Source organism: Chitinivibrionales bacterium (assembly GCA_035516255.1).
In the GTDB taxonomy this organism is placed as follows: Bacteria; Fibrobacterota; Chitinivibrionia; order Chitinivibrionales; family FEN-1185; genus FEN-1185.
The window spans coordinates 56,973-113,268 of record DATJAL010000051.1 but is presented as its reverse complement, the minus strand read 5'-3'; the positions used below and the strand labels follow the sequence as shown (position 1 = coordinate 113,268).

Sequence of the window (56,296 nt, the reverse complement as noted above, 5' to 3'; positions counted from 1 at the left end):
AACAGGAGTTCGGCAACGGGACCATACCCGGCGGGCACAGACTTATGGTTGACTCCTTTCCACGTAAAATCGCGAAGCGCCGCTAGACGGGGCGAGTCCGGCGCAAGCGCATAGGGGTTGTATCCGGCGTTCTGGACTTTCCCTTCCCATATGTACCGGTTCACATCGCTATTGGCCGGAAACGGCAGGAGCGCGGCACGAAAAGCAACGGCAAGGAGAAAGACGGCCCACAACGGTCCGCGCTTGGGCCATAAACGCCACAAGCCAATCATACCAGCAAATACAAGCCCGTAAAATGCGATGAAGAATGCGGGAGTCATAGGGATAAGTCAGGAGCGCACAACAGCTGGCTTCCCCACAGCGCCCTGGCATGAGGAACCTTGCCCCGCAGTGCACGCATAGCAATGATCATCCAGAGTGATTCGCCGTTGCCGCAAGGCGCGCAGGTCGAATTTCTCGATATGGTTCGGCGCAGCATGGTCTACCTTGAGGCCGAGCATCTGGTTGAAGTCGCAATCGTAAATTGCACCGTCCCACCCGATAGACAGCGTGGTGCGGCACATCACATTCTCCGCGGCGCCCAGATTAAATGCCCGATCGAGCGTCGCCATGTATTCCTCATAGCAGCCCTTGGCGGAAAGATACTCCTTGAACCTGCCCACCGGGCTGTTGGTAAGGCAAAAGAGTTTATTAAAGCTGATGCCATGAACGGTCCCCAGCTCGGCTTTGTATTCCTGTTCGAGTGCGGACTGCGGCCCGGGCAGAAACGATCCAATCGGATTGTGCACCAGGTCCAAAACCAGACCACTGCCCTCACGACCGTATCCACGGCCGTTGAGCATCCGAATGACTCCAACAACTTTGTCGAACGCGCCCGTTCCGCGCTGGCGGTCGCATTTCTCCGCCTTCCAATGCGGCAGTGACGCAGCCAGTTCCACCTTGTTGCGTACGTAAACATCCAGAAAACATTCGTATTCCTTTTCGAGAAGGATAATCAGGTTGGAGCGCACAATCAGCCGCTTCCCGAGTTTGGCCGCGGCATCAATGAACCACTCAACGTGCGGGTTCATTTCCGGCGCCCCGCCGGTAATATCGATGGTGGCTATGGACGGCCCTGCCGCGATGGCGAGACATTTTTCGAGCGTTGCGCGCGACATCACCTCGGTCCGGCCCGGCCCTGCCTCAACGTGGCAATGTTTACACTGGAGATTGCAACGCCTCCCCACATTGATCTGCAAGGTAATAATGTCCTGGCTCAAAAGCGGGAACAGCGATGTTGCCCGCAATTTCTTTTCAAAAGGGGTAGTTTGTGGTTCCATCGCAGACCGCGCTACATCTCATTTTTCCGAATGATTTTTCTCATCTGGGTGGCATGTGCCAATACGGCGCCCGCGACCATCGATGCGCCCACGTGCACCGCCTCCATCATCTCGTCGCTGGTAAGACCGAGAGAAAGGCACTTTGTGGTGTAGGTGTCGATACAATATGGGCAGTGCTCAGTATGGGCAACGGCAAGGGCTATTAAAGACTTTTCGCGCTCTGTGAGCTTTCCCGCTGTGGTGGAGCAGCCATAGTAGTCGAAAAAGGCCTTTCCCTGGTCGCGCGCAAATTCCTCGATGTTGGGGAAATCGGCCAAATCCGCACTTTCATAATACTGGTGAGCCATGAAAGATTCCTTTCCGTTTCGATCGGCGCGTAATGCCGACTTGATGAAACAAGTTAGAGGATGCCTGAGCTCGTCGAGAGGTTTCTATCCCGGAATGCAACATCACTAGTGGTCGGTTAATGTGATGATCGGTTGCTCGACTTCAAGACAATTTGACAGAGAAAATGTCCCCACGCGCTCAGCCCTAATGGCTCAATGTTTTAAGACGACCTATGGAAAAATACCATCCGTTATGCCGCCTTCCTAAAATAATAATGATAACCATATCGGTGGGCGGAAGTGCCATATTCGCCATAAACGCGATGGGAATAGTTACCAAGATAATCCCTCCAGTACTCCAGTAACAAGACCCGGAAGATATTCCATGGTCCAATTCGTGCCGTCTAATATTTTTCAAACATGAGGAGGTTCACCCTTTTATTTCTAATTACAACGTCCCTTTGCGGAATGACCGTGGAACTCGCCTTTACCCCAAAGTTCTTTCACAAATCGGATTGCCTTCGATTTTACGGCGAACAAGTTTGAATTCGACTTCTCCACCGGGAGTCAAATATTTGCCTATTCTTTCGATGCCTCAGGGGGTACGATGTGGACTTCCAGGCGGTAGTGGCAGTATACCTTATATAATATGGAAAGAGGTCACGGATGGTCAAACTGGGACATAAGCTCCACTTTGGCGTGGGCCGTACGGAGACGTGCAGTCAGCTCCCTCGATGCCTTGAAAACAGGCTTGATCCCCGCATTGATATGCACCGCTTCACCTGTCATGGGGTTCCTTGCCTCCCTGGCCTTCGTTTTTTTGATCTTGAACCTCCCGAAGCCGCGGATTTCGATGTTCCTGCCTTGTTTCAGCGACGAAGAAACCGCCTCAAGAAAGCTTTCAAGAATTATCCCGGTATCAACCTGGGTAAGGCCCGTTTTGTCTGAAACGGTTTGGACAAGGTCTTTTTTGGTGACATTCGACATGGCTAAATCTTTTCGTTATTTGTCAAACGGCGTTTGGCCCAGCAAAGCGCGGACAAGCTGGTAATCGATAACGATCCAATTTGACATACGCGGGTGACTTTGTGATTTTTGTTGTCCCAAAAAGCGAACTCGCATTTGTATCGCAGCGTCAATGAAAGCACCGCCAACGCCGCAAGATGCTTCACGCTAAAAACGCCTTTAAATGAGATCTTGATCTCGCGCCGCGAGGCTTAAATCGGGAATCCGATGGAAAAAAAACATATTATGCGGGTTTACAAGGCAAGAACAAAACGGCGGGCTAGGAGAAATATTTTGGAATGAAAACTGAAAATTTGTTTTTCATATCTAGTGTGCGACAAGATATTTTTCTACTCGTTCTTTTTCAAAATTTTTTATCTTTTCCTGGTGCGTTTGGTGCAGTTTTGAAGCGGTCGGCAGAAGACTTTAGGTGAAATCAATAAGTTACGGATCATGGCGAGGAATCCCAGCCTCTCCGCCACGCAAAAAGGGATCTTTGCTCGAACGCAAAGATCCCTTTTTTTTGATATTTCCGAGTAAAATCCCGGATTTCTCAGCAACCGCGAACTTGACATTTTGCCCGGACGTGAACGCCGGGGAACAACGCGGCCTCCACCGGGGGGCGCCTACCTCATCTTTTCTCCGGCTCTCTTCCGCGGGGTGCATTGTTGTTTTGGACATTGTTGTTTTTTTGTTCGACCTTCGGCGGGGGCGCGGCGCGAGGCTGCTCAACGCGGGGCGCCCTGACCATTTCTTCCATTGTCTTTTGCCGCTGCTGTTCTTCCCGCGCCTCTTGCTGCACCTGGGCCTGTACCAGGGTCCGGACCTGCTCTTGCTTTTCGGGCGCCGGCTGCTGCACCACTTTTGATTGCGGCATTGCCGGAGGCGCCTTGGGCGGGGTCCAAGCCTTGATTTGCGCGACATGCGCCTGGGCCTGCTGTGCCCTCATCGTCCGGACATCGGCCTCGGCCTGCAACGCCGCGCGCTTCTTAGCATCGGCTTCGGCCTGCGCGGCCTTTTCGAGATCGGCTTTTTCCTTAATCGCATTCTGGGCCGCCGCACTCTGCCGCTGCACCGTTTGCGCGATCGCGTCCTGCTGACGTTTTGCGAAATCCTGCGCCGGCGGGGTCGCCCGCGCCGACGTTCTCTGCAGCCGTGCGTTGACGGCCTCGGGGTTTTCTCGCGCCGCCGGCGATATCGCGGGTTTGTATACAACCAGCCCGTTGTTCCTCATCTGGGCGTGCTGGATGGGCTGGCCCGGGCTCAGGTTCCTGCTCACGATGGGAACGGCCGTTATTTTCCTGTTCGCCGCTTTGGAAACAACCTCGACCGGCAGTCCGCGATTGACGAAGTGCCCCCTGTCGTAACTATAACCGTTCTTGACAAAAGAGGTGCGCCGGTACGCTTCATCGGCCCGGACCGAAGGCACCGTATGCCCCCACGGGTGCGCATCGCAAAAGTGGCCGGTGGGCACAAAGTGATATTCGTCGGGCGTCAGGTTGAACTCAAAGTCAACGCCGGCGCGTGACGCCCCGAAATACCATCCTTCATTTTCCACGTAGCGGGTGTTCGGCGGCAGTGGCGCCCATCCGCAGTATTGGTCTCCCATCCTCCAAGAGACCCATGCGGGCCCCCACTCAGTGCCGGGCACCCAGCACCATCCATGGGTGCGGTGATGAAGCCACCGTCCATAATGGAATGGCGCCCAGCCCCATGAATAATCCGATACCCAGCACCAGCCCCAATCGGAATACACCCAGTGACCGCGGTTGAAATAAGGGGCCCATTCGGGATTGACAACCTCCGCATTGGGCTGCCAGCACCACTGACCGTCTATGTTGACCCAATTTCCGTACGGTGCGAGCGATTCATAAAAAAACGACATGGTCGGGCTGTCGGAGGGCGGGACAACGGCTGAGGCTGAAAGAACGGGCGGCGCAGCGGCGGTATCGTTGGCCGCCTCCTTTATTTCCTCGCGCGCCTCCGCAGTGTCGACCTGGCGGCCGTGAACCAAGGCGGCCCTGATGACCTTTGACGAAACGCCGAGATCCTTGAGCGTGATAATGTCGTCGGCACTCAAATCATAGGTCTTTTGCGACGATTCGATGTATGTCTGGAGCACCTCCTCATCCACCCCGGACCTCGCCATGCTTATAAGGTCGTCGGCCCCTGATGAGGCCGCGGCCTCGCCCGAGGCACTACCCCCGGAAAATCCCTGCATCAGGATCGCGGCACAGGCTCCCGCAATGATAAAGATCGTTTTAATATTGGCCTCCTTGAAGGTGGTTAAAGTGATCTTTTGTTGGTTGATCGTAATCATGATACCGACTATTAAAATATAATCTGGGCACTGCTATCTTACACATTCAACACCCTTCCAAACGCATGCCGGTGTTTCTTGGTAATCTCATGATCCTCACCCAAGCAATGAAAAATGGCAATGCAGGCTTTTTTTGCCCCGTCGCCTTCGAATGCCCGGTCTTTTTCCATCACCCGGATCATTTTACCCAGCGCCGAATCGAAATCCTGGCGCGAAAGGGAATCGATGGCATCAAGGTACAAGGCCTTGACAGGAGCGTCAGCCAGCGCATCAGGATCATTTCTCTTTTTCAAGAGCGCAGAACATTGAAGGACCATTTCCGCGGTTTCGTAAACCTCATCGCCAGGCTGGACTTCCCGGCACAGGGATTCCGCACGGTCGGGGTCTGAGAAGATGAGTGCCCGTCCCAGCAGAACTTTTGCTTCACTATTTCCCGGTTCAGCTTCCAACACCTGTTCGAGCAGCACGGCGGCCCGCTCCGCCTGGCCGCTTTTGAGCAGGTCGAGCGATTCCTTCATCTGGGCGTCGTACTTTCCCGGGATTACTTCCTTGAGCCACTTTACGATAAGCTCCTCAGGCAGCGCACCCAGGAACTCGTCCACCACCTCGCCGCCGATAAAGAGCTTTACATCCGGTATGCTCCCTATTTTATACCGCAGGGCGACGTCCTGGTGGGCCTCGGTGTTTACTTTTACCAATATCCATTTGCCGGCGTTTTTCTCCGCCAGCCGCTCCAAAATCGGGCCAAGCACTTTGCAGGGAGCGCACCACTCCGCCCAGAAATCGGCGAGCACCGGGATCTCTTTGCTTTTTTCAATGACGTCCTGCTCGAAATCGGTGATTTCGTAGTCCATACTTTAAATATAAAATATGTGAGGTGAAGAAAAAATTGATCGCAGGATCACAGCCTGGTGTCGAATCTGCTTTCGCTCGCGCCTGAGGTCCCCCGCATGCCGTGGGCGGACGCCTTGATCAACTCGGGGGTGTTTGCCGCATGCCACTGCGCGTCGACATCGGCGCTCAGGCCGCGTTTGGGAACCTCGACGGGATTCGAGCGGACCGCGGCGAAGAATTTGCCGTCCTGGGTGAGGAATCCGCACTCGACGACGAAGGTCTTTCCCTCTTTCTTGACGTGAAAATACCAGGCCCTGGTGTAGTCCTCGATGGGCGTGTCCTGGTATCGGCTGGCGTTCGAGCCGTTGTAGTCGATTCCGCTCACGTCAATCAAACGTAGTACTCGCACGGAAGACTCGAACGCCGGCGTCCCCATTTTCTGGATGAGCGAATTCTTCGTATCGTCGTTGATTTCCCAATACACGTAAATCCATTCAGGGTCCCTCGGGAGCGCGCGCATGTACGTCTGGCCGTACTCTTCGGGAATGTCGGGGCGGAAAAAATATCTGGGCCGCGATGCCGGCCGCTGCAGCGAAGAAGAGCTGAACCCGTCATCGAAATCGCCGGAAACGACCAAGTCGTCGGACCGCTGACCGCCTGGCCTATCTTCACGGCCGGATGGTTTGTGCTCCGTGCCTGACTCTTGGGTTTCAAAAGATCTTTTCATGGTGTTCCTCCCTTTTTTCGTGCGGAACGCTTAAGGATCTCGGGCATAAATCGCGATTGATTGAAAACGCATCCGCTTTTTACCTTTAATTCCGCAATCCTTTGTCCGAAATCATCAATCAAAAAGCGGGGCGGAACCGCGTTCCTGCGCGGCCTTGCAGGAAGCCGGGGACCAGGAGAGACTTCCTATCGAAAGGCATAAAGATAAATCTGTCAAAGCCCCGAAATGTACTCTATTCCCCGCCTGCAGATCTCCTTGCCGTATTCGGTCCAGATGCCGTGGCCCCAATACCGGAAGCAACTCGTCTGAGAAAGGAGCAGGAAGAGGAGGGCCTTGCGAAAAGAGAATCCTTGCCGCGCGGCGGCATCGTTGTCGAACCGCGAATGGAACATGCTGCTGAGCCGGTTCATGGGGTCGAGCACCGATTCGTAATTCTTTACCCAGCTGATGTTGTTGGTCCACGAAGCGCGATCGAGGTTGAACGACGGATCGAGGTCGGTTATTCTTTCAATGGCCTCGTCGCAAGCGCCGGGGCCGCGTTTGCAGGCGACTTCGTCCCAGATGCGATGCTGGGACACCGGCTGCACCGCGACAAACGAGGAGTCCCTCGCCCCCATGCGCCGGATCATCTCCAGATATTCGGAGCCGTTCATCGCGACGACACCTTCGGTGCCGATGGATCCAAAATCTTTTTTATACGCGGAGGGGAACTCGTTCATCATGACCCCGCCGTTTTCGCCGTCGCCGATCTGCAGCACATAGGGGGGAACCACGGCGCCCGCGTAGTCCTGAGGTCTGAGGGTCTTGGCTTCATAATACGGCTGCATCTGCGCCACCAGCTTGGTGTCGGAGCCTTGCGTCTTGACAAGGACGGTTATCTCCTCGACTTCTCCCACCGAATTCCGTGCCACGAGACGGTGCGGAAAATGCGGCCTCACGATGCCGCCGCCGTCGAGATTCTCTATGGTGTGCTGCTGGACCATGAGCCACTCATATCCGCATTCTTTGAGTGCCTTGACATATTGGTAACACACGTCGGGATGGATCGGCAGATGCATTTCGGGGGGCGAAAAACCCTTTACCCGGCGGGCCGCCTCGAAGCCGAAAATGGAGGCAAAGTGGCGGCGCCAAGCCATGATGTGCAGTTTGATGTCGGGCACGGGCGTGGACGACACCACCGCGTGCGACCACATGGTGCCGAGCCACTCAACGTAGCGCCGGTAGCTCTCGCCGGAAGCGATGAGGCGCAGGTTTTCAAGGACGTGCCCCTGCCCCATCTGGCGCAGGCCCCACAGCAAGTTTCCCGAATAGTCAAGCATGATGCGCGGGTTATGACCCTGTCCCGCGAGTTCGCGGATGAAATCCGACATACGGCTGTAGCACCACAGGAACACCGGCGCGTTGTGGTTGTCGCCAGCGTTCTGGTGTCCCATCATATGTTGAAGGTTTGATATCAGGTCGGCCGTCCGCAGGTCGGCATGCGCCGCCGGTATCGTGGGTTGGTGCATGTGGAGGGCAAGCCCGAAACACGCCTGCACCCTGCTCATGTTGATATTGGAGAGCGCGGCATAGGGTTCGCCGCCCGCGGGGCGCAGCGCCGCCTCCTCCTCCGGCGTGGCGCTGATGTTGGGAATGCCGTCGATGATTTCAGGGTCGCCGTTCATGGTTTCTCTCCGTTCACCGCCGCCTTGGCTTTTCCGCCGGCGAACACCCGATAATCGATGGAAGGAAAAATATTGTCTATGCATTCAAGCGCCGACAGCTGGCGTTCGTTGATCGCGCCGCCGTCGATGGCGTCGGCGAGCGCGCGGAACCGCGCCAGATGGTCTTTTACCCGTCGCACCGCGTATTGCTCGGCGGTGCCGTTCGAAATGATGAACGGCCAGTCGGAGCTCTGCGCCAGGAGCAGCTCGCGGCAGCACTGCTTGAGCGCGCGCGAAGCAAGGTCGCCGGGGGGCTGTACCGAAAACCGCGACGCAAGGTCGTGCAGACGCCGCCCGCTTTCGAACAGATGGGGGTAAATCCAGTCGGTCTTACCGTTGATCCAGGCCTCGAAATATCCCTCGTACCCCCAACTTGACGTATAGGGAACTCCGATCTGGTGCACGGGGTGGCGCGCCAGAAACTCGCCGGGCGTGGTGAGCGCCACCGTGTTCTGGTCATAAACGGTCTTTCGTATCAAAAAATCGAGCCATTGCGGGCCTTCGAACCACCAGTGGCCGAACAGCTCCGCGTCGAACGAGGTGACGATCACCGGCTCGATGTTCATCGAGCTGCTGAGGCGCTGTACCTGATCGATGCGCCTGCCGAGAAAATCGCCCGCGTGGTCGGCGGCGCGCTGGCGCGCGACCGACGGCTCGTACGGTTCCTTCCAGGCGGCGTCGCGGCCGGTGATGCGATGGTATTTGATGCCGGTGTCCACCCGCCGGTCGGAGGCGATGTAAGGGCCGATATAGCTCATGTCAAGTTCATAGCCGATGTCGCGGTAGAACTCGCGGTACCATGGATCGCCCGGATACCCTTTCTTCGACGACCAGACCTGCTCGGTGCTCTGTTCATCCCGTCCGAACGCCGCAGCGCCGCTGGGGGTGTAGAGCGGCGCGTACAACCCGAACATCGGACGGTTGCTGGCCCACGAAATGGCATGTGACTCGGTAAGAAAATATCGCACCCCTTCCCGCCGCAGGATGTCGTCGAGCCCCGGCGCATATGCGCACTCGGGAAGCCATATGCCGCGCGGACGGAACCCGAACACCTCCTCGAAATACGACAGGCCGGTCGCGACCTGTGCTTCGGCCATGGCCGGTTGCGAGGCCGCCACGGGAAGAAGCGCATGCGTCGCCGAGGTGGTGATCAGCTCCACCGTCCCGCGCTCGTGCAGCGCCTTGAGGCGCACGGCCAGGCGGCAGTCGCACGAAAGGAAATAATCGCGCGCCTCGGTGAAAAGCCAGCGGTACATTTCGGCGAGGCGTTTGAACCGCTCGTCAAAGGCGTTGCGCTCGATTTCCCGTTCGGCAAGCTCGCACAGCTTCGTGATGTGGCGGAGATAGCGTTCCTGGAGCAGCGGGTCTTCCATCATGGAGAGAAGCGTGGGAGAAACGGAATAGGTGATCTTGCAGGGCACACCGTCGGCGACCAGCCGCTCGAGCATCCGCATGGTACTGATGTACGTCTCGGTCATGGCTTCGAGGAACCACCGCTCCTCGAGAAATGATTCGTATTCGGGGTGCCGCACGTAGGGTAAATGGGCGTGGAGGACAAGGGCGAGATATCCGTTAGCCATGGGCGGGTTCCTTGACTTCGTGAAGGACTTTATAGTACAGCATGAAATAACGCGCCGCGACCGAATCGAACGTCTGCTGCCCCGGCGCGGCGCCGCGGCGTCCGGGAAACATGAACAACGGCCTGTTGAACATCTCTTTGAGGCCCCATGCTATTGAGCCGGGATTGTCGTATGCGACAAGTCCGTTATGGCCGTGCGATACGCAGGAAATTCCGGCCTGGTGGGTGGTGAGCACGGGCTTGCCGCCGGCAAGCGCCAGGCGCGCCACCGACTCGTCCTGCCGAGCACGCGCCGGCTGCGCCACAAAGCTGCACGCCTGCAGCAGCATGTTGAATACGTCGGATGAAGCGTGGCCGAAAAAACGGCATAGCTCGCCGTTTCCCCGTGCCCGTGCGCGGTTCTCAAGGTCGCGCTTGAGCGGGCCTTCTCCCACGAATACGAAATTGACCGCGCCGCGCTCGGCGATCAGTCCGCCGGCGGCATCGAGGAGAAGGTCTGCGCCCGCGGCGTAAGAAACTTCGCCGGCAAAAAGCACCAATGGCGCATGCTGGTTGAGGCCCAATCCGCGTTTGATGTCTTCCGACGACCGGGCCGCCTCGCCCTTTTGGAATAGCACATCGGGGATGATCACCACCTTTGAAGATGGTGTCCCGTAATCGCGCACGACGCTTTCGAAGGCGTCCTCCGACGGGACGACGACGTATTCCGCATTGGCAATCGCTTCTTTTTCTTTTTCAACGACGAGCAGCGAATTCTGCGAGAGCTCCGGGGAACCGCTCCGCTGCCGCTCGGTCGAATGCAGGGTGAGCACCAGCGGTACCCCCAGCCTGCACGCCGCCTCGCAGGCGATGATCGATGAGTACCATTCGTGACAGTGGATGAGGCTGAATGGAGCGCGAGCATGTTTGCATCGAATGCGGTCGACCACCAGCGGTGCGAGCTCGCCCGCTCCGCGTATCAGCTCGGCCGCGTTGCCGTCAGTGACGATTTGGGGGGAAAACAACTGCATCCTGCTCTTCATGACCCTGCACCGCGACGAGACGCGCATCGCCGACAACGCGAGCGGGTCGCGGCCCACCTGATAATGCGGCAGCCGCAGCACCACAACGGCGACGGACGGATCGGGGGCTTCGCTGATGCTGCTGCCCATCTCCTCGAACAGGGGCAGCGAAAAAATGTCGGACACCTTGAACACCCTGCTGTAGGCGGGGCCCACAAACAGGGCGTCGGTGCAAAACGCGCCCGCCGCGTTGTGCCGTTCCACATAGATGACCGGCGACCTGACGCACGGGCAAAAGGTATTATTGACAAGGCGGAACCCGGCTTCGAGCAGCATGTTGCGTCCCGGCCAGTCGATGACGGCGTAGTACGATCCGGTGGGGCTGTTGACGGTGATGTCGAACCAACGGTGCGCGTTGAAACCATTGAAAATGATATCGGTCACGTCGTAGATCCGTATGACCAGCCGGCTGCCCCCGAAGGCATCTCCCTGGGCGGCGCGCAGGCGGTCAATGGATTCCTGCGGGATATGCCAGTGTAAAAAATAAAATCTGGGCCGGACCATTACCGCGCCGATGCGCTCAGCGGTGAACGGCGCCGGAAAGGCGGTGCCCAGCGACCAGCACACGTCGCGTAATTCTTGACAAGCAATATTCTGGGGCATCCCCCCTCTTTTCTCATTACCATGGAAAGCGTGCAGCATTTTGCGAAAACGGGTTCTAAAATCGCAAATGAAATGCCAAGCGCGGGGGCGCTTTGGCCGTTGCTTTGATCGTTCAAAAAAACGGATATGCCGGCGGCGTCTCCCATTTTCCCGGAGCCTTGGGGCCGCCGCTGGACGCGCGGTGCTCCCGTTTTTGCAAAAGGAATTTCGCATCAATGAAAAATGTTTTCAGCTTTTGCACTTTGTTAACCCCAATTCTTTTTCCGAACCATGTTTTTTTCTGGCATATGTTTTGCAAAATAAAAAAAGTTTTGAGAATTTCTCGCGCCGAAAGAAATTTTGGTTCACGGTGTCTCCGCAAATGTCCCGGATGAAGGGGATATCGGCATATCCACCTTAACAAAAGGAGTAAACAACCATGCGGATAGCATTTCTTTCGTGGGAATCGCTCCATTCAATAATGATGGGCGGCGTGGCATACCACGTTACCGAACTGGCATGCGCGCTCGAACGCAAAGGCCACGAGGTGCATGTATTCACCAGACTCGGCCGTCCCAACCACCCCCTTTACGAATGCATCGATGGCGTCCATTACCATCGGTGTCCTTATTCGTCCCATTCCGACCCGGTCGAGGAAAACAAAAACATGTGCCGTTCGATCGTGTCTGCGGTGTACGCCGCCGAGGATTTTGCGGGCGCGTTCGACATCGTTCACGCGCACGACTGGCTCACCGCTCATGCGCTCGCGTGGATCAAGTGGGGACGGGGGCGAAAGACCGTTTTCACCGTCCATTCAACGGAGTTCGGACGGAGCGGGAACGTTTTCCACAAGGGAATTTCGAAAACCATCCGCGACATCGAATGGTTCGGCGCGTTCGAGGCCGACCGTGTCATCGCCGTGTCAAACGCCCTCAAGAACGAGGTCAAGTGGATATACTCAATCCCCGATTGGAAAGTAAGCGCGGTGCACAACGGCATTTCGTACTGGCACTTTAACGGATGGATCAATCCCGCCGCGGTAAAGGCGAGATACGGGATCGCGCCGCTCGACCCCGTTGTCCTGTTCGTCGGAAGGATGACTTCGCAGAAAGGCCCCGACCTGCTCGTGGAGTCGATCCCGAACATCCTCAAATTTTATCCGCGGGCGAAATTCGTGTTCGCCGCCGGAGACGGCAACCTGCACGGCAGCGTGGAAGCGCGGGCATGGCAGCTCGGCGTGTACCACGCAACCCGCTTCTTCGGATATCTTGACAGATGGCAACTGATCGACCTCTACAAGGCGTGCGACTGCGTGTGCGTGCCCAGCCGCAACGAGCCTTTCGGCATCGTGATCCTCGAGGCGTGGGCCGCGGGGAAACCCGTTGTCGCCACCGACAACGGCGGGCCGTCGGAGCTGCTCTGGCACAACGTGACCGGTTACAAAGTCAATGCGACCGTTGATTCCATTTCGTGGGGCCTCGGCACGCTCTTTTCCAATTTCGAGCATGCCCGCTGGATGGGCCAGAACGGCCGCTTCGCCGCGGAAAAATGTTTTTCCTGGGACACCATTTCAGAAAAAACGCTCGATGTTTATTACCAATTGGTCCCCCGGCCTCAGATTTTCGAGCAGGCTCCGGCCGGCCGGCAGGAAGAGAAAACCGCCGAGACGGGGCCGAAAGAGACCGACATAGAAGAAATTATGGAAATGGGAAAAACGGCCGTTGAGGAAACGAGCATTGAGCTTGTTGAATACAAGGAAACGGCGGAGACGGTGGCGGCGTAGAAAGGGTCTGCCTTTTGTTTGTTTCTATTTGTAAAGAATGAAAATACGGGCGTATCCCCGCCTCGCACCTCATGCGAGGCAGGGCCGGCCGCCCTTCTGGTCCGGGGCACGCCCTCGGTCTGCCGCGGCCTCCGGTCCTGCCTTTTGCGCGGCACATGACCGCCTGTCGCATTTGTATATTTCTCAATCTGGACCGGGGTGAAAGTACCTATGTCCTTGGCGACCGTGGCGGCCTTTGCGAGAGAACTTTTATTTCCTCCCGTCCCCCGACATACCAAACAACCCCGATCCCGACCCGGCAGCAGGGCTGAAAAATTCCCCCATTTCAACGGCGTTTTCTTTTTCTTCTTCCTCTCCAAACCTTTTTTCGCTCGCGCCCAGGAAGGTCAGCCGCCGTCCGGTCGAAAGCCGGATCAATTCGCCGGTGGTCGCCGATACCCAATCCTGGTCAGTGTCGGGACTCATTCCGTAACGAGGGGCAACCGCAACGTTCGACCGCACCGCGGCAAAATATCTTCCGTCCGCGGTGAGGAATCCGCATTCAGCATAGTAGGTCATTCCCGGTTCGGGCACCCGCACGTACCAGTTGTTCGCGAACGCATCGATCTCCCTGTCGACGTACTGATCGGCGTGCGCGAAATAAAGACGCAGGATTTTTTTTGAGGATTCAAACGCAACACCCATTCGCTTCTTCACCTTTTCCAGGGTGGGGCTGCTGATCTCCCAGTATAAAAACAGCCATTCCGGATCCCTCGGAATGACCCGCATATAGGTCTCGTTGTATTCGTTCGGAATCTCCGTTGTAAAAAAATATTTCGGTCCCCCGTGGGTCCCGGAGGCCGAAAAGATTTCTTTTAATGCTTGGCCGCCGGTGTCAACATCTTCAGACGCTCCCGCCAAAAAAGGAGAGCCCTCTTTCTTGGCCGGAGTGCTTTCCGCCGGTACTTCGGGTTTCCCTGGCAGCACCTTGCCTCCACGCTTTCCGGCCTTTGATGCACCGGGATCTATTTTGAGATTTTTTTTAACCGGCACCACGGAATGAGCCTTTCGTCTGCCGGTTTTCTTTTTATCGGCCATCGCCCTATCCTTCTTAAAATCATTGATCGCGATCACGCGTGCGCTGCCGCCGCTACGGGCTTGTTCCACCCGGTTGCGGTGATCCAGGCCGCGAGCGTCTTAAGCCCCGGATGGATTTTTCGCAGGCTGGGAATGTCCGCTCTGTACCCCGTTTTATTGAACCATTCTGTCATGATTGCGAGATCTTCGCTGACGCCTCGGAGCCGTTCGAGCGGCATCTGGACATACGCGACTCCGATCCCCAATGCTTCGCCAAAGCGCCTCGCGATCTCGGGCCCGGTCAGTTCGTCCCCGGCCAGATCAACGGCCTTCCCGGCATAGTCGCTGGGCGACTCGAACGCGAGCGACACGAATTCGGCGATGTCCGACACTGCGATCATCTGGAGCGGTTTGCCGGGGTCCAGCCCCATGGCCAGGGTGCCGGCGAGGATACTCTCTCGCGATTGCGGCATGATAAAGTTTTCCATAAAGGAGACAGGCCTGAAGATGGTCGCGGTCAATCCAAGGCTCACGATGTGCTGCTCCACCTTCCACTTGCTTTCGAAATGCGGAATTCCGGTGTTGCGGTTGGCGCTGCCAACGCTGCTGTAGACAAAATGGACAACCTCGGCGCGGCTTGCCGCGCTGGCAAGATTTTTCCCCTGTTCGGTTTCGCGTTCCACCCCTTCCCTGAATGTCTGGACGCTGAACGCGCCGTACACGCCGGCCACTGCGCGTTCGAGCGAGGAAACGTCGTTCAGATCGCCCTTGATGATTTCTGCGCCCGCCTTTCCCAGGGACTGCGCCGCGTCAGCATCAGGATTCCTTACAAGCGCACGCACCTGCCATCCCTTTGAAAGCAGCCTTCGCGCAACGGCGCCGCCCTGTTTTCCGGTGGCGCCGGCAACCAGAATCGTTTTGCCCTTGTGGTCCATGAATATCCTTCGGGGTTGTTTTTATTAATTCGCAAACGGATTTTTAGCTTGTCAAATCGCACACCACGGCCTGACAACATATTCCTTCACAAATTACCGCAACTTTAATGCCACGAACCACTCCTTGAATTTTAAAAAAATGCGCTGATAAAGTTTATTTTGCGAAAATTTTCTTAAAAATGAAAAACCGGAAAGATCCGCGAAGGTGGAATCCCAAAAAGATGGTCCGGCATTTGTGCATAAAAACACGCGAAACCGTTAAACGAGTTTGACCGTGGCGTATTTCGAATTTTTATCCGGGAGGGCAAGAACATGAAATTCCGTAAAGTCAAACGATGGCTCGGCAATCACCCCTTTCCCCACCATGTCGTCATTCCCTTGTTGTTCAAGACGCTGTATTCGGTGTTCATTCTCGGCGGCATTGTCTTTCTATTCCGGATCTTCCTTTAAGGGAACGCCGGTAATGAAGGCGGGGCGTCACCCCTTTTATTAACAAACGGCAATGCCCGCCGCCGGATCGCGCCGTGTATCGCCTTTATGTACCGCCGAAGGCGGTTTGCCAAAAAGCTTAATGCGATTGCGGGCGCGTTGTCACGTCATTCCGTACGGCACGGCAGGCGCGCTCTACGGATTTATTATGCCGCTTGCCTTGTCGCTGCGGCTTGCCGCGGGGTGATTCCATTCATTCCGGATTTGAAAAACCTCTTTGCAAAATCGGGAAATAGATGGGCCTCCTGCCACGTTGGAAAACTGGCAATTCTCTTCTCGGAACCAACCTTCACGTCCGCATTGTTTACTTTCGCAAAATTGCTGCACGCGATTCCTCGGAGATGCGATGATCAAATTCCGGCGGCATAGAATTTGCGGTACTATGCATGACTTCACCATTTAAAAATTATAGAAAGGGGTTTGTATGAAGGTAAAAAGCGTCATGACGCGAGGCATCGAGGGCATTCAGGCGAAGGACACCATACGGCAGGCTGCGGTGCGGATGAAGGAACTCGACGTGGGTTCTCTCGCCGTGTTCGAAGGAGACACGCCGACCGGCATGATCACCGACCGCGACATCACGATCAGGGTCGTGGGAATGTCGCTCGATCCCGCCGGCCTGACCGTCGGTGAAGTGATGACCAAGGAACCGGTCACGGTAAACGAGAACGCCGATCTTGCCGATGCGGCGCAGGTCATGGAGAATTATAAAATCAGGCGGCTGCTTGTCAAAAACGACCATAAGCAGATATCCGGCATCATCACGATCGACGATATCGCGCTGCGCGGAAACGGCAAACTCGCCACCGCGGTGATTAAGAATGTAAAGGAGCGTATTGGACCGCGCAGGTGACACTGCCGCCAAAACGGGAGTGGAAACGTGCGAAACATTCAATCATCCGGGACCGGTTTTTTAATCGGCGCTGCCGCGGCGGGCGCGTGCCTGCTCGCGTGCGGCGTCATGGTAATTACCGGATGCGCGAACGCACCGTTCAAGGTCCTCGGCGGGCCGGGCGTTTCGTCCCGGCCCGAGATTCCGTGGACGCCGCCGCCGAGCGCTGCGGCGGGCCGAAGCGCCTTTGAGGGCGCGGCCGAAAAAAATGCAAGGCCGCCGGGAATACCGAAGGAGTACCTCGCTCGCCTCGACAGCCTTTCGCTTTCCGATATTGTAAATATTGCTTTACTCAACAGCAGCCAGACGCGCCAGGCATGGGCGCAGGCGCGCGCCGCAGCCGCGCTATATGGAAGCCAGCAAGGGGCCTTTTTCCCCCAAATCAACGCCTCGTTGTCGGCCAACCAGCAGCAGAATTCGGTTGCCGGGGGAAAACTCGCCTACACCGAGCGCAACGTGCTGGCCGATGCCTCGTTCTCCTGGCTCATCTTGGACTGGGGAGGGAGAATCTCATCGGTCAATGAGACCAAATATGCGCTGTTTGCCGCCGATTGGACCCACGACGCCGCGATCCAGAACGTCATCCTCCAAGTGGAACAGGCGTATTACGGTTATTTCTCCGCCAAATCGCTGCATGCGGCCCAGCAGGCCTCGGTCGACGAAGCGGCGACAAACCTGAAAGCGGCCGACGAACGCGACAAGGCGGGACTGGGCACCACGGCCGACGTGCTCCAGGCGCGCACCGCGCTTTCACAGGCGAAGCTCTCGTTCGAATCATTAGCCGCGCAGATCATGACCACGCGCGGGGTCCTTGCCACCGCCATGGGACTTCCGGCAAACACCGGTTTCGACGTCAACGTTCCGGTGGGCGCCCCGCCGCTTGACAGTGCGAGAATATCCATCGGCGAATTTCTCGACTCGGCGATGCGCCTGCGCCCCGACCTCGCGGCCGCCGCCGCCCAGGCGCGGCAGGCCGAAGCGCACGCCTACACCGTGCTCACCCAGCTCTTTCCGTCGTTTTCGGCCAGCGGGGACGTGGGACGTATTTACTTTTCGCAGCAGGACAAGGGCTCCACGACCTACAACGCGACGGTGAGCCTCGACATTCCCCTGTTCTTCGGCTTTTCGCGTCTCCACAACCTCATCGCGGCCCGCGCGCAGGCCGACGCCGCCCGCGCCGGCGAAAAGAACTTCCGCGATCTCGTGGTCCTTCAGGTGTGGACCGATTACTACAACCTCGAAAGCTCCGGCCAGATGGTGCGGACCAGCGACGATCTTCTGGCGAGCGCGCAGCAGAACCACGATGTTGCCGCCGGCCGCTACGGGTCCGGCGTCGGCACCATCATCGACCTTCTCACCGCCCAGGCCGCGCTCGAAGGCGCGCGGGCGCAGCAGGTGCAGGCGCGCGCGGGATGGTGGACGGCGGCGGCGCAGCTTGCCCACGACACCGGCATGCTGACGGCTGTCGCGGCCGTCAAGGGCCGCGGCGTGCAAACGACCGGCGAATGAAAGGAACGTCAGCCATGAATATTTCCCTTCGGACATCGCGCCATGCCGGGAAGGCAGCGGTTTTCACAGCCGCCATCGCGGCGGTCGCACTGTCATCATGCATGAAAAAGGATCCTTCCGGCTTCAGGGCAGGTCCCGTCCCCGTTCTGGCCGCCGCGGCCCAGTCCCGCACCATGCCGCTTGTGCTCCGTGAAATCGGGAGCGTCGAGGCGATAAACAGCGTGGCGATAACGTCGCGCGTGGGAGGACAGCTCGTGCACGTGGCGTTCAAAGAAGGCCAGAACGTGAAGAAAAACGACGTGCTTTTCAGAATAGACCCGGGGCCGTACGAGGCGGCGCTCAGGCAGGCGGCCGCCTCGCTTTCGCGCGACAGCGCGGCCATGGTCAACGCCGAGAGCGAAGAAGCGCGCTACAAGGGCCTCGTGGCAAAGGACTTTGTCACCAAGGAACAGTACGATGCGGCGGTTTCGACCGCGGCCGAGTCGCGCGCGATGGTGGAGGCGGACCGCGCAAGCGTCAAGAACGCACGGCTCAACCTCGGCTACTGCACCATCGTCTCCCCCATTTCCGGCCGCACCGGAAACCTGCTGGTGACGCAGGGCAATCTCGTGACGGCTAACGGCGCCTCGCCGCTCGTGACCGTCAACCAGATTGCCCCGATTTACGTGCGGTTTTCCGTTCCCGAGGCGAACCTCGAAGAAGTGCGCCGGGACGCCAGGGCCGCGCCGCTTGCGGTGCGGGCCTCCCTGCCCAACGATTCGACGGCCGTCCCCGCCGGGACGCTGACCTTCATCGACAACGCGGTGGACCAGGCCACGGGAACGGTGCTGCTCAAGGCGACCTTTCCAAATGAGAACAGGGCGCTGTGGCCGGGCCAGTTCGTCAACGTCTCCCTGGTGCTGGGCAACCGGGCGAACGCGGTGGTCGTCCCCTCCTCCGCCGTCCAGACGGGACAACAGGGACAATTCGTGTTTGTCATCATGGCCGGCGACACCGCGCAGGTGCGTCCGGTCACGGCCGGCGTGGCCGACAGCGACATGACCGTTATTGAAAAGGGCGTGTCGCTGGGCGAACGCGTGGTCACCGATGGAGTGATGATGCTCAAGCAGGGCTCAAAAGTAACGGTAAAGACCGGCCTCATGCAACCCGTCGCGCAGAAGGTGCAGAAGAAATGAATTTCTCCGCAATTTTCATCCGCCGTCCCATCATGACCACGCTCGTGATGCTCGGCATACTTTTTTTCGGCATCGTCGCGTTCCGGTCGCTGCCGGTGAGCGATTTGCCGCAGGTGGATTTTCCCGTTATCGTGGTGTTCGCCTCGCTGCCCGGCGCCTCGCCCGAAACCATGGCGTCGGCCGTGGCCACGCCGCTCGAGCAGCAGTTCTCCACCATTGCCGGGATCACGTCGATGAGCTCCACCAGCAGGGAGGGCACCACCCAAATAGCGATTTTGTTCGATCTCGACCGCAACATCGACGCGGCGGCGCAGGACGTGCAGGTGGCCATCACCGCGGCGCAGCGGCTGCTGCCGCCCGGCATGCCCACGCCGCCCACGTTCCGGAAAGTAAACCCGGCCGACCAGCCCATCCTCTACATCGCGCTGCGGTCGCCCACCATGCCGCTGTATGAGCTCGACGAATACGGCGAGACCATGCTTGCCCAGGAGATCTCCATGGTCAACGGCGTGGCCCAGGTGCAGGTGTACGGGTCGCAGAAGCGCGCCGTGCGCATCAAGCTCGACCCCGAGGCCATGGCGAGCCGGGGCATCGGCATCGACGACGTGCAGAACGCCGTGGTCGCGGCCAACCCCAATCTGCCCACGGGTCAGCTCAACGGCAAATCGATGGCGTTCACGGTGTATGCGTCCGGCCAGCTCACGCGCGCCCCGGCCTACAAATCGATCGTCGTGGCCTACCGCAACGGACGGCCCGTTCGGCTCGGCGAGCTTGGCGACGTCATCGACGGCGTGCAGAACGACCAGACCGCGGCCTGGTTCGTCAACAAGCGCGGGCTCATCCTGGCGGTGCAGCGCCAGCCCGGAACCAACACCGTTGCCGTGGCCGATGCCGTGAAGGCGCTGCTCCCCAAGTTCCGCACCAAGCTGCCGGCCTCGGTGGACCTGCAGCTGCTCTTTGACAGATCGGAAACCATCAGGGCGTCGGTCCGCGACGTGGAGCGCACGCTCCTCATCGCCTTCTTGCTCGTGGTGCTCGTCATCTTCGCCTTTCTGCGCAACCCGTCGGCCACGGTGATCCCCTCCCTCGCCCTTCCGCTGTCGCTCGTTGGCGTGTTCGCGCTCATGAACCGCTTCCATTTTACGCTCGACAACCTGTCGCTCATGGCGCTCACCCTCTGCATCGGGTTCGTGGTCGACGACGCGATCGTGATGCTGGAGAACATCACGAGGCACATGGAGCTGGGCGAACGTCCGCTCGACGCGGCGCTGAGCGGATCCAAGGAAATCGGGTTTACCATTCTGTCAATGACGCTTTCGCTGGTCGCCGTGTTCATCCCCGTGCTGTTTATGGGCGGCATCGTGGGAAGGCTGTTCAACGAGTTCGCGGTGACCATCAGCACGGCCATCCTCATCTCGGGTTTCGTCTCCCTCACCCTTACGCCCATGCTCGCCAGCCGCTTTTTGCGTCCGCCGTCCGAGGTGCGGCACGGCAGGCTCTATCTCGCCAGCGAGCGGGCGTTTCTCGCAATGCGAAACGCCTACGCGGCCGGTCTCCGTTGGTCTCTTGACAGAAAAGGAATCATCCTCGCGCTCTCCATCGCGACCCTTGTTCTCACCGTCGTTCTCTTTGCCGTGGTCCCCAAAGGGTTTTTCCCGAGCGAAGACGACAACCGACTCGTGGGCATCACCCAGGCGCAGGAGGGAATTTCGTTTGACGCGATGACGGCCCACCAGCTTGCGGCGATGTCGATTGTCGAGCACGATCCGGGCATTGATGCATTTATGTCGAACATCGGCGGTTTTCTTTCTTCAAACCAGGGGGTCTTGTTCATCCGCCTCAAACCCCGCGAAAACCGGGCCTTGAACGCGGACCAGATCGTCCAGGAACTCCGGCCCAAGCTCGCGCAGATCCCGGGCCTCAGGGTGTTTCTGCAAAATCCGCCGCCCATCGCGTTCGGGGCGACCATCGCGCAAAGCCAGTTTCAATATACGCTGCAGGGAACCGACACCCGCCAGTTGTACGCGGCCGGCCAGGACCTTGCGCAGCGGCTGCAGCGGCTCCCGCAGCTGCAGGACGTCACCAGCGACCTGCTCATCAAGAATCCCCAGGTGAACGTGGAAATAGACCGCGACCAGGCCGCGGTCTTGGGCGTCTCGGCAGGGCAGATCGAATCCGCACTCGCGAGCGCCTATGCCTCGGGACAGATTTCCACCATCTACACGCCGACCAACGAATATTGGGTGATCATGGAGCTTTTGCCCAGGTACCAGCGCCAGCCCGTCGATCTCACCTCGTTGTATATCCATTCGTCAAGCGGCAGCCTGGTGCCGCTCAGCGCGGTTGCGCGGCTCACCCAGGGCATCGGGCCCGCCACGGTGAACCACTTGGGCCAGCTGCCGTCGGTGACGATATCTTTTAATCTTGCACCCGGAACCGCGCTCGGTACCGCGGTGAACATGGTCGAGCGGCTCGGCCGCAGCACGCTGCCAATTGGCATCACCGCGAGCTTCCAGGGGACCGCGCAGGCGTTCCAATCGTCGCTGGGCGGGCTCGGGCTCCTTCTCATCATGGCGATACTGGTCATTTACCTCGTGCTCGGCATTTTATACGAGAGCTTCATTCATCCGGTGACCATTCTTTCGGCACTTCCGTTTGCGGGGTTCGGCGCGCTGGTCGCGTTGTTTCTGTTCGGCGTGGACCTGAGCATCTATGCGTTCGTCGGCATTATCATGCTGGTGGGACTTGTCAAGAAAAACGGCATCATGATGATTGACTTTGCGCTCCATGCCCAGCGCGGCGGAAAGCCGCCGCGCGAGGCGATCTTCGACGCCTGCCTCATCAGGTTCAGGCCCATCATGATGACCACCATGTCGGCGCTGCTCGGCACATTGCCCATCGCCATCGGCCTGGGCGCCGGGTCCGAATCCCGACGTCCGCTGGGTCTCGCCGTTGTGGGCGGTCTTCTGTTTTCGCAATTCCTGACGCTGTTTGTCACGCCGGTATTTTATCTGTACATGGACAAACTGCAAACCGTAATCGGCCGTTCCTTTAAGAAACACTGAATATTTTCTTCACTCCAAAACACCGGCACAATAATGGCGTCATTTCAATCATCATCGGACAATCGCCCCTGATAAAAAATGTAATACTCAAACCACTTTTCATTTTACGGGGTGAGTGCCCGTAATAAAAGAAGGGGAAAAAGAAGGGGCCTGCAAGTTGAGTGCGGGTTCCCTGTTTGAAAAAAGGAGGTCATTATGAAAGCGCCACTCAGTCTTAATGAAATGAATGGATATGAAGTCGCCGCGGTGGATGGGCCTGTGGGGAAGGTGAAGGACTTTTTCTTTGACGACAGGACATGGAAGATCAAGTATTTGGACGTGCATGCAGACCGGCTGCCGAACAAACGCGACGTCCTCATTGCGCCGCATTCGGTGGAAATACCCGGCCAATTGACCTCTTCGCTCAGGCTCGTCATCAGCAAGGGCGAGGTTGAAAAAAGTCCGGGCATCGACAGCGACATGCCCGTTTCACGGCAGCATGAACTGGCAAAGCGCGGCCCTTACATGAGCGACGTGTTTTTTTCATGGGGCGAAAGTTTCATGGGAAGCCACAACATCGACCTGTCGGATTATGACTTCAGGATACGGAACAGCGGCGGAAAGGAACTCGATCCCGACTTGTACTCGATAAAGGCGGTGACCGGGTTCAAGGTGAACTCGAAAGACGGCACGAGCGGACACGTGAAAGACTTCATTATCGACAACGACACATGGACCATCAATTTCCTGGTGGTGGAAACGGGAAACATTTTCAACAACAAGAATGTCGTTGTGCCGGTGAAGAGCATTACCGCGATCAACGACGACTCGCATGCGGTAATGACGGACCTGCCGAAGATGCAGGTGCATGACTCGCCGGCATACGATCCGCTGGGACCGGAACCGGATCCGTTTGACAAAGGAAAGGGCGTTAAAAAAGACTGATTTCTACTGAAGCGGCGGAGGAGGACCCACTAGTCGCGCCTCGTCAAGGAGCGGTTCGAAAAGTTCCACGGGATTTCCCGAGGGATCGTCGAGAATGATTTGTTTTGCGCCGATGCCGCGGACTATTTCGTTTCTGAAATGGATACCGGCGCGGCGTAAAGCATCGACGGTTTGTTCTATGTCTCTTACCTCGATTGCAAACCTGTTCCATCCACCCGGCATCTGTTGATCTCCGGACGGCAAGTTCTGTCCTCCTCGGGCTGAAGGATTCGGCGCGCTCAGCACGAGCCGAAGTTCTTTGCGCGAAAGCATTGCAAAGGCGGGCGCAGGATGCATCTGCAAGACAAACCCCAGGTGCGTGCAATAGAACGCGATGGCCGCGTCCACGTCGTTGACGATGTACCGTACCTGCACGGCGGCCAAGAAATTATTCTTTCTTTGCAGGAATCGAGGCCAGTATTTCGCTGTCGGACGGCATGCCGCGCTTGGCAAAGATAATTTTTCCTTCTTTGTCAATGACGAATACGGTCCGCTGAATCATAAAACCCTTCGTGCCGTACAAGGCGGCCACCTTCATGCCGGGGTCGACGAGCAGCGGGAACTGGTAGTGCTGCTTCTCAACGAATTTCTTATGTGATTCCATGTCAGCCGGATTCACCCCGAACACCACCGCGTCCTTTTCCTGAAATTTGGAAAAATCGTCCCTGATGGCGCAGAGCTGGTGCGTGCAGCCCGGTGTCTGGTCTCCCGGATAAAACACGAGAACAACATATTTTTTCCCCTTGTAGTCGCTGAACTTTACCGTATCACCTTTGTCCGATACAAGCGAAAAATCAGGCGCCTGCGTCCCTGTCGAAAGCATGGTTCCTCCTCCCTGCGGCTTGCTGCCCGCATACACGAGCGCAACGGCGCAGCCGAGCATCACGATTTTCATGACGTTGTTGAGCCGTTTCATTGTTCCTCCTTTGGCACCCGCCGCATTTTTTACGCGGCCGCGTGTCATTTCAGATTATTCTCGACGAATTTCCAATTGACAAGCTTCCAGAACCCTTCTACATACCCCGCGCGGTTGTTCCGGTAATCGATATAATAAGCGTGTTCCCACACGTCGCACGTGAGAAGGGCCTTTCTCTTGTCCTTGAGCGGCGTTCCCGCGTTGCCCATGCTTTCTATGGCGAGTGATCCGTCGTCGTTCTTGACAAGCCAGACCCAGCCGGAGCCGAAGGTGGTCACCGCGCTCTTGGTGAACTCCTCCTTGAACTTGGCAAACGACCCGAATTGTTTTACGAGCGCGTTTGCCGCGGCCCCGCGGGGCTCGCCTCCGCCGGAAGGTGAAAGGCATTGCCAGTAAAACGCATGGTTCCAGGCCTGCGCCGCGTTGTTGAAAATTCCTCCGGTGGCTCGCTGGACGATATCCTCCAGCGAGCTGTTTTCGAATTCGGTGCCCGTGATTAGCTTGTTGAGGTTGCCGACATAGGCGGCATGGTGCTTTCCGTAATGAAACTGGATCGTCTCCTTGGAAATGGACGGTGCAAGGGCGCCCTCGGCAAAGGGAAGCGGCGGAAGTTTATGTTCCATTGGTCCTCCTTTTTTGGTGAACAGGTTCCCCTCAGTTAAGTGCTGTTTGTAAACCATCTATTTTAACGCACATCTTTTTTTGATGGCGGCTTTTCAATATGTTCCAGGAGTGCTTCTTTTCAAACCGGGAAAATCGTTACATTTCCATATTCTCCATTGATGATTTTGGGCCCGTTTTAGCGCCGATGTCGAACATAAGCGAATTACCATTCACGAGGACTTGAACCCTATAGGTTCCGTCTGGCATTGTGACATTATTGCCATAATGAGTTGATTCTTGTCCCCTTCCGATAGATTCCATCTTGATAATGGGGATTTCCGTAGATTTGCCTAAAAGTTTTCCGGTTTCGTCGATTTGTTGAAAAGACATTTTCACCTTTGCCGTGGTCAATGCTTTTCCGCTTTTAGCATCATAAACATGAATCACAAGATGATGATTAGGTTTTGTCGGATTCTCCAGATTAAAAGGCTTAGACCCTTCAATTATGAGCATGCCGGAGCTAACTTTTTTTGCATTGACCTGCTGCTTCGTAAAAAACGGCTCCGCAGGCAGGACAAGCAATTCGATCTTTAAACCATTTACCGTCGTGTCTTTCTTGATATTCTCAGCATAGGAAACGAAGCTTAAAAGAATAATGCAGCCAAGGCAAAAAGATAAACACTGATTCCGCATTATTAAAACTCCTTTCGAAATAAGACGTCTGAATTAATTTGACCCGTCGTATTTCCTAAGACTATACCATTGTAACATTCGCAATCCGCTTTTTACCACATTCGCCGCCGGCACAGCACAATAGATCATCGCATTATTGTTTCCGTTTTCGTCGCAACGAAGGTGCCGGCAATGAAACGCAGGCAATAGGTGCCCGGCGCAAAGTTGCGTATGTCAATATTGCGCTCGTATGTTCCCGCCTCGTGCCACGAGGGCGACGCCGTTGCGATGCGCCGGGAGCGGAGATCATACACGGCTATGCCCGCGCTGCAGGCGTGCGGCAGTTGATAGTTGATGCGAAGGATTCTGCCGCCTCCCGCCACGGCGGCCGTCATGCCGAATGACGCGGGGCGCGCCGGCGTTGATGCCCTGGCCTTGACGGCCGGTTCTCTGAAGACCGCGATCCCGACCGGCGGCGACGGTGTTGTCGCCAGCGTCATTGTATCCGAACCGTCACTTTGCGCCGAACGCACCTGTGAGCCGCCGAATTCGGTCCAGAACAACCTTCTTGAGACGCGGTCGAAACAAAGATAGAGCGGTATTGCCAGTTTCGAAATGATGATCGCTTTGCCCGAGCCGTCGGGGTTCGCGCGTGAAATGGTCCCCGCGTTTGCCTCTGTCCAGAACAGGGAGCCGCTGTCCGGATCCAGCGCGATCCCCGCCGGCCCCGCTAGGCCGGCGGCAACGGCCTGGGGCGCTGCGGAAGGAACTGTTTGCGCACGGTCAATTTCACCGGCGTCGAAGTCCGCCCAGTACATTGTTTGTGTCTTTTCGTCAATTGCGATGCCGTACGGCGCGTGAACGGTCCCCGAGCCGAACGAAATAAGCACTTCGGCCGCGGAGCCGTCGAGGTTGGCGCGGAACAGGGAGGATCCCGTCTGCAAATTCGTGCTTGTCCAGTATAACTTCCCGTGGGTGGAATCCGCCGCGACGCCGCGAAGGCAGGACTGCAGCGAAACGACCGCCCCAGAATCCGTGAGGCCGCCGCCGGCCGCCCTCACATGTGCGTTGACAAATGACAATTCCGTCCAGAACACCTTTTTCGTCGTGCGGTCGACGGCAATTGCCTGGGGCATCGACGATGCGGGAAGCGTCAGCGACGACAGTACGGCGCCGGAGGTATCGGCCTGCACGAGCCTCGGCACGGCAAAATTCGCCTCTGTCCAATACAGCGCCGCCCTCCCAGCCTGTGCGAAAAGAAGTAGAGCACCCATGACGATGATGGCATATGCACCCGGCCTGAAAATTTTCATTTGGGACTCCTTTATTTTCTCCATTCTGTCCCGGCCCTAATTGCGGGACGGAAAGATTCCCTGGAGCGCAATGATGAAATTGACACAGGTGTAAGGCGGGACATTCGGATGCGGCTGGTTTCCGCCCGCGAGTCCCACGGTCACGGTATTTGCCATGAGGGTGTTTGCGTTCTTTCCGTACGCCGGCGTTGCTGAGGCGTTGCGGGCCGGCAATGCCTTTTGCGGGCTGTCGGACGTCGCCACCGTTGAATCAGCCGAAACAGACGCGGTATGCGTGTGGCTGGGCATCTGTGCCTCGGTGAGGGTCACGGTCTCCTGCCCGCCCTTGTCGCCAAGATTCCTGACCGTGAGGCCGGTGCCGCTTCCCGCGGCCATGGGAAACCTGCCCTGGAGATCAGGCAGGGCGAACGTTGTGACGCCGTCTCCGCCGTAGGTGGTTCCGAGCAGGGAGAACAGGGCGGTGTTCTGGCTGATTTGAAGCAGCTGTCCGTTGCACAACGCCCATCCCACAGGCGCGAAATTGCCGGCAAACATCTTTATTTCGCCGAGATAATTGTTCTGGGCGTTTACCGGCAGGAAAAAGGCGGCAAACATGACACCGGAAACTATCAACGCAGATTTAAGTTCCGTTTTCCAACGTAAAAAAGAGCCTGCCATTTCGTCCTCCTTTGGTTTAATAAACTGCCGGTTGGCAATAGAATTGCAAGTATCATTCCAATTAACAAGTAAGGCGGATTTAATCAATGGGGTAAAAGAGAAGCTTCGCCAGAAAATGTTCCTCCTCTGGCCGATATAAAAAACAGGGCAGGCCATCGGACGTTTTGCAAAAGTGGGAATGGTTTTTCCCAAATTGAGAATGAATTCGAAACGCTGAAAACAAATCACCTGAGCTCACCGGTTTTCCATGAATTTTTTTTCTCTCCTGATCCATGATCCGGTCACCTTTGCCATCGTCGCGGGCATATTATTGTATTCCATAATCGCCCATGAGCTCGCCCACGGCGCGGTCGCCCTGTTGTTCGGAGACGACACGGCCAAAGTCATGGGGCGACTCACGCTGAACCCGGCAAGCCACATCGACCCCATCGGCACGCTCATGCTTTTTATTGCGGGATTCGGTTGGGCAAAACCGGTGCCGGTGAATTATTACAAGTTAAGCAATTTCAGGTTCGGCCTTGTCTCGGTGGCGCTTGCAGGCTGCTGCGCCAACATCCTCATCGCAATTATCGCGCTCGGCATCGAGACCCTGCTCGGCCCGCAAGGCGGCGCCGGGGTTTCCGGCGCGCTTGAGTTCGTCGCGCGGATCAACATCATCCTGGGGGCGTTCAACCTCATTCCCATTCCGCCGCTTGACGGATCAAAAGTGCTCATGGCGGTGTTGCCGCGGGAGATGCAGGAGAGCCTGGCGAAGCTGGAGCCGTACGGGTTTTTCATCCTCGCGTTTTTCATCCTTACGGGGCTCCTCAACCCCGTTATTGCGGGCATGCAGAACACCCTTTACTCGATGATAGCGCATCTGTTCGGGGCTGCGCGCTAACACCCATTCACGAGGTTGCTATGCAACAACAGAATGACGACGAGGGCCCGGCGGAAGCGGCCCGCGATCAGAAGGAGAACCGAAACGGCGCCGACCCCGGCGTGCACAAACATCATTCGTTCTTCAGCTTCAACAGGCAAAAAATCAATTTTTCGTTCTGGTATTTCCTGGTCATGCTCGCGGCGCTCATCGTGATCAACCAGCTCGTGTCTAAACCCGCGGAGCAGACCGTGGAGTTCAGCGTTTTCAAGGAGAACATCCGCACGGGAAAAATTAAGCGCGTCGAGATAACCGACAAGTACATCACCGGCTATCCCTATACGCGGCAGGAACTGGACTCGGCGCAGAAGGCCTCGCCGCAAAAGATAAAATCGCTCGAAAGCGAGACGGTCTTCCGCACCGTGCCCGTGGGCGATCCCTCGTTCATTCCCCTGCTTGATTCCCTGCACGTCCAGTATTTTGCCGAACCCCAGTCAAAAAATTCGCTTTTAAGCCTGGTGCTCACCTGGATCGTTCCGTTCGTCCTCATGATCATCCTGTGGCAGGTGTTGTTCAGCAGGGTCGGGAAATTGGGCAGCGGGGTCATGGCGTTCGGACAGAACAAGGCGCAACTGGTCGCCGAGGGCGACACCAAGACCACCTTCGCCGACGTGGCGGGCGCCGACGAGGCCAAGGAAGAGCTCGCCGAGCTCGTCGACTTTCTGAGAACGCCGCAAAAATACACCGCCATCGGCGGCAAGATCCCCAAGGGGGTGCTGCTCGTTGGGCCGCCCGGGACCGGAAAAACGCTCATGGCCCGGGCGGTCGCGGGCGAGGCGCACGTGCCGTTCTTCCGGATCAACGGCGCGGAGTTCGTGGAGCTCTTCGTGGGCGTGGGCGCCTCGCGCGTGCGCGACCTGTTCCGCCAGGCCCGCGAGAAGGCGCCCTGCATCATCTTCATCGACGAGCTTGACGCAATCGGAAAGACCCGCCTGCCGGGCGTGGTGGGTGCTAACGACGAGCGCGAGCAGACCCTCAACCAGCTCCTCGTGGAGATGGACGGCTTCGACGGCCGGGTGGGCGTGATCATTCTGGCCGCCACGAACCGCCCCGAGGTGCTCGACGCGGCGCTGCTGCGGCCGGGCCGGTTCGACCGCCAGGTGGTGATCGACAAGCCGGACCTTTCCGGGAGAAAGGCGATCCTGCTCCTCCATGTCAAGGACGTCACGCTCGGCCCCTCCGTCGACCTCGACGCGGTGGCGCGGGCCACCGCCGGGCTTTCGGGCGCCGACCTGGCAAACATCGTGAACGAGGCGGCGCTGTTCGCCGTGCGCAACGGCCGCGCAGCGGTGACCCAGATGGACTTTGAGGAGGCCATCGAGAAAAGCATGGCTGGCCTGCAGAAGAAATCGCGGCTTGTCAACAAACAGGAGCGCGAGATCGTGGCGTATCACGAGACGGGACACGCCGTCACCGCGGCCCTCACGCCCGGCAGCGACCCGGTGCAGAAGATCACCATCGTGCCGAGGGGCGTGGCGGCGCTCGGCTACACCATGCAGACGCCCACCGAAGACCGCTACCTGCTCACGCGCGACGAGCTCATTTCGAAAATAGACGTGCTGCTCGGCGGCAGGGCGGCCGAGCAGCTGGTGTTCGGCAGGGTCTCCACGGGCGCGGCCAACGACCTTGTCAAGGCCACCGACATCGCGCGCCGCATGATCACCGAATTCGGCATGAGCGAGAAATTCGAAAACGTGGTGCTGCAGTCGCAGCGGGGGGCGGGGTATTTGGGAGAGGCGCTGGCGCTGGGGCAGAACCGCGAGTACGCCGAAACCACGCAGCAGTATGTGGACGAACAGGTCGCCCGCATCATCCGCGAGCGCTATGCGGCGGTAAGCGGCCTTCTCGAGAAACAGCTTGACAAACTCAAGACGATCGCGGCACGGCTCCTGGAGAAGGAAAGCATCGGCGCCGACGAATTCAAGACCATGCTGGAAGCAACGGTGTCATCCGGCGCCTGAGCGCTTCCGGCGCCTATTTTTCAAACTTCGCCGTGTCGGCTCCGCCGCGTCGCAAAACCGTGTCTTGCTCTTGCGGAGCCGCTTGAGGAATTGCTTCCTCGTATTCTTCTCCGTAGTAGGGGCCGTCGAACCGCATATAGCCGTACGGTCGGGCGTACCAGCCGTAGCGGTGCCAGGGATAAAACCCGAAATCGTAGTACGAGGGATACCAGATATACGGCTGTGTCTGCCAATACCGCATCTCTTTAATGTCAAGCACTGGATAGCGGTAGGTTCCCTTGCCGAGCGCCCGCGTCTCGACGCCGGTGATTCCACCGGCGATCGTCACCAGTCGCCCTTTGCTGTAGATCGCGGGGTCCAGAAAACCGCGGGTCATTGCGATGAATCTTCCCATAGAGGTGGTAAGCGACCCCGGGTAGCCGTCGTCGTCGAGCGCGGTCTCGATGACCGTGATCCTGCTTCCGGCTGAGTCGTTGACGACCTCGAGGATCCTTCCCCCCCAGATCACGATTTTTCCCTCGTAGTCCGACGGTTTGCCCTGCACCATAGGTATGGTGACGCCCGGCGCGGCCTGCTTGACGTATGCTTTCGATATGGGATACTCGGTGCACCCGAACAAGACAACGGCCGCGAGTCCCGCCGCCGCGATTATTTTTTCCGCGCTGATCATGATTTCCTCCTTGACAAACGTTAATACCGAATCGTCATGCCCACCACGACGCGGTGAAGATGGTGCATCTCCAAAAGCACGGCATCGGTGGAAAGCTTCCAGAACGAATAGCCGTATGCCGCCTCAAACGAGACCCTGCGTGTGGGACTGTATTCAAGCCCGCCCGATATGAGCTGCCGGTCCTGCACCGCAGTATACGGCACGACGTCGGCCGCGCTGTAGTCGTATTTGAAAAGAAACTCATAGGGATCGAACTGGTCGTAGCTGTAGCCGGCCCTTGCAACCAGGCCGATGACGCGGATGGGCACCTCGACGCCCAGGCCCGCCCCCATCCTCCAGCGTGACGCGTCGCTGTTGTCCGGCTGCCCGTTGTAGGGCGCCCTGAAACGCGCGTCGACGGCTAGGGTGAGAAACTGAAGCGGCACCGCCACGCCGAGCGCCCCGGAAAACGAGGATTCGAGCTGGCCGTTGCTCGTGAAGGAGTCGGTGCTGTCGAGCAGGGGGAACGATTCGTCGTCGGTCTCGCTGAAGCGTTCCACCGCCGGCACGGCGATCATCAGGCCGATGCGGAACAGCTTTGTCGGCTCATACAGGACGCCGACCCGGAAATCAAACCCGAGGTAGTCCCTTTCGATCGACGCGGAGTAATCGTCGTTCACCGAATCCAGGATTATGCCATTTGTAAATCGCGAATACTGCACCAAGACGTCTTCCCGCCCGGTAACGAGCGAAATCGACCCGCCCAGCGACAGTCCTTCCGCCACCTGGACGCCGCCGCCAACGCTCCAGAAATCCAGCGACCCGGCCGCGTGATAGTCTTTGCTTTCCTGAACGAGTGATCCGCCCTGGAGGTACTGTCCTTGATAGGTGAGCTGGTCCGCGAACGAAAGCGGGCTCTGGTAGGCGGCGCCGAAGCCCAGCCCTCCCACGCTCGTGGGAACCTTCATCGCCAGGCCCGCGTTCAGGATGCGCACGCTCTGCCGTCCGGCCGAGTCGGCGGTGCCGAAATACGCGGTGTTCACAAGGTTGTTGATCCAATCGACCGAAAACGAGGCCTGGCTTGACGAAAGGAAACCGAGCGCCGCCGGATTGAAATAGAGTCCCGACACGCCGGACGGCATGGCGGTGTAATTGTTCGCCAGCGCAAACGACCTGACGCCCGCGCCGGTCTGGAACACGAGGGTCGCATGCGCCGTTGCGGCGATGCACGCCGTCATGAAAATCACCTTTACACAGGTCAATGGAGATTGAATTCGAAATTGAGGCATCGTTTTCTCCTTTTTTAAATGGATGGCGCTCGCAGCGTTATAAACTATCGTTCACCTCTTGAACGGTGGTCACCGCCGCCGGAGGATCCGGAGCTTTCCCCTCCGCCGCTTTGCGGCGCTTCTTCGGAACGGCCCGAGCGATCCTCGGATTCGGCCGGCGGCAGGGGCTGCTGGGTGGCTTCCTTTTTTGCCTCCGTGCCTTGGGAAGGAGCGGGCGAAGCGGCGCCCGGCGGCGGCACGCGGTTTATTCTTGACGAACGGTTATGCGCCGGCTGCCGTGCCGCGCCCGCACGCCCGTAGCGGTAATTGGGCGGGACCGGCTCGAGGGGAGCGGCCCGCCGGCAGCAACCGCAGCCCGCGTCAAAAAACAGGTACGGCGGACAGGTGCCGTACCGATGATAATAATAGTAACTGTACCGTTCGGGATAATGGTGGTAACGGTACCAGTCTTCGTCGTCGTATATGTCAAAGCAGCGCTGCGCCGGTTCGCCCCACTCGTCCTCCACCTCATAACATTCCTCCATCGGTTGAGGCGGGTAATATTCCGGGACGGGCGCGGCCACGGCGGGCCGTTCGACACTGCGGATTTGCGTGTAACAACCGGGCAACAGAACGGACGCCGCCGCCGTGAAAATAACAAAAACACCTGTTCTCATCATGCGCTGCTCCTTTCCCGGAAGCTCCCTCCGGTGCCATCATGACTCCCAACCTGTGGTTTAATCGCGGACACTATTTTATTTTTAAGATGTGCGTGGCTATGAGGATAAGGCAACAAATGTGCCACCAAGGAACGTCATTTAGTCGCCTGGTTTGATTGAAATGAAAATGTATCTTCTTAAAAGTGCAAACCGTTCTGACAATGCCGGTGCCAAGAAAGGGTTTTTTTAAATTTGACGGTCCCTCATTCTCCTGCTCCGCGATTACAATCAATAACGCCCATGAAAACGTTGCAGGTAACCAACCGCAAACAGTGGCGCTCCTGGCTCAAGAAACATTACAAGAGCGAAAAGGAAGTCTGGCTCGTCTATTACAAAAAAGAAACCGGGAAGCCGAGAATATCCTACAATGACGCCGTTGAAGAAGCGCTCTGCTTCGGGTGGATCGACAGCATTGTCAGAAGAATCGATGACCGGCGATTCGCCCAGCGGTTCACACCGAGAAATCCGAAAACTCCCTATTCACAATCGAACCGGGAAAGGCTGGCCGCCCTCGCGAAAAAGGGAAAGGTCATGCATGAGGTCCTGACGGCGGCAAAGGATGTTTTTAACGGAAAATTTGAGATTCCGCGGGACATCATGAAAAGCATAAAGGCTGACAAAGCCGCGTGGAGAAATTTTCAGGAATTTTCGCAGTCATATATTAAGATCCGGATCGCCTTCATCGATGGGGCTCGGAACAGGCCCGCTGAATTCAGAAAACGTCTGAAGTATTTTATTGCAATGACGAAAAAGAAACGCACGTTCGGGTTTGGCGGGATTGAGAAATATTATTGAGCCGACGCCAATCCAACTAACCGTACTTGCAGTCCTTCCCCTCTCATTTCCTGGAATAGTTTCATTCTTGAGCATGAATGCCGTTAAAAACTCCGGTGGCATTTTCTTTGCTGCTCCATCATTATCTTTCGGAACAATGATTTCCCAAAGGAAAAAATCAATGGATTTCGTCTGGTTTCTCTTGGTGGGGCTGGCGGCGGGCTGGCTGGCGGCGCGAATTGTCAAGGGCGGGGGCTACGGCGTTTTCGGCGATCTCGTGGTAGGGGTTCTGGGAGCATTAATCGGCGGATACCTTTTCAAAGTGTTCGGCGTCCATGCGGCAAAAGGTCTTCCCGCAAACATTCTTGTGGCCACCATCGGGGCCATCGTACTCATTCTTGCGCTCAGATTATTCAAACGGGCATAGCAAGTACGCGCCGGCGCGTGCCATTTCATTAATTGACAAAATAGACACCGGAGAGGTAATCGTCGGCCATTACCATTTAGGGGCCGTTGGCCTGCGGGAAGCGGTCGCAATCGCAAAACGCAATCCGGAGTTTGATTCGGGGGCGCTGCCCGCGTGGAGGCCCATCCGATCAAATCGGAACAAAAGGAAACGGGCTTTGCATATCCGGCGGCCGGCTTACGTCTGTTTTTAAGAATGCCATTTTAATTTTCAGCAAAGGAGCTTCCATGCGTTTCATGATGCTGATGATACCCAAGCGGTACGGGAAGGCGCTGCCGGGAGTTATGCCCGATGCCGAAATGGTCGCGGCAATGTCGAAGTACAATGCGTCGTTGAAAAACGCCGGCGTCTTGATTTCCCTCGAAGGCCTTCACCCGCCGTCGGCCGGGGCCCGCGTCATCTTCTCCAAAGGCAATCCCGTGGTTGCCCGCGGCCCGTTCCCAAAGGTAAAGGAAACGCTCGGTGGGTACTGGATGATAAACGTTTCGTCGCTCGAGGAGGCGATTTCCTGGGCGTCACGCTGCCCGGCCGAAGACAATGCTACCATAGAAATCCGCCGGGTGCAGGAGTTCGAGGAATTCCCCGCTGACGTGCAAAAGGTCGGGGCGGGATTCCGTGAGCTGCAGACCACGCAGCAATGACGGCGGCAAAACGCGCGCAAAAGAAAGGATCGTTGATGGGGGTCCCCATAAATTATATGGCCGTGCTCGTTGCTGCGTTTGTCAATTACGTCCTCGGCATGCTCTGGTACGGCGTGATTTTCGGCAAGTCCTGGCGGCGGATGTCCGGAATTCCGCAAATGACGATTTCGTTGAGCGGCATTGTTCTCGGCGTCGTCGGTTCGCTTTTAATGAGCTATGTCCTGGCGTACGCGGTGATTTTCGGGAATGCGTATCGTAATGCCGGCGGCGCCGGCGGAGGGCTTGCGGCAGGATTTTTTTACTGGCTGGGATTTGTTGCGCCGGTGAAGCTCGGCATGGTGATCTACGAAAAAAGGCCTTGGCCGCTCTGGCTTCTGAACAGCGCCTATTGGCTCATTTCGCTGCTCGCCATGGGCGCGCTGCTGTCGGCGTGGAAATAGGAAGGTGCACATGGACAAAGGGTTTGTGGCGCAGGCTTCCATTACCGTCAACGCGGGCAGGAAAAAAGTCTGGAAGGCCCTGGTCGATCCAGCCGCGATCAGAAGATACCTGTTCGGGACAAATGTCGAGTCGGCGTGGCGCAAAGGCAGCCCGATCATCTGGCGCGGCGTATGGGAGGGAAAGCTCTATATTGACAAAGGCATAATTCTCGCCATCACCCCCGGAAAAGCCCTGCGGTACACCCATTTCAGCCCGCTTTCGGGGCTGCCGGACGTTCCCGAAAACTACCACACCGTCTCCATCGATTTGACAGAAGAGAACAACCTGACCCGCGTTGCATTGACGCAAGACGGCAACCCGACCGAAGCGGCACGGGATCATTCCCAAAAAAACTGGGAAGCGATGCTGGAGGGGCTCAAAAAAACGGTTGAAGAATGATTTGCCGAACATTTCACAGCACATTCCGAATAAGGGAGGTAAAGTATGGTTGCTCATCCACATTATGTCAAGGCATGTGTTTTTCTTTTTGCCCTTTCGGGCCTCACGACGGCGGCCGTCCCCGCATCCGGGCGGCCCACCGACGAGACGATCGTCGGCTGGGTACGGTCGGCGCTCGCGAGCGATCCAAGGGTGAAGTCCGGTGACATCGCCGTCAAATCAATTGAAGGGATTGTGACACTCGACGGAACCGTCACGACACTTGCCGAAAAGGAATTCGCCGACCTAGAGGCAAAGAAGATCAGAGGCGTGCAGGCCGTCATTGACAAACTCGAGGTGAAACCCGCCTACCGCCTCGACGCTGAAATCCGCCAGGATCTGCGGCGGCGCATCATCCGCAGCTCATTCATCAAGTCCGAGAACGTCGGCGTTTCAGTTGAGAACGGCGTGGTCGTTCTCAGAGGGACGGTCGGCTCGGCGGCTGAAAAAAATGAGGTATCACTTCTCGCGGCCGAAGTGAGGGGCGTGAAGTCGGTTGACAACCATCTCGCGGTGGCGTACGAAATCAAACCCGCCGACATGGAAATCCGGAAGAATGCGGCGGCGAAACTCTCCCGCGACGTTTACCTTACCGGGCTGCCGATCACCGTTTCCGTGAAGAACGGCGTTGCCACGCTCAACGGAGAGACCCACAACGTATATGAGAAGGACCGGGCAGAGGATGACCTGATGAACCTTTTCAACGTTACCGATGTCAAAAACGACCTGAAGGTGGCCTGGCCCAAATCGGAAAAGACCGCAAACAATTTACGCGAGATTCCCGATTCGGCGCTGTCCGCTATGATACGGGAAGAACTGTCGCTCGATCCGCGGTTCGACGTGCCCGGCGCCATAAAAGTCCAGGACCAGCACGGGGCGATCACCCTGACCGGTTCGGTCCCCAGCTACTACCAGAAACAACTCGCCGAGCGGGACGTGGAGCAAATTGCGGGCGTGGAATGGGTCAATAATCTCCTCGTGGTCAAAGGGGTTTGGCGGGACGATGCCGGCCTGTACATGGACATTAGGGACGCCCTCGCGTCCGACTACCGGATCGGTGGAGACAAGGTGGATTTTTACGTGCTTGACGGCGTCGTCAGCCTCAAAGGCAACGTCAACTCGGACTACGAAAAATCGTGCGTCGACAAGGATGTGGCGGGAATTATCGGAGTCAAGGATATCAAAGACAATTTAATCGTGGAATGGGTGCCGGTGACTTCAGATGACACGCTCAAGGCTCGCATCTTCGACCGTCTCGCCGCGAATTGGGACACGTGGCTGCTGCTGGACAAAATCATCATCAATGTGAAGGAGGGCAATGCGGTCCTGACGGGCACGGTTGACAACCGGGTACAGCGCGAGGAAGCGGGATGGGTCGCCTCCCAGACCACCGGCGTCGTGTCGGTCGACGACCGGTTAAAGGTTCAGGAAAATAACAATAAAATAGGCATGAAATAAAGACGAATCACACATCCCGGCGAACAAATATGCCCCGCGACCTCTTGGCGGTCTTCGGCCCGACAATCGCTCGTGTCCAGTAAACACATTTGCCTGGCGGCAATTCCAGCTATGAAAAAAACACGCCTTTTCTCTCGGGCCATAACTCGGGAATCGGGGGCGTCTTGCCGGTGCGGCCTGTCGCGTTTTCGAAATCGGGATAATGGATAAGGTACATTCCCATTTTCCCCACTTCAAGCGGGTCAAAGCCGGTAACGAGTCTTTTCTTGATTTTTGCGACAACCAGGTCCTGCATCGACCTTGTCACTTCGGTGCAGATGATGCCGATCATTGCGTTGATCCGGTACCAGCCCTTCACGTCGATATCCCGGGTGGAAGCGCTCAACGCCGATGTCAAGGTCTCCACGAGGACTCTCGGCTCCCTGGCCGGGTCCTTCAGCAATTGCTCAACGTCAAGCAACACCACCAGGAACGGCCTTCCCGACCGTTCGGTCCGTTTTCGTTCAAGCACCAGTGTCTGGCGGAAAAAATCCTCGGTCTTCAGTTCAGCGGTTTTCGGCTCGAAAACCATGGTATCTTCCATAAAACCATCCTTTCGCTCATGGCGAAGCGCAGTTTTTAAAAGCCCACACTTTTTTCCCTTCCTCTTACACGTAAAAAAATGCAATTTTGGGGCCAATCTTATCATCAAATAAAACATTTATCAAAATCCGCGCAGCTAAAAATGGAAGCGGAATTTATTAAATACCGGTGCTGTTCCCGCCGTATACTATTTGAAAGATGACCGAGGGGAGGTGATTAGTATGTCAGAACTTGTCAGGTATGAATGGCCAGAAACGTCAGTGGCGCCATTGTTCGAGGACTTTTTTGCGGACAGCTTTTTCAGCAGGTGGGACCGTGAATTTACTGGAGGCATGTGGCCGAGGGTTGACATCATCGAACGGCCCGATTCTTTTATTCTTAGGGCGGACCTGCCTGGTCTGGAAAAGGACGACATCTCGATAAATGTTGAAAACAGGACGCTTACCATCAGCGGCGAGAAAGAGGAAACGAAACGCGAAAGCAAGAAAGGGACGTATTATCATCTGGAAAGAAGCTTCGGAAGCTTCTGCAGATCGTTTACGCTCCCCTCGCATGTTGACGACAAGAAAGTGGAAGCGCATTACAAGAGCGGCGTCCTTGAACTGATCCTTAAAAAAACCGGGGAGGCGGTTTCTAAGGCTATTGAGGTCAAAATTGACTGATTAAAACCGGAGCGTGAAGTCTCCGGGTAACGTGGTGTTAGAGGACCGGCTCCGGAAGGGAAAGGTGGAGCCGGTTTTTTATTGATTTTTTATCTCCATCCGCAATGTGCGCTTAAATATTTGATTTCCGGTTTAAAAATGCGGAAGTGGCATAAAAGTTGATTATTATTTCATTCCAAAGGAGGTTTTATGTCAAAATCAAACATTTCGCGCCGTGATTTTATCAGAACGGGAACAACGGCCTTGGCCGCGGCAATTGCCGCTCCCCTGGTTGGATTCGAATCCGAGGCATCAAGCGGCAAGCCCCCGCTTCCCATGCAGCCCATAACGCTTGACCTGTCGGATCCAAAATATGCTGCGCTCTCGCAAGCAGGCGGCGCGATGAAGATACCCAATCCGCATGATGCTAAGAAACCGATCATCGTGAGCCGGATATCGGAAAGCGACGTCGCCGCATTTTCCTCAAAATGCACCCATTGGGGATGCGAGGTCCCGCTTCCGGCAAACCATGTGATTACCTGCCCCTGCCATGGCTCGAAATTCGACGCAACGGGAAAAGTCACTCACGGCCCCGCCAAAAAAAACCTAGAGGCATTTTCTGCGGTTTTGTCCGGCACCACCCTCACCATCAAGGACATGACTTCCTGATGGTTTTATTGAAGGGACAAGGGAATACCAGATCCTTTGTCCCTTTTTATCACGTGCCCACATTTTTGCAATTACGGTAATTGCTCTCTCGAAATTGACAATCTTAAGCAGTCACCGTCAATTTTTATTAAAAATATAAAAACTCATTGACATGCGGGCCAATGGCATAAAATTCGCGGACATTTTACGACGTTCCAAACTTTTTTAAAGGAGGTTCCATGAAAAGGATTCTTTGCATTCTGATGATCGCCGCGGTCGCAAATCTCGCGCTGCCGCAGGCCAAACCCGTCCTCATGCCGAAAACGGCCATGCATGACACCATGCAAATGGAGGAAAAAGGCCTTGTCAAGGACTCGGCGCGTCTCAGCCTCCACGAGCGCCAGCTCGGGCTTGAAGAACGCGCGGGGAAGTATGCCCTTGACAAAGAGCGATACGAACACAACTTCAGGGAAGAAATGGAAGAACAGGGCCGGCCGTGGGGCATGGGCATGTATCATGCACGGTTCCCGATGCACGGCATGTACCTCAGGCACGTCGTCATGGGCCTTATCTTCTGCGCCGTGGTGCTGATCATCAACATTCTCCTGACCATTCTGGTGTCGCTTGACATGGCAAAACTGAACAGGTTCAACGGCCTGTGGATACCGATTCTTCTTGTTGCGGGTATACCGGCCACCGCGCTCTACGCGCTGTTCCGCATCGGCGATATCGTGCTGCACGGTCAGACCAAATAATGCGCGTGCGGAATGAAGGTGGTTCCCATGAAACCGTTCATGTTCATCGCATCCATGCTTCTGATGTTCGACAATGCGGGGGCCGCAATCGTGACAAAAGAGGTTATTTACAAAGTAGACACCCTGACCTGCAAGGGGTTTCTGGCGTACGACAAAGCGCTTGAGACACGGCGGCCGGGGATCCTTGTCTGCCACGACTGGTGGGGCCTCGGTGATTTTACCAAGGGGCAGACGAAAAAGCTTGCCGAGCTGGGCTACGTAGCTTTTGCGGTCGACATGTACGGCAACGGGGCCGTTGCGGCAGACTCCAAAGCCGCGGCAAAGATGGCGGGGGCGGTGCGCGGCACCCCGCTCTTGCGCCAAAGGATCAGGGAGGGGCTGGCCGTGCTGCTGCGCCAGCCCTTGGTGGATTCTTCGCGCGTGGCCGGCATCGGATACTGCTTCGGCGGGTCCGCGATGCTCGAACTCGCCTACAGCGGCGCAAAAGTAAACGGTGTGGTCGCGTTCCACGGCGGCCTGTTCCCGCCCAAACAGGAGGACCTCGGGAACATCAAGGCCAAATTCCTTTTTCTCCACGGAGCCGAGGACCCGACCACCCCGCAGGACGCCATCCGGACGATGGAGGACATGCTGTCGAAAGCCGGCGCCGATTGGCAGATGGTCATGTTTTCGAACACGGTGCACGGTTTTACCAATCCCGCCTCGGGCAGTGATAAAAGCAAGGGCGCCGCGTACAATCCCCTGTCGGCGGCGCGGGCATGGGAGTATATGAAATTGTTCTTTCAGGAGTTGTTTGCAAACGGCAGACATGACCGTCCGTAGATTTTTCCCTTTACCTTATGGTACTTGAGTAAGGGAGAATTTCATGACAAAAAGACCCTGGAACTGTTTCCTGGCGATTGCCGTTGCGGGCGTTCTTTCATTCGCTTCCGGTGAAAAATCAGGTACATCAAAAAAACCGGTAATCATTCCCGCTCAGTCCGCGTTGTCCGATGCGTGGACCGAAGGGCTGGGATATTTTAAGCACGGAGATTATGAAAAGTCAATAGAATGTTTCAACAGGGTCATCGCCGCGAACCCGCGGGATTCTCAGGCATATTTCAATCTGGGGCAGGCCTATTACGAATTGAACGATGACAAGGCGGCCTTAAAGAGTTTTTCCGCCGAAATCGAGGTCAACCCCAAAGACGAGGCACCCTATTTCAGCCGCGGCATTCTTTATATGAGGATGGGAAGAAACGACTCGGCCGTGGCGGATTTCAGCGCGGCCACCCGCCTGAAACCAAATGACACTCATGCGTTTTTCAACAGGGGACTTTCCTGTTATGCATTGGGATTGTTCCAGAACGCGATCAACGATTTTACCTTTTGCATTGCAAATGACCCGCGCGACACAAAGGCGTTCTACAACCGCGGCAGGGCGTATGAACGGCTTGACATGAACGACAAGGCGCTCGAAGACTACAATGCCGCGCTTACCAATGGTTTCACCGATTTCGACGTCCACATGGCGCTCGGCCTGCTGTACACGAAAATGGACAAAGACAGCAATGCGGCCAGGGAATACGCGAAAGCCGCGCATCTGGTGAGGGACAACGCCTCGGCGCATGCGAACCTCGGCAACGCCTACGCGTTTCTGGGCCAAAACGACAAGGCGCTTGCCGAATACAACTACGCGGTCTTTTACGATTCCGCCGATGCCGACGCCTATTATGACCGCGGCTTGCTTTACGATAAACAGGGAAAAGCCGACCTGGCCCTGGCCGATCTGACGAAGGCGATTGCCCTCGACAGCCATAGTGCCAAGGCCTATTTCCACCGCGGCATAGTGTATGCAAAGCGGCACCAGCAGGAGCAGGCCATTACCGACTTCAACAGGGCCATCGAGCTCTCCCCGACCGATGCCGAATGCTATCTGGACCGCGGACTGGCGTATGTTGACGTAAGGGAAAACAGGAAGGCGGCGGACGATCTCAACATGTTCCTGAAATATTACGGGAAAAACGACAGGAAGGCGGAGAATTTCAGGGAGGTCATAAAGAAAATAGGGTACAAACCGGAGTATTGACCGCGGCGCCGCCGCGTCATCTTCCCCACAGCAGAGAGCCCACAAGCAATGCCAGAACCGCGGCCGTCACCGCGCAATAGAGCCAGTCGCGCCTCAACGTGAAGGCGACGACCGAAAAAGCCACCCTAAACAGCGGCACCGCGATCAGCACCAACAATCCAAATTGGATAAGGCCGCGGCCGTCGAGCGAAAAAGCCGAGCCGAGAATTCCGGGAATGCTCGTGAGGCCGTGCGGCTCGCCGGCGAACCGTTCTAAACGCGGAAGCGCAACTGAGTGTCCGAGAAAAAGGACCGCTCCCCCCAGCACGGCCACCGCGCCGGACAGCATCACTCCGATACGAAGAAGCGTTCCGATAAATTTCTCAAATCGCCTGCCGTCCGCAAACTTTTTTTCAGGCATCAGAACCTCCCGGCAATTCCCTTGCAGATCATTTCCAGGCCTGCCAGCGCGATGGCCGCCGCGAACACCGCGCGCAACACTCGTGTTCTCGCCCTTGTCAAGATCCGGCTGCCCGCGAAGGATCCCGCCAGCACGCCGAGCATCACGGGCAGGGAAAGCACGGGGTCTATGTATCCCCGGTGCAGGTAGACGCCGGCGCTTGCGGCGGCGGTGACGCCGATCATGAAATTGCTCGTGGCCGCCGACGCCTTGTAGGGCATTTTCATGAAACGGTCCATGGCGATCACCTTGAGCGCGCCCGACCCGATGCCGAGCAGGGCCGACAGAATTCCCGCAAGCGCCATCAGGCCCATGCCGGCCGGCACCGCCCGCACATGATACGATTGTTCGCTTCCGTCAAGAGGATAGCTCCCATCCATGCCGAGCAGGGAGGCGAGCCGGTCGGGGCCCGCGGCCGCGCCCTCTTCCTTTTTCCCCGTGACGGTCGCGTAGGAAGAATAAAGAAGCACGGCCCCGAACAGGACCGCGATTGCCGCTGGCGGGAGCAAAGCGGCGGCCGCTGTCCCGCTCAAGGCGCCGCTCACGGTGGCGATCTCCAGGAACATGGCAACGCGGATATTGGTAAAGCCCTCCCGCACATAGGCGGCGGCCGCGCCCGACGACGTTGCAATGACCGACACAAGGGAGGCGCCGATCGCGTATCTGATGTCGATCCCGAGCGCAAGCGTAAGAAACGGAATTATGATGATTCCCCCGCCCAGACCGGTAAGGGATCCCAAGAGACCGGCGCCGCTCGAGACAATCGCGATGATTGCCAAAAATCCCGCGAGTTCGATGGTCATTCTCCTTTTTCAATAACGAGAAAACGGCTGGAAATCAACCGGCGTTCTCAATTCCGCGAACAACATTGTAAAAAATACGCATAATTGGCAATAATTCTTCTCCCGCTCTTTCGTGCCGGCCCATGGCACGCATATTGCCGAATCAATCCAGTATACATCATTGACTTGCCGCTCTGTCAATCCTTTTCGGGGGAATTTTCCGCATGAACAATCCTCACGTGCTCGTCCCGGCAGTCTTGGTGGCGGCCGTCATAGCGTCGCCGACTTTAGCAGCAAACAAAAATCCAAGGTTTATTCACCCATCCGATTCAACGATGAGTGCCCCGTCCTCCGGCCGTGGGCCGGCCGCCGATTCGGTTTTCACTACCCAGCATGCCATCATGGTCCAGGGCAAAGCCATTCACTACGCCGCGGCCGCGGGCCGTCTTGCGGTCCGGGATGTGAACGACTCGGTTGTCGCTCACCTCTTTTTCACCTATTACGCCCTGCAGCCGCCGCGCGATCCCCGGCGCACTCCCTTGACATTTGCGTTTAACGGCGGCCCCGGCGCCTCATCGATGTGGCTCCATATCGCCGCGGCAGGGCCGCGCCGGGCCCTGCTCGGCGAAAACGGGACCGGCCTTCCCGGGGCCGACACCCTTGTTGACAATCAGTATACGTGGCTTCCTTACAGCGATCTAGTATTCGTGGACCCCATAGGCACCGGTTTCAGCCGGGCGGCGCAGGGCGTTGACCCGGGCCGTTTTTTTTCGGTTGACGCGGACATTAAGATCATGTCGCAATTCATTCAGGCCTTTCTGTCGCGCTACGGCCGATGGACATCCCCCCTGTATCTTGCCGGAGAAAGCTACGGCACCCTGCGGGCGGCGGGCCTCGCCTCCGTGCTGCAGGAGAAGCTCGGCGCGGTCGTGGAAGGGATCATTTTCATATCGTCGGCGCTCAATTTCCAGCTCATCGCGTTCGACCCGGGCAACGACCTTGCCGCCGCGCTTGCCGTCCCTTCCTACACCGCGACGTCGTGGTACCACCGGCGGCTGGGCCCAAAACAAAACGTCCCGCTTGACACCGTGCTGCATTCCGCGGAGCGGTGGGCCATGGGAGAATACCTGCTCGGCCTGTCGAAAGGATCGGCGCTCGCGCCGCCCGGGCGAGAGCGGATCGCCGATTCCCTTGCCGCGTTCTGCGGCCTTTCGCGGCAGTACCTCGCCGCGCACGACCTTCGCATCGATCCCTTCGGGTTTTCCCGCGAGGTGCTTTCGTTCCTCGGCCGCAGAACCGGGATACTCGACGGCAGGGTCGCCTGCCTTCGCGGGCCCGACGATTTTGACGACCCCGCGATGTTCGTGGTGGCCGGACCGCTCACCGCGCTTGTCAACGATTACCTGCGGCGCGAGCTGTCGTACGCGACGCCGCTTGACTATGTGTATTTGTCGGAATCGGCGAACGGTTCGTGGCAATGGTCGGCCCGCCGCGCGCAGGGCTACGCCGACGAGACGCCGTCGCTGCGCGGCGCCATGAGCATCAATCCCCGGCTCCGGGTGCTGGCGGCAATGGGATATTTCGATCTTGCCACGCCGTATCTCTCGCAGCGCTATGCCTTCGAGCATCTCGGCTCCGATAGCGCAATTGTCAAGCGTATCGCCGTGCATTGCTATCCCGCCGGGCACCAGATTTACACCAACCCGCCTTCTCTGGCAAAGCTTTTTTCCGACGTGGCCTCGTTTCTGCGCCCACGGGACTAAAAGCGGCCGCTTAACGACGCGGCGCTCCTGCGGCATCCTCCGCGATTTCCCTGACGCTCTTGCGGATTTTTTCTATCGCTGCGGAGCAGTCGACGCCGTTGTGCCAATCGGGCAACCGCGAATCGACCCTTGCAACCGTTTGGGCCACGCTGTAATTGCTGCGAACGGCAGCAACGTCCTCACCTCCCCGCATGATAAGACAAGCGCCGCCGAGAAAAGGAGCAATACTTTGGCCGTCATCTCGTCTCCTTGCCATATTCTGCCGCGGCAATTGATGTGCCAAAAAAACGCCGTGAGATGGCCTACCTTCCGCTGTTCCTATCCGAGGGCATGGAATTTGCGACACCAAAAGGGATGAACTCATGATGAAAGGAATGGCAACATGAAATCACCGCGGCGTCTGCACATGAACCTCGTGCTCCTGTTGATGCTGGTCCCAACCCTTTTCGCGGCCCCAAAGCCGTCGGACGAGTCCATTACATATTGGGTCAACAGCGTGCTGTGGGACGATCCGCGCGTCTCCTCTTCCGGCATTTCGGTGACTACGTCGGAGGGGATCGTCACCCTTACGGGGACCGTGCGGAACCTCGTGCAGAAGCAATATGCCGAACGCGAGGCGACAAAGATCGCCGGAGTAACGGGCGTGGTCAATAGGCTTATTGTCAAGCCGCCGCCGCGATCCGACATTGACATCCGGCAGGCCATCCGGCGCAGGTTCATTGCGAGCTCGCTCCTTTCGGCCGAGCAGATCGGGGCCTCGGTCGAAAGCGGCGTCGTTGTTCTTTCGGGAACCGTCGCCTCGTATTCCGAAAAAGAGGAAGCCTCTCTTTTGGCCGGCGAGGCGACCGGCGTGTCGGGCATCGACAATGACATCATGGTCGTTTATAAAAAGCAAAGGCCGGACAAGGAAATCCGTGAGGACATTCGCGCCAAACTGGACCGCGACGTCTACCTCGCCGGCCTCCCGGTGACGGTGACGGTCGACCGCGGCTCGGTGCTGTTCACTGGAACGGTCGGCAACGCCTACGAGCGGAACCGTGCCACCGACGACGCCTATGAAGTGCCGAACGTCTCGAATGTCGTGAACGATTTGAAGATTGCCTGGTGGGAGATCAGCGGCACGCGCACCGGCGCGCCCACGCCGTCGGATTCCTCTCTTGCCGCATCTGTCAATAATGAGCTTGAAGCCGATCTGCGCATCAGCGAGCCCTGGGAAGTGCGGGTCAAGGCAGAGGGCGGGCATGTCACGCTTCAAGGCACGCTCCCCTCGCTGCGGCAAGCGATACTTGCGCGGCAAGATGCAATGGAAGTAGTGGGAGTTGCCTGGGTCACCAACCGCATCACGGTAAACGGCGTATGGCGCAATGACCTTGATCTTCTGGAAGACGCCCTTTTTTCAATCCATTCCGATTACGCCTTGACCGGCGACGACATCACCGCCGAAGTAAACGGCGGGACGATAACGATCCGCGGCTCCGTAAAAACACCATTTGAAAAATCACAGGCATATCTGGACGCCGCCGGCGTGCTCGGCGTCCAGAACGTGGTCAACACCATTGCCGTGACTGGCACGGAACCAATCTATTCCGATCAGTCGCTCGCGGCGCATGTAAAGGAGCGGCTCGCGGGAAACGGCGAAACGGCGCCGGTTGCGGGAAGAATTACGGTTGTCGTGAACAACGGCGCCGCGATCATTTCTGGGCGAGTGGATACGTGGGCGCAATACGGAGAAGCGGCGCGCGTCGCTTCCCTCACCGTCGGTGTCCGGAAAGTTGACAACCGCATCACCGTCAAGGGGGCAAATTACCAATGGGAAAAATTCGCGGCGGCTCCACCCGATGTGCTGAGCGAACCAAGGCTTGTCGATCCCTGGCTCGTTTTACGGTATAATCATTAAACCATTTCATGAAGGCCCCGCTATGGTTCTATGGGACATGCTTACCGCACTCTTCATAGGGTTGCTTTTCACCGGGATATTCATTGCCGGTGCCGGAGGGGTGCGAGGCTGGCCGGCCATGGTCGCTGCATTCCTTGAAATTTTTCTGATCGCGTGGGCGGCCGAAAAATGGGTAACTCCCCTGTATGGGGCCGTCCACGGAATCAACTGGTTTGCGCCGGTCATGGCCGGACTTTTCATGGCGCTGGTTCTTGGGGCGACGCTTACCGGCCGTGCACCCAACCGTGCAAATGAAAATTCCATGCGAACGAACACCATGTTCTGGATGTCTGTATTGTTTTTATCCGTGGCCGTCATCTCAGGATATTTTGCATTCTCGGAAAAAAGGCCGCTTGCCAAAGGCGCCATGATCGGCGCGTACGAGCACATTCACGATACCATTACTGTTCCCCGGAATGCGAAATCGGTACGTACGGACAGTGCACGAGCCCAGGACGCCGGCGTCCACGATTCGGCACGATTTTCCCCATGACGAAGCTGTGGACTGAGTAATTTGACAAATGCATGAACATCTCCGCCTCCCCGGCTTCTCATGGCAATTCCCAAAATTGAAAATTAAGCTTGAAAATGAAAGTCTCCAAACCCATCAATGGACGGAAAGAATTCTTGGCCTTTGTTTTGCAATCGTAAAAGACGAGCAATGTTCACGAAACGGTTGCGGCGGGTTGTATCCGACGGAAAAACGATTTCGCGAGCGATTTTTAAAATCAACAAGGAGGGTGTATGAGACTGAAGAGACTTGCACTGCTGCCATTATTCGCATGCTTATTGATTGCAGTGGGAACGGGCGGGTGTCAGAAAAAGGTGACAAAGGTTCAACAGGCATCGCCACCCGTGGTCGAGGCACCCAAGCCCGCGCCGGAGGCGCCGGTTGCGCCCGCACCGGTGGACTCCACGATGTTCAAGGAAGCGGCGCTTGCCGGAGAGCTCCAGAAACAGGCCAAAGAGGCACTGCAGGACATCTACTTCGACTTTGACAAGTCGGTGATCAAGTCCGACGGCGAGAGCAGGCTGACCATCATCGCCAAATTCATGACGGATCATCCGGCAATGCGGATCCTGAGCGCGGGAAACTGCGACGAGCGCGGGTCTGAGGATTATAATCTCGGCCTGGGCCAGCGCCGCGCGCAGGCCGCAAAGGACTTTCTCGTGAATCTAGGTGTGTCTGCAGGCCGCATCGAGGTGGTTTCATACGGAAAAGACCGCCTCGCGGTGACGGGGTGCACCGACGAATCATGCCATGCGAAAAACAGGCGCGACGAGTTCACGGTGTTGCAGGGCCTGCAGCCGCCATTGAGCGAGCGGTAAGGCAAAGCAGTCAAGACAAGGATCGCCTCGGGGGCACGGAGAAAAATGGCATGGCGTTGGAGGCTAAAGGGGGAAAGTTGAAGGTAACCTAGCGCTTTCAACTTTAAGTTTCCAACGTGAACGTGTCTGAATTCTCTGTGTCTCCGGGGTGTTTTTTTTTGCCTATGGCCGAGCCCATGAAGGCATGATGGCCTTGCCGAAGTTCGTGATCCTGCTCAGGTGCGATCCGTCATTGCGCGTGATGAAGATGTCTGTCTTGCCCCCGGTCTTCCACGAAAAGGCGATGTGCGAGGCGTCGGGCGACCATGTGGGGTTTTCCTTCGAGCCCGGGGAAGAGGTTAATTGGACCGGATTTGAACCGTCGGGCTGGATGACCCAGATTTGAAATTCACCTTTTGTCAATGACGTGTAGGCAATCTTATCACCGCGGGGCGACCAAGCGGCCTCGTCCTGATACGGCCCTTCGAAGGTGAGACGGTGTGTATCGGCGCCGTCTGCGTCGGCAACGTATAGGGCAGGGCTGCCCTGGCGGTTGGAGGTGAAGACGAACTGGCCGCCGCTCGGCGACCAGCTCGGCGCGATATCGACCGAGCCGCTGCCGATGATCTTTTTCATGTCGGAGCCGTCCCTGTTGCAGGTGTAAATGTCCATGCAGCCGTCTTTGGCCCACGCAAATGCCATAACGCCTGTGACGGCGGAGACGGCCGCCGTCGTCTCCATGTAGCGGCTCGGCAAGAAGGGGTGCTGCATTCCCGTGGCAAGCGAACCGATGAAAATCGCGGCCTGGCCGCGGCTGTATGACGTCCACACATACGTCGCCGAATCGGCGAATGAGGGCAGGATGTTGAGGCAGTTGCATGAGGTGAGGTGCCTTCTGTTGAAGCCGTCGTAATCCATGATCATGAGGTTTTTGGCGCGGCCTTTGTTCTTCACGCAAAGCATTTTGCTTTGGAAGAATCCGCTGTCGCCGAACAACCGCCGCACCATCTCGTCACCATAGCAATGCGTCATCTGCCGCAAACCGCTTGTGTCCCCGTCAAAAGTGCGGTTGAGCAGGACTTGTCCCGGTGCCTGTAAAAAGAAATGCAGGCGCACGCCGTTTCCCTTCACCGCATAGTCGCCGTTGACATAGAGCACAACGCCGTTTTTCGCAAAGAGCGCGGAGTCTGGCCTAACCGTCTCGGTGACAACGAAGCGGCCGGAGAAGCGCAGATCGGCGGCAAGCACCTTCCATGGTTCGTTTTTCCTCAGTGTCGCGGCAGATGCCGGTTGGAATTCAACCACGCCAATGGCGATGCTATCCGCGTTTTTCGCATATGATTCGAGAGTGATCTCGGTTGCAAAGCAGCTTCCCGCCAATCCGCACCACGCCGCGGCGGCCATTATTCTTTTCATGGTTGTCCCCGCGGGCTCAAGTAATGCTAGGTATACCGAATGTCAAGTCTGTTGCCGGAAAAGCCCAGCGGTAGTTGCCCAAAGGGCGCAGCCGATGCAATGGCGGCCATTGCCAAATTGTCAAGCAATGGAATGCCAGACGAAGTGGTGATGGCCGCCGGCGAAATCCGGCCGTCCCCGGATATGGTGAAGGTGACGACGACCGAGACCTCGTGGCCGGTGAGGTCGTACGGCGGCCTCCAATGCTCCTCCACCTTGGAGACGATATGCTGAATGTACCAGTTATATTTGAAATTCCGGCCCGCCGATATTTCGGAAACCGGATGCGGCTTAAGCGATGATAATAATTCCGAAAGTTCTTCATCCGATTTCTCCTTGTCTGTTTTCGCCTGCGCCGCCCCCATCCTGCTTGACTTCTGGGGAACGGGTTCATGGCTTTTTCCGGACGTTTTTTCTATTACTCGGCCTGCTGCGCCATGCGGCGCTCCGCGTCCGCAACGGTTTTCGCCGAAACAAGCTCAAAGGTCGGCGGCAAGTGAAGGGCACTCTCCGGAAATAACGGCCTTAACAAAATAGGAACAATAATCAACACCGCCGCGTGAAATACAATTGAAAAGGCCACAAACGGTCCCGTCCCGCCGTCGCCTTTTTTTTCCCGCGGCGAACGAGGGGACCATGATACTACCCCTTCAACCGCAAGAATGCTCGTTCGATAACAGCAATCAAAGTGCCATGGTCGGCCAAGCCGTCAAGGCTGATTGGGGAAATTCGCAAATACGGAATCAGAATTAAGAATTTACCCTAAAGCCGCAACGGGCTTATAATTTCAGGCGGAGTTCAACGGCATGAATTTTGCCGTTGTCACAACCTTATGTCAAGTTCCTCGGGCTGTTCCACGGGGTAATTCCTTTGCGGAGGCCACATGACGGGAAATAGAGCATCGGGCTCGGGTGACAGACGATTCCGGTGGCAATTGTTTCTGATCTTTTTAGCCGTGGCCGTCCTTTTCTCTGAAACGATGGGCCTTTCCGGCTGGCTCTTGGTTCTCAGGAATTTCGTCCTTGAGGAAGGGAAAATTAGTTATATGCTCTTTATCGTTTTGTACGCCGTGACGTCTCTTGCGATGGTCCCGGGAACGGGGATGACCCTTATCGCAGGATTTCTTTTTCCCCCAGCTGCCGCAATAGCCGCTTCAAGCGTCGGCGGCCTTGCCGCGGCGGCGTGCGCCTTTTGGATCGCCCGAAGGTTCGCTTCCAAACGTGTGGAGAATTGGCTGCATGGCAACGCAAAATACGAGCGGTACAATTCATATATAAGAAGGCATGAGACCACAGTTCTCATATTGTCAAGACTCATGCCCTTCTTCCCTCACGTGGTATTAAATTACACGTTCGGCCTGAGCAGAATTCCATTTTGGTCATATTCGTTCTGGACATGGCTTTGCATGCTTCCCGGCACCGCGATGTACGTTCTCATCGCACACGGCATCGGTTCGAGCCTGCTCTCGGGCCATATTCTCTTCGCTTTCCTGCTTTCGCTTGGGCTTGCGGCGATGCTCGTCTGCCTTGCATGGTGACATCATGCGACGATATGGCCGCATGAAAACTCGCGGCGCGGCATGAATTTTGCAAAAACAGAATTGTTATTTCACCTTGATCCTGCCCTTGATCGCAGGAGCATCGGCCATGTTGTTCAAATGTTGTTTTGCCGGCGCAGTGCTTTGTTGGGTACTGGAAATTGACGTGGCGCGCCAGGACCACCCTTTTTCACCGGACACCGTGCTGACGCTGAAGCAGTGCATCGATGCGGCGCTCAAGCACAACACCGACGTGGTGAAAGCGGGGTTCAGCCGCACCGGCGGCGCTCAGGCATGAATAGCGCCGAACGGCGTGCTTTGCGCGTCACGGACCGGCATTCCTATTTTTGAAAATCCATTCTTGCAAATAAGAATCATCATCGGCAAATAAGTCCGCTCATAATCGGACAAGGAGTTCTGCGAGAACAACCTTTGGCCTTCTTTTTGCGTTGTATGAGGACATTAAAAAAAGCCGCATAAAAATCTCTAAAAAATGAGGGCCCCATGAAACAATTAACATTGTCAAGCTTGTTTATCGTCTCCGCGGTCTATGTCTTTTCGATGTATTCCTCCCTGTCGTGTTCATCTTCGGAATCCGGAAAGTCATCGGTTCCCAGCGTTTCGACAAAGTCTGGTGAGGGAACGGCCGGGAAGGCCTTCGCCAATGAGTCTTTCAAGACGGTGTTCGCGGACATAGCCGCAAAGGTGACGCCGAGCGTGGTCTCGGTCCTGCTCACGAAAATCGACACCGTCACCTATATGCAAAACCCTTTTTACAATTTTTTCAGCGACAGCTTTTTCAACAGCCCGTTCGACTTTTTCTTCAACCAGCCGCAGCAGCCCCGCCGGAAAAAGCAGCCCGAAAGAAGGGAATTCAGGCAGGAGCACGCCCTCGGCTCCGGCGTGATCGTGTCGCAAGACGGGTACATTCTGACCAATTACCATGTGGTCTCCGGCGCGGACGAGATCAAGGTGAAATTGTCGGACGAGCGGTCGTTCGAGGCGAAGATCATCGGCACCGATTCGCTGTCCGACGTCGCCGTGATTAAAATAAAAGAGAAGGTAAGCCAGCTTCCCGTCGCCGATCTCGGCGAGTCCTCGAAGCTCAGGCCGGGCGACTGGGCGCTGGCCATCGGCAACCCGTTCAGCCTCACCTCCACGGTGACGCTCGGCATCATCTCGGCGCTCGGCCGCGAGGTGGGCTCCACCCTCTACCAGAATTACATTCAGACCGACGCGGCCATCAATCCGGGCAACTCGGGGGGCGCGCTTGTCAATATCGATGGCCAGGTGATCGGCATCAACACCATGATCTTTACCGAAACCGGCGGCTTCATGGGCATCGGATTTGCCGTCCCCATCGACATGGCGCGCAAGGTGATGGACGACCTCATCCGCACCGGCAAGGTGTCGCGCGGCTGGATCGGCGTTTCGATCCAGAACCTCAACCAGGCCACGCGCGACGCGCTTGACCTCAAGGAAAAAGGCGGCGTCTTGATAGGTGATGTTTACAAGGGGCAGCCGGCGGACAAGGCGGGCATACGGCGCGGCGACGTTATCCTCTCAATTGCGGATAAGGCCGTCGGTTCCGCCAACGCACTCAAAAACATCGTTGCCGACCTTTCGCCCGGTAAGACGTATCCCGTCGTGGTGTTTCGCAACGGCAAGCAACTGTCGCTTTCGATCACTATCGTTGAGCGGAACGAAAAGGAGATTGCACGGCTCGCATCGGCAAAAGGGCGGCAGCCCGAAGGCGGCGCTGTTGAAAAGGAGAAACGGCTCGGCCTGTCGGTGACGGACATAACCGACGACATCAGGAAGAAATACGGTCTCACTCCCGGTGAAAAAGGCATCGCAATCGTTTCGGTCGACCCGCGCGTCACCGACGCGCGTGAAGGGCTCAAGGAGGGCGACGTCATTCAGCAGATCAAGGTCAAGAACACCGATTTTCAGCCGGTGGCTTCGGTGAAAGAATTCGACCAGATCATTGAAAAGATTCACAAAGGCGACCCGGTCATGCTGTTGGTACTGCGTGAAGCGACAACATTCTTTATCGGCTTTACGGTGGAATAAACCGCGGCTCACGGCAGGGTTGAGCGTGCGATGAATTTTCGATCATTCAAAGCACGCCGCCGATAAGCGAGCGGCCGCGTCAATAGACGCGGCGAGTGAAGACAAAGGAGAATAAAAATGAAAGCGATCAGGATAAACGAATTCGGTTCTCCCGAGGTGATGAAATACCAGGAAGTCGCGGAACCTGCTCCCGAAGCCGGGCAGGTTCTGGTGAGAATAAAGGCGGTGGGTGTCAATCCGGTGGAGGCGTATATCCGCTCCGGCGGTTATGCCCGCAAGCCCTCGCTCCCCTATACGCCGGGCGCGGACGGCGCGGGCGTGGTTGACGCAGTGGGAAAAGACGTGACCGGGTTCAAAAAAGGCGACCGGGTGTACACGTCGGGCTCGGTGACGGGAACCTACGCCGAGGCCGCGGCGTGCGAACAGCGCCACGTGCATCCGCTGCCGGGCCGCATCAGCTTTCAGCAGGGAGCGTGCATCGGCGTGCCGTACGGAACGGCGTTTCGCGCGCTGTTCCAGCGCGCCCGCGCCGCCGCGGGTGAAACCGTGCTCGTTCACGGCGCAACCGGAGGGGTAGGCATCGCCGCGGTCCAGATGGCGAAGGCGGCCGGGTGCCTGGTGATCGCCACGGGCGGAACGGAGCGCGGCCGCGGCCTGCTTTCCGCGCAGGGAATCAAGCACGTACTCGACCACACCGCTCCGGGCTACCTCGACGCGGTGGCGCCGCTCACCGGCGGCCGCGGCGCGGACGTGGTGCTGGAAATGCTCGCGAATGTAAACCTCGCGCGCGACCTCACGGTACTTGCCAAGAACGGCAGGGTCGTGGTGATCGGCAGCAGGGGCGCCGTTGAGATCGACCCGCGCGACCTTATGGCGCGCGACGCGTCGGTCCTGGGCATGACGCTGTTCAACGCCTCGGCCGCGGACATCGCCTCCATCCATGCCGCGGTCATCGCGGGGCTGATAAACCAAACGTATAATCCGGTTGTCGGAAAGGAAATCCCGTTAAAAGATGCGCCGGCGGCGCACAAGGCGGTGATGGACAAGGGAGCGTACGGAAAAATTATTTTAATTCCATAGCGGGACGTTCCCAAATAAATGAAAATGCCGGAAAAAAACGGTGATAAAAACCCCGATCACACGGTCAAGCATCGAACATATCAGGCTGCCCTTTTCCTTTTTTCTGCTGCCGATATTCCTGCTGGCGCTGGTTTCGGCGGGGGCATTCGATCCCGTCAAGGCATGGATTGTTTTCTTCGTCCTGCATTTTCTCCTTTACACGGCATCAAACGGGTTTAATTCCTTTTATGACCGCGACCGGGAAAGCATCGGCGCGCTCAGGCGGCCGCTGCCGGTGGCGCCCGACCTCTTATGGTTTTCCCTAGCCCTGGATGCGGCTGCGGTTCTTGCCGCCTTTTTTGTCGGATGGCGCTTTGCCCTCGGATGCTTTATCTACGGACTGGCATCAAAGGCGTACAGTTGGAATACGGTAAGGATTAAAAGGCATCCGGTCGTCGGATGGCTGTGGGCGGGAATTGGCCAGGGCACGTTCACTTTTTTGCTGGTTGTCCTGTCTGTCAATAATATGCAGGTTCGCGATCTGGCGATATTCAGATTCTTGTTTCCCGCAACGGCGACAGGTCTTTTTCTCCTCGGCATTTTCCCCCTTACCCAGATTTACCAGCACCGCGAGGACGCACGACGGGGCGACGTTTCGATAAGCCTTTTTCTCGGCATAAAAAAAACCATGACGCTCGCCGCGGTTTTGATGGCCGCGGGTTTGACCGGTTTCTTTTATTTTTTCCTGGCTTCATTTGGTGTCGCGCCGGCTGCATGGTTTGCCGTCGCGTCTCTGCCGGCGGCGATTTATTTTGTCTTTTGGTTTTTCGCCGTGCTCGGCGATGAGAAGCGCGCCGATTTCGACCGCACCATGCTCATGAACCTGATTGCTTCAGGGGGTCTTAACCTCTGGTGCGTCGCGATGCTGCTTCTGGAAGCACACTGACCATTGGCCCGGCTCAGAAAGGTTTTCTATGAAAGAATATGTCCGTTGCAAATCGTGCGGCTTTATAATGGAAAAAGGAAAGCTTCACGGCAAGTGCCCGGCCTGCGGCGTGGGCGAAAAGATGTTCGAGCCGTATTCGGAGAAAATTTCCCCCATGAGAAAGTTCGTCCTGTCGCTCGACATCCATCCCGTGATGGTTCACTTTCCGCAGGCGTTCACCGCCGCCGTTCTGCTGATGTCCCTCGTTGCAACGGTCCTTCACGGCGCGGTCCGGGATAACGTCGCGGCCACCGTCATGGTGCTCGGCGCCCTGCTTCCCGTCACGGTTGCGCTTGCTTTCTGCGCAGGCCTGCTCGACGGAAAAATCCGCTTCCGGCGGGTGACCACGCCGATCCTGGTAAAAAAAATGACGGTCGCCGCCGTGTTTTTCGTCCTCTCCTGCGGCATTGCCGCAGTCGTGCTTTCGCGTCCGCTTACCGGAGGCATGCTATTGCTCGTGGCTGCTTTAAGCGCCTGCGCCCTTGCCGCGGCGTCGTATCTCGCCGTTCTCGGGGTGAGCTTGCTTAATGCGAAATTTCCCGGCTGACGGATTTTTCACTTTTAACGGGAAGGCCCAACTCTGTATATCCTCTCCGTGCTCTCTGTGTCTCCGTGGTGAAATATTTTCCTGATCAACCGTAAGATGCCAGCGACCCGACGATCACCGTGCCGAGAATGCTTGCCTGGAAGAGGTACATGGAAAATGACGCGGCCCTGAAATTGACTTGCGGCAATATCGCGGCGGAAAGAAAGTAGGCGCCGCCGGCCGCGCAGGTGCAATACACCCACCAGATCATCGCCGTTTCGCCATTAAAGAGCGGAAAGGCCAACGCGCAGGCCGACGCCGCCGCCACCCAAACCAAAACGGAAATCCGTGTCAACCGGTCTTTTTCCGACCTTATCAGGGGAACAAATCCCGCCGCTTCATATTCTTTTCCGTATTTCACCATCAGCAACTGAAAATGGGCAACCTGCCACGAAAACATGAAAAGGGAAATCAGGGTGCAT

The 56,296-nt window shown here is 57.1% G+C and carries 59 protein-coding genes (2 of these 59 only partly in view); 31 read left to right on the top strand and 28 right to left on the bottom strand.

All coding sequences use genetic code 11. The features are described from left to right. The 10 genes from VLX68_15145 to VLX68_15100 all read right to left on the bottom strand — a co-directional run. A protein-coding gene (locus tag VLX68_15145; protein HUI93581.1) for a glycosyltransferase crosses the window boundary here: on the bottom strand, positions 1-272 show its 5' portion. Its footprint begins 1,597 nt before the window's first position; the window shows 272 of its 1,869 coding nt (coding positions 1-272); the start codon lies at positions 270-272; its stop codon lies off the left edge, out of view. A 57-nt stretch (positions 273-329) separates the two neighbouring features. After that, positions 330-1,319 carry an arsenosugar biosynthesis radical SAM (seleno)protein ArsS gene (gene arsS, locus VLX68_15140; protein HUI93580.1) on the bottom strand — a complete coding sequence of 330 codons (990 nt, stop codon included), beginning with the start codon at positions 1,317-1,319 and terminating at the stop codon, positions 330-332. An 11-nt stretch (positions 1,320-1,330) separates the two neighbouring features. Beyond that, positions 1,331-1,666, bottom strand: coding sequence for an arsenosugar biosynthesis-associated peroxidase-like protein (locus tag VLX68_15135; GenBank protein HUI93579.1), 336 nt, complete (start codon positions 1,664-1,666; stop codon positions 1,331-1,333). 639 nt (positions 1,667-2,305) lie between these two features. Next, entirely contained in the window at positions 2,306-2,632 is a 327-nt protein-coding gene (locus VLX68_15130) for an HU family DNA-binding protein (protein ID HUI93578.1), read from the bottom strand. A 649-nt stretch (positions 2,633-3,281) separates the two neighbouring features. Continuing rightward, a complete protein-coding gene (locus VLX68_15125; GenBank protein ID HUI93577.1) occupies positions 3,282-4,970 on the bottom strand; it encodes a cell envelope integrity protein TolA in 1,689 nt (562 codons plus the stop codon). A gap of 38 nt (positions 4,971-5,008) precedes the next feature. Further along, entirely contained in the window at positions 5,009-5,824 is an 816-nt protein-coding gene (locus VLX68_15120) for a tetratricopeptide repeat protein (protein HUI93576.1), read from the bottom strand. Between the two features lie 47 nt (positions 5,825-5,871). Then, the gene (locus VLX68_15115; protein ID HUI93575.1) at positions 5,872-6,531 is read right to left on the bottom strand and encodes a DUF4912 domain-containing protein; all 660 of its coding nucleotides are present in this window, start codon (positions 6,529-6,531) and stop codon (positions 5,872-5,874) included. Positions 6,532-6,743: 212 nt separating this feature from the next. Continuing rightward, positions 6,744-8,195 carry a hypothetical protein gene (locus tag VLX68_15110; protein ID HUI93574.1) on the bottom strand — a complete coding sequence of 484 codons (1,452 nt, stop codon included), beginning with the start codon at positions 8,193-8,195 and terminating at the stop codon, positions 6,744-6,746. Beyond that, positions 8,192-9,814, bottom strand: a complete 1,623-nt coding sequence (locus VLX68_15105) for a 1,4-alpha-glucan branching protein domain-containing protein (GenBank protein ID HUI93573.1) — start codon at positions 9,812-9,814, stop codon at positions 8,192-8,194. The genes VLX68_15110 and VLX68_15105 overlap by 4 nt, the downstream gene beginning before the upstream one ends. After that, the gene (locus tag VLX68_15100) at positions 9,807-11,477 is read right to left on the bottom strand and encodes a DUF4912 domain-containing protein (protein HUI93572.1); all 1,671 of its coding nucleotides are present in this window, start codon (positions 11,475-11,477) and stop codon (positions 9,807-9,809) included. Before VLX68_15100 ends, VLX68_15105 begins: the two co-directional genes overlap by 8 nt. Before the next feature lie 418 nt (positions 11,478-11,895). On the opposite strand from VLX68_15100, the gene VLX68_15095 reads away from it, so the two are divergent. Next, complete coding sequence (locus VLX68_15095; protein ID HUI93571.1) at positions 11,896-13,239, top strand: glycosyltransferase family 4 protein; 1,344 nt, start codon at positions 11,896-11,898, stop codon at positions 13,237-13,239. Between the two features lie 249 nt (positions 13,240-13,488). On the opposite strand, the gene VLX68_15090 is transcribed toward VLX68_15095, so the two are convergent. Both VLX68_15090 and VLX68_15085 read right to left on the bottom strand, forming a co-directional pair. Further along, positions 13,489-14,316 (bottom strand): DUF4912 domain-containing protein, encoded by an 828-nt coding sequence (locus VLX68_15090; protein HUI93570.1) that lies wholly within the window; start codon positions 14,314-14,316, stop codon positions 13,489-13,491. A 32-nt stretch (positions 14,317-14,348) separates the two neighbouring features. After that, on the bottom strand, positions 14,349-15,230 hold the full coding sequence (locus tag VLX68_15085) for an NmrA/HSCARG family protein (protein ID HUI93569.1): 882 nt from the start codon (positions 15,228-15,230) through the stop codon (positions 14,349-14,351). Between the two features lie 312 nt (positions 15,231-15,542). On the opposite strand from VLX68_15085, the gene VLX68_15080 reads away from it, so the two are divergent. From VLX68_15080 to VLX68_15055, 6 genes are all read left to right on the top strand, one after another. Beyond that, the gene (locus VLX68_15080; protein HUI93568.1) at positions 15,543-15,680 is read left to right on the top strand and encodes a hypothetical protein; all 138 of its coding nucleotides are present in this window, start codon (positions 15,543-15,545) and stop codon (positions 15,678-15,680) included. Between the two features lie 463 nt (positions 15,681-16,143). Beyond that, positions 16,144-16,572 (top strand): CBS domain-containing protein, encoded by a 429-nt coding sequence (locus VLX68_15075; GenBank protein HUI93567.1) that lies wholly within the window; start codon positions 16,144-16,146, stop codon positions 16,570-16,572. Positions 16,573-16,599: 27 nt separating this feature from the next. Further along, complete coding sequence (locus tag VLX68_15070) at positions 16,600-18,120, top strand: TolC family protein (GenBank protein ID HUI93566.1); 1,521 nt, start codon at positions 16,600-16,602, stop codon at positions 18,118-18,120. Positions 18,121-18,134: 14 nt separating this feature from the next. Next, a complete protein-coding gene (locus VLX68_15065) occupies positions 18,135-19,295 on the top strand; it encodes an efflux RND transporter periplasmic adaptor subunit (GenBank protein HUI93565.1) in 1,161 nt (386 codons plus the stop codon). Continuing rightward, entirely contained in the window at positions 19,292-22,360 is a 3,069-nt protein-coding gene (locus VLX68_15060) for an efflux RND transporter permease subunit (GenBank protein HUI93564.1), read from the top strand. The genes VLX68_15065 and VLX68_15060 overlap by 4 nt, the downstream gene beginning before the upstream one ends. A 195-nt stretch (positions 22,361-22,555) precedes the next feature. Further along, complete coding sequence (locus tag VLX68_15055) at positions 22,556-23,284, top strand: PRC-barrel domain-containing protein (GenBank protein HUI93563.1); 729 nt, start codon at positions 22,556-22,558, stop codon at positions 23,282-23,284. Positions 23,285-23,287: 3 nt separating this feature from the next. Here the strand turns inward: VLX68_15055 and VLX68_15050 are convergent, their stop codons facing one another. From VLX68_15050 to VLX68_15025, 6 genes are all read right to left on the bottom strand, one after another. Then, entirely contained in the window at positions 23,288-23,698 is a 411-nt protein-coding gene (locus VLX68_15050; GenBank protein HUI93562.1) for a VOC family protein, read from the bottom strand. Between the two features lie 13 nt (positions 23,699-23,711). Then, positions 23,712-24,239, bottom strand: coding sequence for a peroxiredoxin (locus VLX68_15045; GenBank protein ID HUI93561.1), 528 nt, complete (start codon positions 24,237-24,239; stop codon positions 23,712-23,714). A gap of 44 nt (positions 24,240-24,283) precedes the next feature. Then, the gene (locus VLX68_15040; protein HUI93560.1) at positions 24,284-24,862 is read right to left on the bottom strand and encodes a Fe-Mn family superoxide dismutase; all 579 of its coding nucleotides are present in this window, start codon (positions 24,860-24,862) and stop codon (positions 24,284-24,286) included. A gap of 136 nt (positions 24,863-24,998) precedes the next feature. Further along, positions 24,999-25,535, bottom strand: coding sequence for a hypothetical protein (locus tag VLX68_15035; protein HUI93559.1), 537 nt, complete (start codon positions 25,533-25,535; stop codon positions 24,999-25,001). Between the two features lie 125 nt (positions 25,536-25,660). Then, positions 25,661-26,827, bottom strand: coding sequence for a hypothetical protein (locus VLX68_15030; protein ID HUI93558.1), 1,167 nt, complete (start codon positions 26,825-26,827; stop codon positions 25,661-25,663). Between the two features lie 36 nt (positions 26,828-26,863). Further along, positions 26,864-27,421 (bottom strand): tail fiber protein, encoded by a 558-nt coding sequence (locus VLX68_15025; protein HUI93557.1) that lies wholly within the window; start codon positions 27,419-27,421, stop codon positions 26,864-26,866. On the opposite strand from VLX68_15025, the gene VLX68_15020 reads away from it, so the two are divergent. The 3 genes from VLX68_15020 to ftsH all read left to right on the top strand — a co-directional run bounded on the left by VLX68_15020 (position 27,420) and on the right by ftsH (position 30,364). Further along, positions 27,420-27,623: a hypothetical protein gene (locus VLX68_15020; protein ID HUI93556.1), complete on the top strand. Its 204-nt coding sequence runs from the start codon at positions 27,420-27,422 to the stop codon at positions 27,621-27,623. The genes VLX68_15025 and VLX68_15020 overlap by 2 nt on opposite strands. A gap of 108 nt (positions 27,624-27,731) precedes the next feature. After that, on the top strand, positions 27,732-28,364 hold the full coding sequence (locus VLX68_15015) for a site-2 protease family protein (GenBank protein HUI93555.1): 633 nt from the start codon (positions 27,732-27,734) through the stop codon (positions 28,362-28,364). A gap of 20 nt (positions 28,365-28,384) precedes the next feature. Next, positions 28,385-30,364 carry an ATP-dependent zinc metalloprotease FtsH gene (ftsH, locus tag VLX68_15010; GenBank protein ID HUI93554.1) on the top strand — a complete coding sequence of 660 codons (1,980 nt, stop codon included), beginning with the start codon at positions 28,385-28,387 and terminating at the stop codon, positions 30,362-30,364. Positions 30,365-30,377: 13 nt separating this feature from the next. On the opposite strand, the gene VLX68_15005 is transcribed toward ftsH, so the two are convergent. The 3 genes from VLX68_15005 to VLX68_14995 all read right to left on the bottom strand — a co-directional run bounded on the left by VLX68_15005 (position 30,378) and on the right by VLX68_14995 (position 32,961). Further along, positions 30,378-31,034 carry a Slp family lipoprotein gene (locus VLX68_15005; GenBank protein ID HUI93553.1) on the bottom strand — a complete coding sequence of 219 codons (657 nt, stop codon included), beginning with the start codon at positions 31,032-31,034 and terminating at the stop codon, positions 30,378-30,380. 20 nt (positions 31,035-31,054) lie between these two features. Further along, the gene (locus VLX68_15000) at positions 31,055-32,251 is read right to left on the bottom strand and encodes a hypothetical protein (GenBank protein ID HUI93552.1); all 1,197 of its coding nucleotides are present in this window, start codon (positions 32,249-32,251) and stop codon (positions 31,055-31,057) included. Between the two features lie 95 nt (positions 32,252-32,346). Then, positions 32,347-32,961 carry a hypothetical protein gene (locus VLX68_14995; GenBank protein ID HUI93551.1) on the bottom strand — a complete coding sequence of 205 codons (615 nt, stop codon included), beginning with the start codon at positions 32,959-32,961 and terminating at the stop codon, positions 32,347-32,349. Between the two features lie 279 nt (positions 32,962-33,240). On the opposite strand from VLX68_14995, the gene VLX68_14990 reads away from it, so the two are divergent. From VLX68_14990 to VLX68_14965, 6 genes are all read left to right on the top strand, one after another. Further along, positions 33,241-33,795 (top strand): YdeI/OmpD-associated family protein, encoded by a 555-nt coding sequence (locus tag VLX68_14990; protein ID HUI93550.1) that lies wholly within the window; start codon positions 33,241-33,243, stop codon positions 33,793-33,795. A gap of 160 nt (positions 33,796-33,955) precedes the next feature. After that, positions 33,956-34,201 carry a GlsB/YeaQ/YmgE family stress response membrane protein gene (locus VLX68_14985; protein HUI93549.1) on the top strand — a complete coding sequence of 82 codons (246 nt, stop codon included), beginning with the start codon at positions 33,956-33,958 and terminating at the stop codon, positions 34,199-34,201. A 266-nt stretch (positions 34,202-34,467) separates the two neighbouring features. Further along, the gene (locus VLX68_14980) at positions 34,468-34,881 is read left to right on the top strand and encodes a YciI family protein (GenBank protein HUI93548.1); all 414 of its coding nucleotides are present in this window, start codon (positions 34,468-34,470) and stop codon (positions 34,879-34,881) included. 35 nt (positions 34,882-34,916) lie between these two features. Continuing rightward, the gene (locus VLX68_14975; GenBank protein HUI93547.1) at positions 34,917-35,321 is read left to right on the top strand and encodes a DUF1761 domain-containing protein; all 405 of its coding nucleotides are present in this window, start codon (positions 34,917-34,919) and stop codon (positions 35,319-35,321) included. A 10-nt stretch (positions 35,322-35,331) separates the two neighbouring features. Beyond that, positions 35,332-35,760: an SRPBCC family protein gene (locus VLX68_14970; GenBank protein ID HUI93546.1), complete on the top strand. Its 429-nt coding sequence runs from the start codon at positions 35,332-35,334 to the stop codon at positions 35,758-35,760. 45 nt (positions 35,761-35,805) lie between these two features. Continuing rightward, entirely contained in the window at positions 35,806-37,257 is a 1,452-nt protein-coding gene (locus tag VLX68_14965; GenBank protein HUI93545.1) for a BON domain-containing protein, read from the top strand. Between the two features lie 109 nt (positions 37,258-37,366). Here the strand turns inward: VLX68_14965 and VLX68_14960 are convergent, their stop codons facing one another. After that, positions 37,367-37,840 carry a hypothetical protein gene (locus VLX68_14960; protein ID HUI93544.1) on the bottom strand — a complete coding sequence of 158 codons (474 nt, stop codon included), beginning with the start codon at positions 37,838-37,840 and terminating at the stop codon, positions 37,367-37,369. Positions 37,841-38,060: 220 nt separating this feature from the next. Here VLX68_14960 and VLX68_14955 point away from each other — a divergent pair, with 220 nt between their 5' ends. From VLX68_14955 to VLX68_14935, 5 genes are all read left to right on the top strand, one after another. Further along, positions 38,061-38,501 (top strand): Hsp20/alpha crystallin family protein, encoded by a 441-nt coding sequence (locus tag VLX68_14955; GenBank protein ID HUI93543.1) that lies wholly within the window; start codon positions 38,061-38,063, stop codon positions 38,499-38,501. 189 nt (positions 38,502-38,690) lie between these two features. Further along, positions 38,691-39,149: a Rieske 2Fe-2S domain-containing protein gene (locus VLX68_14950; protein HUI93542.1), complete on the top strand. Its 459-nt coding sequence runs from the start codon at positions 38,691-38,693 to the stop codon at positions 39,147-39,149. A 218-nt stretch (positions 39,150-39,367) separates the two neighbouring features. Continuing rightward, positions 39,368-39,883, top strand: a complete 516-nt coding sequence (locus VLX68_14945) for a hypothetical protein (protein ID HUI93541.1) — start codon at positions 39,368-39,370, stop codon at positions 39,881-39,883. Between the two features lie 27 nt (positions 39,884-39,910). Next, on the top strand, positions 39,911-40,705 hold the full coding sequence (locus VLX68_14940; protein HUI93540.1) for a dienelactone hydrolase family protein: 795 nt from the start codon (positions 39,911-39,913) through the stop codon (positions 40,703-40,705). A gap of 43 nt (positions 40,706-40,748) precedes the next feature. Further along, entirely contained in the window at positions 40,749-41,951 is a 1,203-nt protein-coding gene (locus VLX68_14935; protein ID HUI93539.1) for a tetratricopeptide repeat protein, read from the top strand. A 16-nt stretch (positions 41,952-41,967) separates the two neighbouring features. Here the strand turns inward: VLX68_14935 and VLX68_14930 are convergent, their stop codons facing one another. Both VLX68_14930 and VLX68_14925 read right to left on the bottom strand, forming a co-directional pair. Continuing rightward, entirely contained in the window at positions 41,968-42,351 is a 384-nt protein-coding gene (locus VLX68_14930; protein ID HUI93538.1) for a DUF1634 domain-containing protein, read from the bottom strand. After that, a complete protein-coding gene (locus VLX68_14925; GenBank protein HUI93537.1) occupies positions 42,351-43,193 on the bottom strand; it encodes a sulfite exporter TauE/SafE family protein in 843 nt (280 codons plus the stop codon). Before VLX68_14925 ends, VLX68_14930 begins: the two co-directional genes overlap by 1 nt. A 203-nt stretch (positions 43,194-43,396) precedes the next feature. On the opposite strand from VLX68_14925, the gene VLX68_14920 reads away from it, so the two are divergent. Then, a complete protein-coding gene (locus VLX68_14920) occupies positions 43,397-44,935 on the top strand; it encodes a hypothetical protein (GenBank protein ID HUI93536.1) in 1,539 nt (512 codons plus the stop codon). Between the two features lie 10 nt (positions 44,936-44,945). On the opposite strand, the gene VLX68_14915 is transcribed toward VLX68_14920, so the two are convergent. After that, the gene (locus VLX68_14915) at positions 44,946-45,191 is read right to left on the bottom strand and encodes a hypothetical protein (protein ID HUI93535.1); all 246 of its coding nucleotides are present in this window, start codon (positions 45,189-45,191) and stop codon (positions 44,946-44,948) included. A gap of 126 nt (positions 45,192-45,317) precedes the next feature. Between VLX68_14915 and VLX68_14910 the strand changes: the two genes are divergently transcribed. The 3 genes from VLX68_14910 (at position 45,318) to VLX68_14900 (ending at position 48,200) form a co-directional block, all read left to right on the top strand. Continuing rightward, positions 45,318-46,832, top strand: coding sequence for a BON domain-containing protein (locus VLX68_14910; protein HUI93534.1), 1,515 nt, complete (start codon positions 45,318-45,320; stop codon positions 46,830-46,832). A 22-nt stretch (positions 46,833-46,854) separates the two neighbouring features. Further along, entirely contained in the window at positions 46,855-47,364 is a 510-nt protein-coding gene (locus VLX68_14905) for a hypothetical protein (GenBank protein HUI93533.1), read from the top strand. A 251-nt stretch (positions 47,365-47,615) separates the two neighbouring features. After that, positions 47,616-48,200, top strand: coding sequence for an OmpA family protein (locus VLX68_14900; protein HUI93532.1), 585 nt, complete (start codon positions 47,616-47,618; stop codon positions 48,198-48,200). Between the two features lie 162 nt (positions 48,201-48,362). Here VLX68_14900 and VLX68_14895 read toward each other — a convergent pair whose 3' ends face one another. Both VLX68_14895 and VLX68_14890 read right to left on the bottom strand, forming a co-directional pair. Further along, a complete protein-coding gene (locus VLX68_14895; GenBank protein ID HUI93531.1) occupies positions 48,363-49,595 on the bottom strand; it encodes a hypothetical protein in 1,233 nt (410 codons plus the stop codon). Between the two features lie 26 nt (positions 49,596-49,621). Next, positions 49,622-49,999, bottom strand: a complete 378-nt coding sequence (locus tag VLX68_14890; protein ID HUI93530.1) for a TonB family protein — start codon at positions 49,997-49,999, stop codon at positions 49,622-49,624. A 680-nt stretch (positions 50,000-50,679) separates the two neighbouring features. On the opposite strand from VLX68_14890, the gene VLX68_14885 reads away from it, so the two are divergent. The 6 genes from VLX68_14885 to VLX68_14860 all read left to right on the top strand — a co-directional run bounded on the left by VLX68_14885 (position 50,680) and on the right by VLX68_14860 (position 55,835). Further along, a complete protein-coding gene (locus VLX68_14885) occupies positions 50,680-51,171 on the top strand; it encodes a VTT domain-containing protein (GenBank protein HUI93529.1) in 492 nt (163 codons plus the stop codon). 109 nt (positions 51,172-51,280) lie between these two features. Then, positions 51,281-51,469, top strand: coding sequence for a hypothetical protein (locus VLX68_14880; protein HUI93528.1), 189 nt, complete (start codon positions 51,281-51,283; stop codon positions 51,467-51,469). Between the two features lie 206 nt (positions 51,470-51,675). Further along, positions 51,676-53,244: a Do family serine endopeptidase gene (locus tag VLX68_14875; protein HUI93527.1), complete on the top strand. Its 1,569-nt coding sequence runs from the start codon at positions 51,676-51,678 to the stop codon at positions 53,242-53,244. Between the two features lie 117 nt (positions 53,245-53,361). Continuing rightward, positions 53,362-54,324: an NADPH:quinone reductase gene (locus tag VLX68_14870; GenBank protein HUI93526.1), complete on the top strand. Its 963-nt coding sequence runs from the start codon at positions 53,362-53,364 to the stop codon at positions 54,322-54,324. 40 nt (positions 54,325-54,364) lie between these two features. Next, a complete protein-coding gene (locus tag VLX68_14865) occupies positions 54,365-55,249 on the top strand; it encodes a UbiA family prenyltransferase (GenBank protein HUI93525.1) in 885 nt (294 codons plus the stop codon). Positions 55,250-55,277: 28 nt separating this feature from the next. Beyond that, positions 55,278-55,835: a hypothetical protein gene (locus VLX68_14860; GenBank protein ID HUI93524.1), complete on the top strand. Its 558-nt coding sequence runs from the start codon at positions 55,278-55,280 to the stop codon at positions 55,833-55,835. Positions 55,836-55,920: 85 nt separating this feature from the next. Here the strand turns inward: VLX68_14860 and VLX68_14855 are convergent, their stop codons facing one another. Beyond that, positions 55,921-56,296 carry the 3' end of a UbiA family prenyltransferase gene (locus VLX68_14855; GenBank protein ID HUI93523.1) on the bottom strand. 485 nt of this gene lie beyond the right edge of the window, so the window shows 376 of its 861 coding nt (coding positions 486-861); its start codon lies beyond the right edge, outside the window — the gene reads right to left on this strand; it ends in the stop codon at positions 55,921-55,923.

Excerpts from the sequence above, each read along its gene's own strand:
- arsS (HUI93580.1), bottom strand. The coding sequence starts at position 1,319 with ATGGAACCACAAACTACCCCTTTTGAAAAGAAATTGCGGGCAACATCG.
- VLX68_15135 (HUI93579.1), bottom strand. The coding sequence starts at position 1,666 with ATGGCTCACCAGTATTATGAAAGTGCGGATTTGGCCGATTTCCCCAAC.
- VLX68_15130 (HUI93578.1), bottom strand. The coding sequence starts at position 2,632 with ATGTCGAATGTCACCAAAAAAGACCTTGTCCAAACCGTTTCAGACAAA.
- VLX68_15125 (HUI93577.1), bottom strand. The coding sequence starts at position 4,970 with ATGATTACGATCAACCAACAAAAGATCACTTTAACCACCTTCAAGGAG.
- VLX68_15120 (HUI93576.1), bottom strand. The coding sequence starts at position 5,824 with ATGGACTACGAAATCACCGATTTCGAGCAGGACGTCATTGAAAAAAGC.
- VLX68_15115 (HUI93575.1), bottom strand. The coding sequence starts at position 6,531 with ATGAAAAGATCTTTTGAAACCCAAGAGTCAGGCACGGAGCACAAACCA.
- VLX68_15110 (HUI93574.1), bottom strand. The coding sequence starts at position 8,195 with ATGAACGGCGACCCTGAAATCATCGACGGCATTCCCAACATCAGCGCC.
- VLX68_15105 (HUI93573.1), bottom strand. The coding sequence starts at position 9,814 with ATGGCTAACGGATATCTCGCCCTTGTCCTCCACGCCCATTTACCCTAC.
- VLX68_15100 (HUI93572.1), bottom strand. The coding sequence starts at position 11,477 with ATGCCCCAGAATATTGCTTGTCAAGAATTACGCGACGTGTGCTGGTCG.
- VLX68_15095 (HUI93571.1), top strand. The coding sequence starts at position 11,896 with ATGCGGATAGCATTTCTTTCGTGGGAATCGCTCCATTCAATAATGATG.
- VLX68_15090 (HUI93570.1), bottom strand. The coding sequence starts at position 14,316 with ATGGCCGATAAAAAGAAAACCGGCAGACGAAAGGCTCATTCCGTGGTG.
- VLX68_15085 (HUI93569.1), bottom strand. The coding sequence starts at position 15,230 with ATGGACCACAAGGGCAAAACGATTCTGGTTGCCGGCGCCACCGGAAAA.
- VLX68_15080 (HUI93568.1), top strand. The coding sequence starts at position 15,543 with ATGAAATTCCGTAAAGTCAAACGATGGCTCGGCAATCACCCCTTTCCC.
- VLX68_15075 (HUI93567.1), top strand. The coding sequence starts at position 16,144 with ATGAAGGTAAAAAGCGTCATGACGCGAGGCATCGAGGGCATTCAGGCG.
- VLX68_15065 (HUI93565.1), top strand. The coding sequence starts at position 18,135 with ATGAATATTTCCCTTCGGACATCGCGCCATGCCGGGAAGGCAGCGGTT.
- VLX68_15060 (HUI93564.1), top strand. The coding sequence starts at position 19,292 with ATGAATTTCTCCGCAATTTTCATCCGCCGTCCCATCATGACCACGCTC.
- VLX68_15055 (HUI93563.1), top strand. The coding sequence starts at position 22,556 with ATGAAAGCGCCACTCAGTCTTAATGAAATGAATGGATATGAAGTCGCC.
- VLX68_15045 (HUI93561.1), bottom strand. The coding sequence starts at position 24,239 with ATGAAACGGCTCAACAACGTCATGAAAATCGTGATGCTCGGCTGCGCC.
- VLX68_15040 (HUI93560.1), bottom strand. The coding sequence starts at position 24,862 with ATGGAACATAAACTTCCGCCGCTTCCCTTTGCCGAGGGCGCCCTTGCA.
- VLX68_15035 (HUI93559.1), bottom strand. The coding sequence starts at position 25,535 with ATGCGGAATCAGTGTTTATCTTTTTGCCTTGGCTGCATTATTCTTTTA.
- VLX68_15030 (HUI93558.1), bottom strand. The coding sequence starts at position 26,827 with ATGAAAATTTTCAGGCCGGGTGCATATGCCATCATCGTCATGGGTGCT.
- VLX68_15020 (HUI93556.1), top strand. The coding sequence starts at position 27,420 with ATGACACCGGAAACTATCAACGCAGATTTAAGTTCCGTTTTCCAACGT.
- VLX68_15025 (HUI93557.1), bottom strand. The coding sequence starts at position 27,421 with ATGTTTGCCGCCTTTTTCCTGCCGGTAAACGCCCAGAACAATTATCTC.
- VLX68_15015 (HUI93555.1), top strand. The coding sequence starts at position 27,732 with ATGAATTTTTTTTCTCTCCTGATCCATGATCCGGTCACCTTTGCCATC.
- ftsH (HUI93554.1), top strand. The coding sequence starts at position 28,385 with ATGCAACAACAGAATGACGACGAGGGCCCGGCGGAAGCGGCCCGCGAT.
- VLX68_15005 (HUI93553.1), bottom strand. The coding sequence starts at position 31,034 with ATGATCAGCGCGGAAAAAATAATCGCGGCGGCGGGACTCGCGGCCGTT.
- VLX68_15000 (HUI93552.1), bottom strand. The coding sequence starts at position 32,251 with ATGACGGCGTGCATCGCCGCAACGGCGCATGCGACCCTCGTGTTCCAG.
- VLX68_14995 (HUI93551.1), bottom strand. The coding sequence starts at position 32,961 with ATGATGAGAACAGGTGTTTTTGTTATTTTCACGGCGGCGGCGTCCGTT.
- VLX68_14990 (HUI93550.1), top strand. The coding sequence starts at position 33,241 with ATGAAAACGTTGCAGGTAACCAACCGCAAACAGTGGCGCTCCTGGCTC.
- VLX68_14985 (HUI93549.1), top strand. The coding sequence starts at position 33,956 with ATGGATTTCGTCTGGTTTCTCTTGGTGGGGCTGGCGGCGGGCTGGCTG.
- VLX68_14980 (HUI93548.1), top strand. The coding sequence starts at position 34,468 with ATGCGTTTCATGATGCTGATGATACCCAAGCGGTACGGGAAGGCGCTG.
- VLX68_14975 (HUI93547.1), top strand. The coding sequence starts at position 34,917 with ATGGGGGTCCCCATAAATTATATGGCCGTGCTCGTTGCTGCGTTTGTC.
- VLX68_14970 (HUI93546.1), top strand. The coding sequence starts at position 35,332 with ATGGACAAAGGGTTTGTGGCGCAGGCTTCCATTACCGTCAACGCGGGC.
- VLX68_14965 (HUI93545.1), top strand. The coding sequence starts at position 35,806 with ATGGTTGCTCATCCACATTATGTCAAGGCATGTGTTTTTCTTTTTGCC.
- VLX68_14960 (HUI93544.1), bottom strand. The coding sequence starts at position 37,840 with ATGGAAGATACCATGGTTTTCGAGCCGAAAACCGCTGAACTGAAGACC.
- VLX68_14955 (HUI93543.1), top strand. The coding sequence starts at position 38,061 with ATGTCAGAACTTGTCAGGTATGAATGGCCAGAAACGTCAGTGGCGCCA.
- VLX68_14950 (HUI93542.1), top strand. The coding sequence starts at position 38,691 with ATGTCAAAATCAAACATTTCGCGCCGTGATTTTATCAGAACGGGAACA.
- VLX68_14945 (HUI93541.1), top strand. The coding sequence starts at position 39,368 with ATGAAAAGGATTCTTTGCATTCTGATGATCGCCGCGGTCGCAAATCTC.
- VLX68_14940 (HUI93540.1), top strand. The coding sequence starts at position 39,911 with ATGAAACCGTTCATGTTCATCGCATCCATGCTTCTGATGTTCGACAAT.
- VLX68_14935 (HUI93539.1), top strand. The coding sequence starts at position 40,749 with ATGACAAAAAGACCCTGGAACTGTTTCCTGGCGATTGCCGTTGCGGGC.
- VLX68_14930 (HUI93538.1), bottom strand. The coding sequence starts at position 42,351 with ATGCCTGAAAAAAAGTTTGCGGACGGCAGGCGATTTGAGAAATTTATC.
- VLX68_14925 (HUI93537.1), bottom strand. The coding sequence starts at position 43,193 with ATGACCATCGAACTCGCGGGATTTTTGGCAATCATCGCGATTGTCTCG.
- VLX68_14920 (HUI93536.1), top strand. The coding sequence starts at position 43,397 with ATGAACAATCCTCACGTGCTCGTCCCGGCAGTCTTGGTGGCGGCCGTC.
- VLX68_14915 (HUI93535.1), bottom strand. The coding sequence starts at position 45,191 with ATGGCAAGGAGACGAGATGACGGCCAAAGTATTGCTCCTTTTCTCGGC.
- VLX68_14910 (HUI93534.1), top strand. The coding sequence starts at position 45,318 with ATGAAATCACCGCGGCGTCTGCACATGAACCTCGTGCTCCTGTTGATG.
- VLX68_14905 (HUI93533.1), top strand. The coding sequence starts at position 46,855 with ATGGTTCTATGGGACATGCTTACCGCACTCTTCATAGGGTTGCTTTTC.
- VLX68_14900 (HUI93532.1), top strand. The coding sequence starts at position 47,616 with ATGAGACTGAAGAGACTTGCACTGCTGCCATTATTCGCATGCTTATTG.
- VLX68_14895 (HUI93531.1), bottom strand. The coding sequence starts at position 49,595 with ATGAAAAGAATAATGGCCGCCGCGGCGTGGTGCGGATTGGCGGGAAGC.
- VLX68_14890 (HUI93530.1), bottom strand. The coding sequence starts at position 49,999 with ATGGGGGCGGCGCAGGCGAAAACAGACAAGGAGAAATCGGATGAAGAA.
- VLX68_14885 (HUI93529.1), top strand. The coding sequence starts at position 50,680 with ATGCTCTTTATCGTTTTGTACGCCGTGACGTCTCTTGCGATGGTCCCG.
- VLX68_14880 (HUI93528.1), top strand. The coding sequence starts at position 51,281 with ATGTTGTTCAAATGTTGTTTTGCCGGCGCAGTGCTTTGTTGGGTACTG.
- VLX68_14875 (HUI93527.1), top strand. The coding sequence starts at position 51,676 with ATGAAACAATTAACATTGTCAAGCTTGTTTATCGTCTCCGCGGTCTAT.
- VLX68_14870 (HUI93526.1), top strand. The coding sequence starts at position 53,362 with ATGAAAGCGATCAGGATAAACGAATTCGGTTCTCCCGAGGTGATGAAA.
- VLX68_14860 (HUI93524.1), top strand. The coding sequence starts at position 55,278 with ATGAAAGAATATGTCCGTTGCAAATCGTGCGGCTTTATAATGGAAAAA.